57 protein-coding genes, 4 tRNA genes and 2 pseudogenes (2 of these 63 cut by a window edge) are annotated in these 56,000 nt (G+C 59.5%); 22 read left to right on the top strand and 41 right to left on the bottom strand.

The genetic code is table 11. The features are described from left to right. The 4 genes in view from maiA to hppD are tightly spaced (at most 4 nt apart) and all read right to left on the bottom strand, a layout consistent with a single transcriptional unit that may run on beyond the window. On the bottom strand, positions 1–229 hold the 5' portion of the coding sequence (maiA, locus tag BLW24_RS20235) for a maleylacetoacetate isomerase (protein WP_090386374.1). 431 nt of this gene lie to the left of the window's left edge; only the first 229 of its 660 coding nucleotides appear in the window; its start codon is at positions 227–229; its stop codon lies off the left edge, out of view. Further along, positions 219–1,202, bottom strand: coding sequence for a fumarylacetoacetate hydrolase family protein (locus tag BLW24_RS20240; protein ID WP_090386376.1), 984 nt, complete (start codon positions 1,200–1,202; stop codon positions 219–221). Before BLW24_RS20240 ends, maiA begins: the two co-directional genes overlap by 11 nt. After that, positions 1,202–2,341, bottom strand: a complete 1,140-nt coding sequence (locus BLW24_RS20245; RefSeq protein WP_090386378.1) for a homogentisate 1,2-dioxygenase — start codon at positions 2,339–2,341, stop codon at positions 1,202–1,204. The genes BLW24_RS20240 and BLW24_RS20245 overlap by 1 nt, the downstream gene beginning before the upstream one ends. Before the next feature lie 4 nt (positions 2,342–2,345). After that, on the bottom strand, positions 2,346–3,428 hold the full coding sequence (hppD, locus tag BLW24_RS20250) for a 4-hydroxyphenylpyruvate dioxygenase (protein ID WP_090386380.1): 1,083 nt from the start codon (positions 3,426–3,428) through the stop codon (positions 2,346–2,348). A 439-nt stretch (positions 3,429–3,867) separates the two neighbouring features. On the opposite strand from hppD, the gene BLW24_RS20255 reads away from it, so the two are divergent. After that, the gene (locus BLW24_RS20255) at positions 3,868–4,617 is read left to right on the top strand and encodes an IS5 family transposase (RefSeq protein WP_090386382.1); all 750 of its coding nucleotides are present in this window, start codon (positions 3,868–3,870) and stop codon (positions 4,615–4,617) included. A gap of 57 nt (positions 4,618–4,674) precedes the next feature. Here BLW24_RS20255 and BLW24_RS20260 read toward each other — a convergent pair whose 3' ends face one another. The 5 genes and pseudogenes from BLW24_RS20260 to BLW24_RS20280 all read right to left on the bottom strand — a co-directional run bounded on the left by BLW24_RS20260 (position 4,675) and on the right by BLW24_RS20280 (position 8,985). Next, positions 4,675–6,453, bottom strand: a complete 1,779-nt coding sequence (locus BLW24_RS20260) for an ABC transporter ATP-binding protein (protein ID WP_090386383.1) — start codon at positions 6,451–6,453, stop codon at positions 4,675–4,677. Then, positions 6,446–7,079: pseudogene (locus tag BLW24_RS20265) on the bottom strand (DsbA family protein). Before BLW24_RS20265 ends, BLW24_RS20260 begins: the two are co-directional and overlap by 8 nt. A gap of 2 nt (positions 7,080–7,081) precedes the next feature. Then, positions 7,082–8,020, bottom strand: coding sequence for an oxygen-dependent tRNA uridine(34) hydroxylase TrhO (gene trhO, locus BLW24_RS20270; protein ID WP_090386385.1), 939 nt, complete (start codon positions 8,018–8,020; stop codon positions 7,082–7,084). A gap of 158 nt (positions 8,021–8,178) precedes the next feature. Continuing rightward, positions 8,179–8,472 (bottom strand): BolA family protein, encoded by a 294-nt coding sequence (locus tag BLW24_RS20275; protein ID WP_090386387.1) that lies wholly within the window; start codon positions 8,470–8,472, stop codon positions 8,179–8,181. A 12-nt stretch (positions 8,473–8,484) separates the two neighbouring features. Continuing rightward, positions 8,485–8,985, bottom strand: coding sequence for a DUF2059 domain-containing protein (locus BLW24_RS20280; protein ID WP_090386389.1), 501 nt, complete (start codon positions 8,983–8,985; stop codon positions 8,485–8,487). Positions 8,986–9,250: 265 nt separating this feature from the next. On the opposite strand from BLW24_RS20280, the gene BLW24_RS20285 reads away from it, so the two are divergent. The 3 genes from BLW24_RS20285 to BLW24_RS20295 all read left to right on the top strand — a co-directional run bounded on the left by BLW24_RS20285 (position 9,251) and on the right by BLW24_RS20295 (position 12,398). Continuing rightward, positions 9,251–10,261 (top strand): DUF2804 domain-containing protein, encoded by a 1,011-nt coding sequence (locus BLW24_RS20285; RefSeq protein ID WP_090387812.1) that lies wholly within the window; start codon positions 9,251–9,253, stop codon positions 10,259–10,261. 129 nt (positions 10,262–10,390) lie between these two features. Then, on the top strand, positions 10,391–11,785 hold the full coding sequence (locus tag BLW24_RS20290; protein WP_090386391.1) for a class II fumarate hydratase: 1,395 nt from the start codon (positions 10,391–10,393) through the stop codon (positions 11,783–11,785). Then, positions 11,778–12,398 (top strand): NAD(P)H-dependent oxidoreductase, encoded by a 621-nt coding sequence (locus tag BLW24_RS20295; protein ID WP_090386395.1) that lies wholly within the window; start codon positions 11,778–11,780, stop codon positions 12,396–12,398. Before BLW24_RS20290 ends, BLW24_RS20295 begins: the two co-directional genes overlap by 8 nt. Here the strand turns inward: BLW24_RS20295 and BLW24_RS20300 are convergent. Both BLW24_RS20300 and BLW24_RS20305 read right to left on the bottom strand, forming a co-directional pair. Continuing rightward, positions 12,395–12,703, bottom strand: a complete 309-nt coding sequence (locus BLW24_RS20300; RefSeq protein ID WP_090386397.1) for a DUF7709 family protein — start codon at positions 12,701–12,703, stop codon at positions 12,395–12,397. The two genes, BLW24_RS20295 and BLW24_RS20300, sit on opposite strands and share 4 nt — an antisense overlap. Further along, positions 12,700–13,671, bottom strand: a complete 972-nt coding sequence (locus BLW24_RS20305) for a DMT family transporter (protein WP_090386400.1) — start codon at positions 13,669–13,671, stop codon at positions 12,700–12,702. The genes BLW24_RS20300 and BLW24_RS20305 overlap by 4 nt, the downstream gene beginning before the upstream one ends. Positions 13,672–13,968: 297 nt before the next feature. Between BLW24_RS20305 and BLW24_RS20310 the strand changes: the two genes are divergently transcribed. Next, positions 13,969–14,178 carry a DUF6316 family protein gene (locus BLW24_RS20310; RefSeq protein WP_090386402.1) on the top strand — a complete coding sequence of 70 codons (210 nt, stop codon included), beginning with the start codon at positions 13,969–13,971 and terminating at the stop codon, positions 14,176–14,178. A 62-nt stretch (positions 14,179–14,240) separates the two neighbouring features. Here BLW24_RS20310 and BLW24_RS20315 read toward each other — a convergent pair whose 3' ends face one another. From BLW24_RS20315 to BLW24_RS26070, 4 genes are all read right to left on the bottom strand, one after another. Then, entirely contained in the window at positions 14,241–15,425 is a 1,185-nt protein-coding gene (locus BLW24_RS20315) for a thiolase family protein (RefSeq protein ID WP_090386403.1), read from the bottom strand. Between the two features lie 113 nt (positions 15,426–15,538). Then, on the bottom strand, positions 15,539–17,026 hold the full coding sequence (pap, locus tag BLW24_RS20320; protein WP_090386404.1) for a polyphosphate:AMP phosphotransferase: 1,488 nt from the start codon (positions 17,024–17,026) through the stop codon (positions 15,539–15,541). A gap of 74 nt (positions 17,027–17,100) precedes the next feature. After that, on the bottom strand, positions 17,101–17,409 hold the full coding sequence (locus BLW24_RS20325; protein WP_090386406.1) for a hypothetical protein: 309 nt from the start codon (positions 17,407–17,409) through the stop codon (positions 17,101–17,103). A gap of 326 nt (positions 17,410–17,735) precedes the next feature. Continuing rightward, a complete protein-coding gene (locus tag BLW24_RS26070; protein WP_167360418.1) occupies positions 17,736–17,900 on the bottom strand; it encodes a hypothetical protein in 165 nt (54 codons plus the stop codon). Between the two features lie 42 nt (positions 17,901–17,942). Here BLW24_RS26070 and BLW24_RS20330 point away from each other — a divergent pair, with 42 nt between their 5' ends. Both BLW24_RS20330 and BLW24_RS20335 read left to right on the top strand, forming a co-directional pair. After that, positions 17,943–18,887: a triacylglycerol lipase gene (locus BLW24_RS20330; RefSeq protein WP_090386409.1), complete on the top strand. Its 945-nt coding sequence runs from the start codon at positions 17,943–17,945 to the stop codon at positions 18,885–18,887. Between the two features lie 80 nt (positions 18,888–18,967). Continuing rightward, positions 18,968–19,990 carry a lipase secretion chaperone gene (locus BLW24_RS20335; RefSeq protein WP_090386411.1) on the top strand — a complete coding sequence of 341 codons (1,023 nt, stop codon included), beginning with the start codon at positions 18,968–18,970 and terminating at the stop codon, positions 19,988–19,990. A gap of 51 nt (positions 19,991–20,041) precedes the next feature. Here BLW24_RS20335 and BLW24_RS20340 read toward each other — a convergent pair whose 3' ends face one another. After that, positions 20,042–20,476: a DoxX family protein gene (locus BLW24_RS20340; protein WP_090253443.1), complete on the bottom strand. Its 435-nt coding sequence runs from the start codon at positions 20,474–20,476 to the stop codon at positions 20,042–20,044. Between the two features lie 126 nt (positions 20,477–20,602). After that, positions 20,603–21,988, bottom strand: a complete 1,386-nt coding sequence (locus tag BLW24_RS20345) for an MltF family protein (protein WP_090386413.1) — start codon at positions 21,986–21,988, stop codon at positions 20,603–20,605. Positions 21,989–22,223: 235 nt separating this feature from the next. Between BLW24_RS20345 and BLW24_RS20350 the strand changes: the two genes are divergently transcribed. The 3 genes and pseudogenes from BLW24_RS20350 (at position 22,224) to BLW24_RS27250 (ending at position 24,624) form a co-directional block, all read left to right on the top strand. Continuing rightward, positions 22,224–23,042 carry a TatD family hydrolase gene (locus BLW24_RS20350; RefSeq protein WP_090386415.1) on the top strand — a complete coding sequence of 273 codons (819 nt, stop codon included), beginning with the start codon at positions 22,224–22,226 and terminating at the stop codon, positions 23,040–23,042. Between the two features lie 550 nt (positions 23,043–23,592). Continuing rightward, positions 23,593–23,754: pseudogene (locus BLW24_RS27245) on the top strand (HAMP domain-containing protein); the annotation flags it as partial. Between the two features lie 114 nt (positions 23,755–23,868). Beyond that, positions 23,869–24,624 (top strand): methyl-accepting chemotaxis protein, encoded by a 756-nt coding sequence (locus BLW24_RS27250; RefSeq protein WP_420875042.1) that lies wholly within the window; start codon positions 23,869–23,871, stop codon positions 24,622–24,624. Positions 24,625–24,643: 19 nt separating this feature from the next. Here the strand turns inward: BLW24_RS27250 and BLW24_RS20360 are convergent, their stop codons facing one another. From BLW24_RS20360 to BLW24_RS20430, 15 genes are all read right to left on the bottom strand, one after another. Beyond that, positions 24,644–25,441, bottom strand: a complete 798-nt coding sequence (locus BLW24_RS20360; protein WP_090387813.1) for an acyl-CoA thioesterase — start codon at positions 25,439–25,441, stop codon at positions 24,644–24,646. A gap of 107 nt (positions 25,442–25,548) precedes the next feature. Continuing rightward, the gene (locus BLW24_RS20365; RefSeq protein WP_208600203.1) at positions 25,549–26,322 is read right to left on the bottom strand and encodes a CHAD domain-containing protein; all 774 of its coding nucleotides are present in this window, start codon (positions 26,320–26,322) and stop codon (positions 25,549–25,551) included. Between the two features lie 73 nt (positions 26,323–26,395). Then, entirely contained in the window at positions 26,396–28,390 is a 1,995-nt protein-coding gene (locus tag BLW24_RS20370) for a transglutaminase TgpA family protein (protein WP_090386419.1), read from the bottom strand. Then, positions 28,387–29,343, bottom strand: coding sequence for a DUF58 domain-containing protein (locus BLW24_RS20375; RefSeq protein WP_090386421.1), 957 nt, complete (start codon positions 29,341–29,343; stop codon positions 28,387–28,389). Before BLW24_RS20375 ends, BLW24_RS20370 begins: the two co-directional genes overlap by 4 nt. Further along, positions 29,340–30,257, bottom strand: a complete 918-nt coding sequence (locus BLW24_RS20380) for an AAA family ATPase (protein WP_090386423.1) — start codon at positions 30,255–30,257, stop codon at positions 29,340–29,342. Before BLW24_RS20380 ends, BLW24_RS20375 begins: the two co-directional genes overlap by 4 nt. Positions 30,258–30,410: 153 nt before the next feature. Beyond that, on the bottom strand, positions 30,411–30,923 hold the full coding sequence (locus BLW24_RS20385) for an IS66 family transposase (protein ID WP_276326466.1): 513 nt from the start codon (positions 30,921–30,923) through the stop codon (positions 30,411–30,413). Between the two features lie 79 nt (positions 30,924–31,002). Beyond that, positions 31,003–31,983: an IS5 family transposase gene (locus BLW24_RS20390; protein ID WP_090375326.1), complete on the bottom strand. Its 981-nt coding sequence runs from the start codon at positions 31,981–31,983 to the stop codon at positions 31,003–31,005. 54 nt (positions 31,984–32,037) lie between these two features. Continuing rightward, on the bottom strand, positions 32,038–32,991 hold the full coding sequence (locus BLW24_RS20395; protein ID WP_090386425.1) for a tyrosine-type recombinase/integrase: 954 nt from the start codon (positions 32,989–32,991) through the stop codon (positions 32,038–32,040). 160 nt (positions 32,992–33,151) lie between these two features. Continuing rightward, positions 33,152–33,238, bottom strand: a tRNA-Leu gene (locus BLW24_RS20400). 112 nt (positions 33,239–33,350) lie between these two features. After that, a tRNA-Cys gene (locus BLW24_RS20405) sits at positions 33,351–33,424 on the bottom strand. A 38-nt stretch (positions 33,425–33,462) separates the two neighbouring features. Then, positions 33,463–33,538: transfer RNA gene (locus BLW24_RS20410), tRNA-Gly, on the bottom strand. Positions 33,539–33,605: 67 nt separating this feature from the next. After that, positions 33,606–34,166 carry a CDP-diacylglycerol--glycerol-3-phosphate 3-phosphatidyltransferase gene (pgsA, locus tag BLW24_RS20415; protein WP_090386427.1) on the bottom strand — a complete coding sequence of 187 codons (561 nt, stop codon included), beginning with the start codon at positions 34,164–34,166 and terminating at the stop codon, positions 33,606–33,608. A 33-nt stretch (positions 34,167–34,199) separates the two neighbouring features. After that, entirely contained in the window at positions 34,200–36,041 is a 1,842-nt protein-coding gene (uvrC, locus tag BLW24_RS20420; protein ID WP_090386429.1) for an excinuclease ABC subunit UvrC, read from the bottom strand. Then, positions 36,028–36,672, bottom strand: coding sequence for a response regulator transcription factor GacA (gacA, locus tag BLW24_RS20425; RefSeq protein ID WP_090386431.1), 645 nt, complete (start codon positions 36,670–36,672; stop codon positions 36,028–36,030). Before gacA ends, uvrC begins: the two co-directional genes overlap by 14 nt. Before the next feature lie 138 nt (positions 36,673–36,810). Then, a tRNA-Ser gene (locus tag BLW24_RS20430) sits at positions 36,811–36,900 on the bottom strand. Between the two features lie 132 nt (positions 36,901–37,032). On the opposite strand from BLW24_RS20430, the gene BLW24_RS20435 reads away from it, so the two are divergent. From BLW24_RS20435 to BLW24_RS20460, 6 genes are all read left to right on the top strand, one after another. Next, complete coding sequence (locus tag BLW24_RS20435) at positions 37,033–37,701, top strand: Bax inhibitor-1/YccA family protein (protein WP_090386433.1); 669 nt, start codon at positions 37,033–37,035, stop codon at positions 37,699–37,701. Positions 37,702–37,809: 108 nt separating this feature from the next. Continuing rightward, positions 37,810–38,202: a sulfurtransferase complex subunit TusD gene (gene tusD, locus BLW24_RS20440; RefSeq protein WP_090386435.1), complete on the top strand. Its 393-nt coding sequence runs from the start codon at positions 37,810–37,812 to the stop codon at positions 38,200–38,202. Position 38,203: 1 nt separating this feature from the next. Then, positions 38,204–38,563 (top strand): sulfurtransferase complex subunit TusC, encoded by a 360-nt coding sequence (tusC, locus tag BLW24_RS20445; protein WP_090386437.1) that lies wholly within the window; start codon positions 38,204–38,206, stop codon positions 38,561–38,563. Beyond that, positions 38,563–38,862: a sulfurtransferase complex subunit TusB gene (gene tusB, locus BLW24_RS20450; RefSeq protein WP_090386439.1), complete on the top strand. Its 300-nt coding sequence runs from the start codon at positions 38,563–38,565 to the stop codon at positions 38,860–38,862. The genes tusC and tusB overlap by 1 nt, the downstream gene beginning before the upstream one ends. Continuing rightward, positions 38,859–39,194 carry a TusE/DsrC/DsvC family sulfur relay protein gene (locus tag BLW24_RS20455; protein ID WP_090386440.1) on the top strand — a complete coding sequence of 112 codons (336 nt, stop codon included), beginning with the start codon at positions 38,859–38,861 and terminating at the stop codon, positions 39,192–39,194. The genes tusB and BLW24_RS20455 overlap by 4 nt, the downstream gene beginning before the upstream one ends. Then, positions 39,191–40,177, top strand: coding sequence for a glycosyl transferase family protein (locus BLW24_RS20460; protein ID WP_090386441.1), 987 nt, complete (start codon positions 39,191–39,193; stop codon positions 40,175–40,177). Before BLW24_RS20455 ends, BLW24_RS20460 begins: the two co-directional genes overlap by 4 nt. Here the strand turns inward: BLW24_RS20460 and cysG are convergent. From cysG to ftsK, 6 genes are all read right to left on the bottom strand, one after another. After that, complete coding sequence (cysG, locus tag BLW24_RS20465) at positions 40,162–41,556, bottom strand: siroheme synthase CysG (RefSeq protein WP_090386443.1); 1,395 nt, start codon at positions 41,554–41,556, stop codon at positions 40,162–40,164. The genes BLW24_RS20460 and cysG overlap by 16 nt on opposite strands. A 73-nt stretch (positions 41,557–41,629) precedes the next feature. Beyond that, complete coding sequence (serS, locus tag BLW24_RS20470; protein ID WP_090386445.1) at positions 41,630–42,910, bottom strand: serine--tRNA ligase; 1,281 nt, start codon at positions 42,908–42,910, stop codon at positions 41,630–41,632. A gap of 107 nt (positions 42,911–43,017) precedes the next feature. Next, on the bottom strand, positions 43,018–43,398 hold the full coding sequence (gene crcB / locus BLW24_RS20475) for a fluoride efflux transporter CrcB (RefSeq protein WP_090386447.1): 381 nt from the start codon (positions 43,396–43,398) through the stop codon (positions 43,018–43,020). Next, on the bottom strand, positions 43,395–44,720 hold the full coding sequence (locus tag BLW24_RS20480; RefSeq protein ID WP_090386449.1) for a replication-associated recombination protein A: 1,326 nt from the start codon (positions 44,718–44,720) through the stop codon (positions 43,395–43,397). Before BLW24_RS20480 ends, crcB begins: the two co-directional genes overlap by 4 nt. A gap of 34 nt (positions 44,721–44,754) precedes the next feature. After that, a complete protein-coding gene (gene lolA, locus BLW24_RS20485) occupies positions 44,755–45,381 on the bottom strand; it encodes an outer membrane lipoprotein periplasmic chaperone LolA (RefSeq protein WP_090386451.1) in 627 nt (208 codons plus the stop codon). Between the two features lie 28 nt (positions 45,382–45,409). Further along, complete coding sequence (ftsK, locus tag BLW24_RS20490) at positions 45,410–47,815, bottom strand: DNA translocase FtsK (RefSeq protein WP_090386453.1); 2,406 nt, start codon at positions 47,813–47,815, stop codon at positions 45,410–45,412. Positions 47,816–48,045: 230 nt separating this feature from the next. Between ftsK and trxB the strand changes: the two genes are divergently transcribed. The 4 genes from trxB to infA all read left to right on the top strand — a co-directional run bounded on the left by trxB (position 48,046) and on the right by infA (position 50,819). Continuing rightward, positions 48,046–48,996: a thioredoxin-disulfide reductase gene (gene trxB, locus BLW24_RS20495; RefSeq protein ID WP_090386455.1), complete on the top strand. Its 951-nt coding sequence runs from the start codon at positions 48,046–48,048 to the stop codon at positions 48,994–48,996. A gap of 60 nt (positions 48,997–49,056) precedes the next feature. Next, positions 49,057–49,737, top strand: coding sequence for a leucyl/phenylalanyl-tRNA--protein transferase (gene aat, locus BLW24_RS20500; protein WP_090386457.1), 681 nt, complete (start codon positions 49,057–49,059; stop codon positions 49,735–49,737). 55 nt (positions 49,738–49,792) lie between these two features. Then, positions 49,793–50,500, top strand: coding sequence for an arginyltransferase (locus BLW24_RS20505; RefSeq protein ID WP_090386459.1), 708 nt, complete (start codon positions 49,793–49,795; stop codon positions 50,498–50,500). 100 nt (positions 50,501–50,600) lie between these two features. Then, positions 50,601–50,819, top strand: coding sequence for a translation initiation factor IF-1 (gene infA / locus BLW24_RS20510; protein WP_002553999.1), 219 nt, complete (start codon positions 50,601–50,603; stop codon positions 50,817–50,819). Between the two features lie 100 nt (positions 50,820–50,919). Here infA and clpA read toward each other — a convergent pair whose 3' ends face one another. Together clpA and clpS are read right to left on the bottom strand one after the other, a co-directional pair. Beyond that, a complete protein-coding gene (clpA, locus tag BLW24_RS20515; RefSeq protein WP_090386461.1) occupies positions 50,920–53,190 on the bottom strand; it encodes an ATP-dependent Clp protease ATP-binding subunit ClpA in 2,271 nt (756 codons plus the stop codon). Between the two features lie 29 nt (positions 53,191–53,219). Next, positions 53,220–53,582, bottom strand: coding sequence for an ATP-dependent Clp protease adapter ClpS (gene clpS, locus BLW24_RS20520; protein WP_090253676.1), 363 nt, complete (start codon positions 53,580–53,582; stop codon positions 53,220–53,222). 228 nt (positions 53,583–53,810) lie between these two features. On the opposite strand from clpS, the gene cspD reads away from it, so the two are divergent. Further along, entirely contained in the window at positions 53,811–54,074 is a 264-nt protein-coding gene (gene cspD, locus BLW24_RS20525) for a cold shock domain-containing protein CspD (protein ID WP_090386463.1), read from the top strand. A gap of 78 nt (positions 54,075–54,152) precedes the next feature. Here cspD and icd read toward each other — a convergent pair whose 3' ends face one another. After that, the gene (icd, locus tag BLW24_RS20530) at positions 54,153–55,409 is read right to left on the bottom strand and encodes an NADP-dependent isocitrate dehydrogenase (protein ID WP_090386465.1); all 1,257 of its coding nucleotides are present in this window, start codon (positions 55,407–55,409) and stop codon (positions 54,153–54,155) included. A 362-nt stretch (positions 55,410–55,771) separates the two neighbouring features. Here icd and BLW24_RS20535 point away from each other — a divergent pair, with 362 nt between their 5' ends. Further along, a protein-coding gene (locus tag BLW24_RS20535; RefSeq protein WP_090386467.1) for an NADP-dependent isocitrate dehydrogenase crosses the window boundary here: on the top strand, positions 55,772–56,000 show its start. 1,997 nt of this gene lie beyond the right edge of the window; the window shows 229 of its 2,226 coding nt (coding positions 1–229); it begins with the start codon at positions 55,772–55,774; its stop codon lies off the right edge, out of view.

A 56,000-nucleotide genomic window follows, 5' to 3' on the forward strand; every position in this document is an offset into this window, starting at 1 on the left:
TCGCCAGCGACTGGGCGATACGCACCCCGCCGTTGCCTTTATCCTCCAGCAAGGGCAGCAGCTCTTGCGGATTCAGCGCCTGATACTCGGCCGAATGCTGCTGACCGCCGTCCTTGACCAGATGCACCGGCACCTGCTGATAAGCCAGGCCCTTGAGGTTCAGCGCGATCCGCACCCGGTAGGCGGCGCTGGAGCGCCAGTAACCGTAGAGCGTCAACTCAGTGTTCATAGCGCTCCACCGCCTGATCGATGGCGCCAAACAGGCTATGGCCGGCGGCGTCGAACATCTCGATGCGCACCCGGTCACCGAACTTGAGGAACGGGGTTTTCGCCTCCCCGCCCTCGATGATTTCCAGCATGCGCTTCTCTGCCAGGCAGGAAGAACCGGCGCTACGGTCGTAGTTCGACACGGTGCCGGAGCCGATGATGGTGCCGCAGCCCAGCGGACGGGTCTTGGCGGCGTGGGCCACCAGGGTTGGGAAGTTGAAGGTCATGTCCACGCCGGCATCCGGCTGGCCGAACAGCGCGCCGTTGATATGCGACACCAGCGGCCGATGTACCTTGCCATCGCGCCAGGTATCGCCCAGCTCATCCGGGGTAATCGCCACTGGCGAGAAGCTCGACGACGGCTTGCTCTGGTAGAAGCCAAAGCCCTTGGCCAGTTCGCCGGGAATCAAATTACGCAGTGACACGTCGTTGACCAACATCAGCAGCTGGATATGTCCGGCGGCCTCGGCGGCGGTCGCGCCCATCGGCACGTCATCGGTGATCACCGCAATCTCGGCTTCCAGGTCGATGCCCCAGGCCTCGTCGGCCATCTGGATCGGGCTGTGCGGCGGGATAAAGCAGTCGGCGCCACCCTGGTACATCAGCGGGTCATGCCAGAAGCTTTCCGGAATCTCGGCGCCACGCGCCTTGCGCACCAGCTCCACATGATTGACGTAAGCGCTGCCATCGGCCCAGTGGTAGGCGCGCGGCAACGGGCTGTGGCAGGCAGCCTGATCGAAGGCAAACGCGCCCTCTTCCAGACCATCGTTGAGGCGCTGATACACCGCCTCCAGCTTGGGCTTGGCCACCGCCCAGTTATCCAGCGCGGCCTGCAGGGTGGCGGCGATGGTCGGCACGTTGGTGGCGCGGCTGAGGTCGCGCGATACCACGACGAGCACACCGTCGCGGCCTTGGTTCAGTGATGCGAGCTTCATCAGGAGTCCTTGCCCGGCGCACGCCAGGAATTCACGTATTCGGGAACATCCACCCCAGCAGCGGCTTCGCCGACTTCAAGGGCGCGGCGGGTATCGATCATCACCGCCACCTCATCGATAAAGGTCGCCGGATCGACTTGCGCCTTCTTCAGCGCCTTGGGGTGCGGGCCGTGGGGGAAACCACACGGGTGCAGGGTGACCATGCCCTGCTCGATATTGTCGCGGCTGAAGAAGTTGCCCCGGTGGTAGAACAGCACTTCGTCGTAGTCATCGTTGTTGTGATAGAACGGCACCTTCAATGCGCCGGGGTCGCTTTCCACCGGACGCGGGGTGAAGGTGCAGATCACAAATCCATTGGCGACAAAGGTGGTGTGCGCCGACGGCGGCAGGTGATAGCGGTGGCTCATCAGCGGGCGGATATCACGCCAGTTGAGGCGCACCACGGTGTTGTCGCCATGCCAACCGACCACATCCAGCGGGTTGTACGGGTACGTCACAGTGCTGATCTGGCCGCGGCGCTTGATGCGAATCTGCCAGGTGTTCTCGTCCTGCTGGGCCTTGAAGGCGTCATCGATGCGCGGATGATCGAGCACCGCCGGGTCGAAGATCGCCTGCGGGCCGAGCAGCCCCTTGTCCGGCAGCTGATAGGCGCCGTCGGTGCTTTCGATCAGCAGCATAAAGGTCGGCTCAAGGGCCTCGATGCGCCAGGCGGTACCACGCGGGATCAGCAGGTAATCACCGTCGCGGTAGCTCAGGTGACCGAAGTCGCAGTAAAACTCCCCTGCTCCCTCGTGAATAAACAGCAGGTCATCGCCATCGGCGTTGCGCACCAGATGGCGCATGGCGCCGTGGGTTTTCCACACGCGCAGCTTCACATCGCTGTTATGCAGGGTCAGCGGCGCAGCCAGCGGGCAGTCACGCTCGCTGGAAATATCATTGAAGTTGAACGCATGCGGGCGCAGCGGCCCCTGCCAGTCGATCCAACCAGTCGGCGGATGCTTGTGGTGCAGGTGCGCCGTAGGGCCGAAAAAGCCCTCGCGGCCCATCTCACGCTCATAAGTGCCTTCAGGAAAGTCGCAGTGCGCCTGACGCGAACACTCGCCTTCACGCAAAGGGAAACTGATCCATTGCCGGCTCATGGCATTACTCCTCGGAGATCACGCCGCGCTTGATCTGGTCTTCCTCAATCGACTCGAACAGCGCCTTGAAGTTGCCCTCACCAAAGCCCTGGTTGCCCTTGCGCTGGATGATCTCGAAGAAGATCGGACCAATCACCGTATTGGTGAAAATCTGCAGCAGAATGCCGTCATCACCCGGCGCACCATCGATCAGAATGCTCAATTCACGCAGCACATCGGTCGGCTCGCCATGCCCGGCCACACGGGTATCGACCTTGTCGTAGTAAGTGCCCGGCGTGACCATAAACTGCACGCCATTGGCCCGCAGCTGGCGCACGGTGGCGTAGATATCCTCGGTGCTCAGGGCGATATGCTGGATGCCTTCGCCCTGGTACTCGCGGATAAATTCCTCGATCTGCGACTTGTCGTCGGCCGACTCGTTGATCGGGATGCGGATCTTGCCGCACGGCGCGGTCATGGCGCGCGACAGCAGGCCGGTAAGCTTGCCTTCGATGTCGAAGTAACGGATTTCGCGGAAATTGGCGATGCGCTCGTAGAAGCCTGACCACACGTCCATCTGCCCACGCTTGACGTTGTGGGTCAGGTGATCCAGCTCTTTAAGGCCGACCGCGTTGTCGTTCGGCGTGCGGCCTTCGATGTACTCGAAATCGACGTCGTAGATGCTCTTGTCGCCGAAGCGGTCGACCAGATACAGCAAGGAGCCGCCGATACCCTCGACGCAGGGAATATTCAGCTCGCCGAAGTTGGCGTGGCTGCCGACCAGCTTGGCGCCCTGGGATTCCACATAAGCGGCGGCCTGGGCGGCGTTCTGCACGCGGAATGCCATGGCGCAGGCACTCGGACCGTGTTTCAAACCGAATTCGCGCACATGCCCGGTGGGGCTGCCGTTGAGGACGAAGTTGATGTCGTTCTGCTGGAACAGCCAGACCTCTTTCGAGCGATGCTTGGCGGTTTCGGTAAAGCCCATGGCGGTGAACAGCTCGCGCAGCTGCTGGATGCCTTCCGGGGTCGGCGCGGTGTACTCGACGAACTCGAAGCCGTCGGTACCAATAGGGTTGTGCTGTTCGATCTTGTTCACGGCGTTCATTGCGCCTCCTCGTTGTTGTTTTGATCAGCCGCTGCGCGATGCAACGGCGCGGACTGACCTCATAACAACCGAGCGCAGCCCAGCTCACAAGCGGGCCCAGAGCGGCCTGCTCCAGGCCTGGCCATGGCTTTCGGCAAGTTTTTAATACACTCAGGAAAACAGCGTGCCTGCTGACTACAACCACCCGCACCGAGTAACGAAAGATTTACAAGGCGGTCGATTTAACTGCCAGGTGTGCCTTGGTCTATCTGAAACCCACAGCAAATCCCGGGGTATGACCCGCGAAAAAGTGTGGTTCTAACAGGGAACGCAGGGGGGATGACGCTTCACCCATCCACCGCGCGGCCTAGGGTCTGTTGCCGTTTTGCGCTAACCAATTGATCTATAAGAGCAAACTCGTATCGTTGAAGCTCTGACCCAACACCGACACAAGCTTGCAATGCCCCGATTACTGCTCAGCGATGAGCATTGGTCGAAGCTTGGGGAAATTCTGCTGCACAAGGCCATCTACAACAAGCGTGACCTGCGAATGACCGTGGAGGGCATGCTGTACCGCATGCGCACAGGCTGTCCCTGGAGAGACCTGCCTAAAGCGTTCGGGAACTGGAATAAGGTCTATAAACGCTTCAATGCGTGGTCCGCTGCTGGCAAATGGCTCAAGGTCTTCAAGATGCTGGTGACGGAGCCCGACATGGAGTGGGTGTTCATTGATGGAAGCTATGCCAAGGCTCACCAGCACAGTGCAGGTGCTGTCAGTGGCAACGATGAGGCTATAGGGAAAAGTCGAGCGGGCAATACCAGCAAGACTCACTTGGCGGTAGACGCCCACGGCTTGCCCATCGAGTTTGAAATCACGGGAGGCCAAATCAATGACTGTACTCAGGCATCCTCATTGATTTCCAAGCTCCCGGCGGCAGAAACCATCGTCGCTGATAAGGGCTATGACAGCGAGAAAGTTCGGGAGCAGGTTGAGCTACAAGGGGCCAAGGCCGTGATTCCGAGAAAGCGCAACTCTGTGAAAGGCAACGCGGATCTGGACAGAGGTCTTTACCGTAATCGGCACCTGGTAGAAAACGCTTTCGCCCGGCTGAAGCACTACCGGACTGTGGCATCTCGTTTCGACAAGCTCAAGAGAAATTACGAAAGCGTGGTGGCTATGGCCTGTGCCTTCCTATGGCTGCCCACGTGAAACGGCAACAGACCCTAGTGGTGGATGAAAAAAGCGTCATCCCCCCTACTGCCGCTATCAGTGCTGCAGATGACCGTAGAGCTTGGCGTAGAGCCCGCCGTCGGCGATCAGCTGCTGATGACCGCCGTCTTCGGCGATGCTGCCGCCATCAAACACCAGCACCCGATCCGCCTGCTTAACCGCGCTCAGGCGGTGAGCGATGATCAGCGTGGTGCGGCCATGCAGGAACTGGTTGAGCGCCTGGTGCAAGGCGTATTCGGTGGCAGCATCCAGAGCCGAGGTGGCCTCATCGAGGATCACCACTTTTGGCTCGGCCAGCACCATGCGGGCAATCGCCAGACGTTGACGCTGGCCACCGGAGAGGCGCACGCCGGAGCGGCCGACGATGCTATCCAGGCCTTGCGGCAAGCCGCGAATGGTATCGGCCAGCTGAGCAATCTGCAGGGCTTGCCAACAGGCTTCGTCACTGCGTTCGCGGCCCATGCACAGGTTGGCGCGCACGCTGTCGTTGAACAGCGCCGGATGCTGCAGCACCACTGCCACATGCTCACGCACGACTTCCAGGCCAATTTCTTCCTGGCTGCTGCCGCCGAAGCGGATGGTTCCAGCCTGCGGCGTATACAACCCGAGCAGCAGCTGCACCAGGGTGCTCTTGCCGCCACCACTGGCCCCGACGATGGCGACCTTCTCCCCGGGCGCGATGCTCAGGTTCAGATGGTCCAGTACCGGCTCGTCGTTATAGGCGAAGGTCAGTCCGCTGACTTCAATGCCCACGGTCTCGCGCCCCTTGAACGGATCGACGCGACCGGGGTATTGCGGCTCGTCCTTGCGCGCCAGCAGCTCGTTGATCCGGCTCAAGGCGCCGCCGGCGGCGTAGAAGGCGTATTGCAGGCTGAGCAGTTGCTCGACCGGGCCGATCATAAACCACAGGTAGCTGAACACCGCGAGCATCTGGCCGATCGACAGGTCGGAGAACAGCACGGTGAGCATGGCCGCCGCGCGAAATACGTCGATACCGAACTGGAACAGCAGACCGCTGGCACGGTTCGAGGCATCGGTTTTCCACTGCGAGGCCACGGCGTAGTCGCGCACCTCCTTGGCCCGACCACCGAGACGCCCGAGGAAAAAGCCCTGGCGATTACCAGCGCGGATTTCCTGAATCGCTTCGAGGGTTTCGGTCAGCGCCTGGGTAAAGCGCGAAGTGCTGTCGTTCTCCAGCTTCTTCAGGTGTTTGACGCGCTTGCCCAGCTGCACCGTGGCGTAAATCACCAGCGGATTAAACAGCAAAATCAGCAGTGCCAGCTGCCAGTGCATCCAAATCAGGATCGCAGAGGTACCAGCCAGGGTAAGCATGGCCACCAGAAAGCGGCTGAGGGTTTCGCCGACAAACTTATCCAGGGTATCGAGATCGGTGACCAGGTGCGTGGTCACGGTGCCGCCGCCGAGGCTTTCATACTCGCCGAGGGAAATCCGCTTGAGCCGCTCGATCAGGCGAATGCGGATGCGGTAGACGATGTCCTTCGACAAGCGGGCGAATAGCCGCGCCTGTAGCACGTTGAAGATCAGCGCACCACCGCGCAGAAACAGGGTCAGCACCAGCATCAGGCCGATATAGCCGGCGGCGGTTTCCCAATGAGCCGGCAGGAAGTTATCCATCACCTTGAGCGCAGCATCACCGTCGTTAAGCAGCACCTCATCGACCAGCAACGGCAGCAACAGCGGAATCGGCACGCTGCACAGGGTCGCCAGCACGGCAACCAGGTTGGCCCAGATCAACGCCTTCTTGTGCTGCAGGGCCAGCCGACGAACTTCCGCCCAACTCAACCGATCAGGCATGGGCAACCCGCTCCAGCCAGCGTGCCAGCAAGGGCTGCAACACGTCCAGGGGTTGATAACCGTTGGTCAGCAAGGCCAGTTGGCCGTTGCATTCAGCAAGCAACGTGGGAAAGCCGGCAATGCCCAGTTCCTGGGTCCAGCTGAAATCGGCGGCAGTGGCGGCGCGTTGTGCGGCGCTGTCGAAAGCTTAGGCAAACACGATGCGCGGAATCCCGGCGCGCTCGGCCAATTCCACCAGCACGCTGGCGCGGGTGACATCCACCCCTTCGGTGTAGAACGCCCGCTGAATCAGTCGGGCCAGTGGCCAGACCAGCTCGGGGGCCAGGTTGCGCGCAGTCACCAGCGCGCAACCTGGCCGGCTCGGTGTCATAGACCAACCCCTCAGGCAAACCGGCAGTGAAGTTGAACAACTGCCCGGTGCTGGCATTGACCGCCTGCCAGTAGCCTAGGTAACGCACCCGCGCGGCGGCATCAATGGCCACGCCATCACGGCGCAGGCCGCCCAGCACCAGTTCCAACCCCACACCTGCGGCAGCAGCCTGCTCAGCGAGGGACTCCAGCACCGGGGCAAAGCCCCAGCACCATGAACACATAGGGTCCATCACATAGAGCAGGCGTGCGTGCATGCTTAAGCCTCGCGGTTTTGTCGGGGGTTGTAGCCCAGCGGGTGCGGCTGATTGCGTGCCTTGGCCAACTCAATCTGCCGTTGACGCTCGCGGGCGCCGGCGCGGGTTTTCTCCGGCAGCGAATCCCAGCAATGCGGGCAGCTGACACCTGGGGTGTAGAACTCGGACTGACGATCTTCCACCGAAACCGGCGTACGGCAGGCATGGCACTGATCGTAGTCGCCTTCGCTAAGGTCATGACGCACGGTCACCCGGTTGTCGAAGACGAAGCAGTCGCCCTGCCACTTGGTCTCTTCCTGCGGTACTTCTTCGAGGTATTTGAGGATGCCGCCCTTGAGGTGGAAAACCTCCTCAAAACCTTCACCGAGCATATAGCTCGAAGCCTTCTCACAACGGATGCCACCGGTGCAGAACATCGCAACTTTCTTGTGCTTGGCCGGATCGAAGTGCGCCTTGATGTAGTCGGGAAACTCGCGGAACGACTTGGTTTTCGGGTCTACCGCGCCCTCGAAGGTGCCAATCGACACTTCGTAATCGTTGCGCGTATCGATCAGCAGCACTTCAGGGTCTGAGATCAGTGCATTCCAGTCCTTGGGCTCGACGTAGGTGCCGACCTTCTGGTTCGGATCAACGCCGGGAACGCCCAGGGTGACGATTTCCTTCTTCAGCTTGACCTTGGTGCGATAGAACGGCTGCTCATCGCAATAGGATTCCTTGTGGTCGATATCGGCCATGCGCGGGTCCAGGTCAAACCAGGCCATCAGCCCGTCGATACCAGCGCGCGAACCTGAGACGGTGCCATTGATGCCCTCTTCGGCCAGCAGCAAGGTGCCCTTTACCGCGTTATCCAGCATGCATTGCAGCAGTGGCTCACGCAGATCATGGAAGTCTGGCAGGGAAACGAATTTATACAGCGCGGCGACAACGATCTTGCCTGTCATATGCATGTCCTTCAGTAGTCGCCCACGTAAAGGGCGGACCGGGATACAAAAAATACGCCGGCCCAGGTTGTGCACCTAGAGCCGGCGGGGGCGGCAGTTTACTGTCCTTGAGAAGCGCCGTGTAGAGGCGAATTGCCTCAGAACAAGCGCAAATGCGGTTAGTGGCCGCCCTTGCAGGTCGGCGAGTCCGGAGCCACGCCCTGGTGTGACCACTCATCGGGTGTATAGGTATGCAGCGCTAGGGCATGGATCTGGCCCATCAGCTCGCCTACAGCGGCGTAGACCTTCTGATGACGCTTGACCGCATTCAGGCCAGCAAACTGCTCGCTGACGATCACCGCCTTGTAATGGGTTTCCAGCCCCCGGCTGTGCATATGGCTTTCATCCAGCACCTCAAGCTGCTGGGGCTGCAGACTCGCCAGAGCAGCCTGCAATAAATCGATCTTCGGCATGGGGACTGTCACTCAGGGCTTCTTTGGAGTCAGTTTGGTGGTCATTTCCGCCAATAGCTGATTGACCTTGGGTACGGCGGCTTCCAGCTTGCCCTGGGTCAGCTGCGCGGACTGCGCGGTCAGTGTCGGCATTTTCTCCAGGACTTTCTTGCCAAGCGGCGATTCATAGAAACGAATCAGGTCTTTCATTTCCTGCTCGTCGAAGTTGCTGGTGTAGAGCTTGACCATATCCGGCTTGAGCTTGTCCCAACCCACAGCCTGTTCAAGGGCTGCATTGGCCTGGGCCTGGTAGGTTTCCAGCACAGCTTTCTCGCTCTGCGGCGCATTGCTCTCGGCAAAGCGCTGGGCAAACATCTGCTGCACCTGGGCAAAGACCGGGACCGCCAGCTTGTCGGCGCGAGCCAGCAGCAGGAAACGCTCGGCATCGGCGGCGTGGCTTTTGCCATCGGCAAGTACCTGAGCACTACCGCACGTCAGTATTAAGGCAGCGCAAAAGGCAGGTAAACGTGACATGTACTACTCCTGAGGAAGGTAATGAGTGCTGTTGGACTAAGTTGCCGGCATTTTGTGCCCAAGCGCTGGTCACACTCAAGTCAGTAAGAGCGTCGATCAACTCACGCTACAACTGTGCACTGGCGCACTGCCTGCATAAAGGCCAAAATGCCAGCACTTGCCGAGCAGGCCAATGCCTGTGCATGCTCGGCGAGATAAGCCATCTTCTGCTTCAGCGCGCCTTTGAGCCCACAGGGTAGGCGCCAGCACACACATGGACGTGTCGATGAACAGTTTCACTCACCCAGAGCCTTTGGCCGCCATCGCGCTATGCGACAGCCGCGGCCTGCTCAACCCGCAGGCCATCGGCTGGTCGCCCAGGCCGATGATCGATTGCGCCATACCCGGGCACTTCGGCCGGCGCAAACGCTGGAACCATTGGTGCATCACCACTCCGCAGTGGATGCTCTCCTTCACCCAGGCCGACCTCGACTACCTGGGTTACGCCGCCGCCTACTTCCTTGATCTGCAAAGCGGCCAAGCCGTCGCCTACAGCCAGTACCGCCTATTCGGCCGTGGTTGCGAGCTGCCAGATCAGCCACAGGCCAGCCACGAATTCAACCACCCACGCCTGCAACTGCGCGTGGCTGAACATACCGGGCGCACGCGCATCACCATCAATGCACCGGATATTGGCGGACAGCCGCTGCAAGTCGCCCTGGACATTCAACGCCCTGCCCACCTGGACTCGGTCAACCTGGTCGCTCCGCTTGGCCCACATAGCTTTCACGCCACCAGTCGTCAGCTGGGTCTGCCCTGCAGCGGCAGCGTGCAACTGGGTAAACAGCATTACAGCTGCGTAACCGGGCAAAGCTTTGCCTCGTTGGATTTCGGCCGTGGCGTCTGGCCGCTCAACAGCCACTGGACCCGCGCCGCTTTTGCCGCGCCAGGTGGAATCGCCGGCAACTTCGGCGCTGGCTGGACAGATCACAGCGGCCTGTCGGAAAACACCCTGTGGCTTGGTGGCGAGCTGCAGCATCTGGACTCTCCCATTGCCATCACCCAGGCGCCGCACAACCCGCTGGCACCCTGGCAGCTGCGCAGCACGACTGACAGCGTCAACCTGACCTTCACCCCACGCCAGCGTCACCAGACCTACCGCCGGCTTGGGCCGTTCTATGCTGACACGCAGCAGTGGTTTGGGCATTTCGAGGGGTTTTTGCGCGGCCCGGAAGGTGAGCGCGTACCCGTCAACAACGCCCTTGGCTGGCTAGGTGAAACCCGCGCCCGCTGGTAGTTACCTGTTAGTTACCTGTGGCAGTTGAACCTCTGCTGATGCACAGCGACCTAAGCTGAGATACGCCCAGGCGGCAGCCGCTGGCCTGGCAATTCCTTTGCTGCACGCGCAACCATCAGGAGAGCCGCCATGAGCCGCACTGAAACCGACAGCCTGGGCCCCATCGAAGTACCTGATGAAGCCTATTGGGGCGCGCAGACCCAGCGCTCGCTGATCAACTTCGCTATCGGTCAGGAACGCATGCCCTTGCCGGTGGTGCATGTCCTGGCGCTGATCAAAAAAGCCGCCGCACGGGTTAATCAGCGTATCGGTGAGTTGCCGGCAGACTTGGCCCGGCTGATCGAGCAGGCCGCCAATGAAGTGTTGGCCGGTCAGCATGATGAGCAATTCCCCCTGGTGGTCTGGCAAACCGGCAGCGGCACGCAAAGCAACATGAACGTCAACGAGGTGATTGCCGGGCGGGCCAACGAACTGGCAGGCAACGGCCGTGGCGGCAAGACGCCGGTGCACCCCAACGACCATGTCAACCGCGCGCAAAGCTCCAACGACAGCTTCCCCACCGCCATGCATATCGCCGCCGTGCAAGCCGTGCAGCAGCAGCTGCTGCCCGCCGTGCGTGAACTGCGTGATGGACTGCAGGAACAAGCTGAACAGCATGCGCGGCTGGTCAAGACCGGGCGCACACACATGATGGACGCCACACCGATGACCTTCGGCCAGGAGCTATCGGCCTTTGTCGCGCAGCTGGGCTATGCCGAACGCGCCATCCAGGCCGCTCTGCCGGCTGCCTGTGAACTGGCCCAGGGCGGCACGGCAGTCGGCACTGGTTTGAACTCGCCGCAGGGCTTTGCCGATGCCATGGCCGCCGAACTGGCCGCATTGATCGGGCTGCCGCTGGTCAGCGCGCCGAACAAATTCGCCGCCCTCTCCGGCCACGAACCGCTGGTGGCGCTATCGGGCGCCTTGAAAACCCTGGCAGTGGCCCTTATGAAACTGGCTAACGATCTGCGGTTGCTGGGCTCCGGCCCACGCGCTGGCTTTGCCGAGGTGCGTTTGCCCGCCAATGAGCCGGGCAGCTCGATCATGCCGGGCAAGGTCAATCCAACCCAATGCGAGGCGCTGTCGATGCTGGCTTGCCAAGTTCTTGGTAACGACACCACGATTGCCTTTGCCGCAAGCCAGGGCCATCTGCAACTCAACGTGTTCAAGCCGGTGATCATTCACAACCTGTTGCAATCGATACGTCTGCTGGCGGACGGCTGCCATAACTTCCAGCAGCACTGCGTCGCTGGCCTGCAACCGGACGCTGTGAAAATGGCCGAGCACTTGGAGCGCGGCCTGATGCTGGTAACCGCGCTGAACCCGCATATCGGCTATGACAAGGCCGCCCAGATCGCCAAGCAGGCCTACCAGGATGGCACCACCCTGCGAGAAGCGGCGCTGCAGCTGGGTTACCTGAGCAATGAACAATTCGACGCCTGGGTGCGTCCCGAAAACATGCTGGAGGCGGGTCAACATGAGTGAAGCGGCAAAGAGCGGCGCAACACCACTGGAAGGTGATGGCAAACGCATCCTGATGATTCTCGGCACACCGAAGGGCACCAGCTTCTGCCATGCCCTCGGCGAAGCCTATGCCCAGGGAGCTCGCAGCAAGGGCCATGTGGTACGCCAGTTGAAGCTGGGAGAGATGAGCTATGACCCAGTGCTGCGTGATGGCTACGAGCAAAGCCAGCAACTGGAACCCGATCTGCTGGAAGCACAGCGGCAGATCCACTGGGCCGAACACCTAGTATTCGTCTATCCGGTCTGGTGGGGCGGTATTCCTGCGCTGCTCAAAGGCTTTTTTGACCGCACCTTTCTGCCCGGCTTTGCCTTCAAGTACCGCAACCGCTCGCAACTCTGGGACAAGCTGCTGACCGGGCGCACCGCCGACCTGCTGGTGACCATGGATACGCCGCCCTGGTACTTCCGCTGGATCTACGGCGCACCCGGGCACCGACAGATGACTCGTACCATCCTCGGCTTCAGCGGCATCAAAACCCGCCGCCTGGCCGAGTTCGCTCCCGTGCGCCCCTCCAGCGAAGAACAACGCCAGAGCTGGTTGCGCCGTGCGGAAAGTCTGGGCGTAAAAGCCTAGTCGCCGAGGTACTCACGGGCTTTCAGGCCGACATAGCGACGGCCTGGATTATCTTCACTCGCGCTCCACTCCTCCGGGGAAAACAGCTGGAACAGGCCAATGCGGCAAAGTGTAGGTACGGCCAGTTCCAGCTCACGCTCGACCTCGCCGCGCTCACCCTGGTTATACAGTTCGATGTTGTGCAGCATGGTGGCCACCGTGCCCGTCTGGACACGACTGCCATCACGCAGGGTCACCGCCGGCAAAGATTGTTCTCCGACAGCAAGTATCTTGGCGTTGATTCGCGCCAGCTCATCCTGGCTCATTTCAGGGCTCCTACGGGCATCACGTCACTCCTACGGGCTTTCCAGCTGGCGAGCAGCGATGGGCCAAGTGCCGTCAGCGCTGACCCCAACACCACCAGCACCGCTCCGCCATAGGCCAGCCAATTGATCTGCTCAGGCTGCACATGATCAGGCCACCAGCTGGCAGCCAGCGCCACCGAGGTAAAGGTTACCAACGGGGTAATCGCCAATGCTGCGCTGACCCGCGAAGCCTCCCAATGCGCCAGCGCTTCGGCAAACGCGCCGTAGGCCACCAACGTATTCAGGCAGCAGGCAAACAGCAGCCAGCCCTGCAGCGGGCTCAGCTCAAACGCCTGCAGCGGATGTGCCCAGGGTGTCAGCAATAGAGCGCAGGCCAGGTAGATCACCATCATCACCTGCAGTGAATTCCACACCGTCAGCAACTGCTTCTGCGCCAAGCCATAAAAGGCCCAGACAAAAGCGGCCAATAGCACGACCAGCACACCCGTGGTGTAGGCCGTCAGCGAAGTCAGCAGCTCGCCAAGACGCTGGTTGAAGAACAGGGCAAAGCCAATCAGCAGTACCAGCAAACCAAGCCCCTGACCGAGGCTGAAGCGCTCGCGGAAGATAAAGATGCTACTGACCAGCAGCAGAATCGGCGCCACCTGAATCACCAGCTGGGTCGTGCCGGGGCTGAGCAGGTTGAGGCCGACCAGATACAGCACATAATTGGCGGTCAACCCGGCTATCGCCAGCAGCAGGAGCCAGGCGCCCTTCTTGCCTAATGGGCGGAACGCCGGCAGACGCTTGCTGGCCGCCAGGTAGGCCAGCAGGATGGAGCCGGAAACCAGCAGGCGAAACCAGGTCACCGTAACCGGATCCATCACCTGCAGCACTTGCTTGAGTTTGATCGGCAGCACGCCCCACAACACCGCAGTCAGCAGCGCGAGAAAAAGACCATAGAGCCAGCGACCGGAAGAAATATGCATAAACGCCTCACAACCTGCACCGCAACCTTTGCCCGATGCAAGTTGGAGCGGTCATGCAGCATTCTAGGTCGCGCCTGCAGACCGGCACAGCCACAGCCATGAACGGCTATTCACGGCAACTGTACTGATAGCCGCATAACACCAAGCCGAAATTCTGGCGTCAAAAAATATAAAACCCGTGGAAATCATGCCGAATTTCGGCAAAAACGACCATTTGTCGCTATTTGATGCAACCATAAAAACCCCGTTTAGACTGACCTCAGAAGCTTAGAAGCTCACTTTGCGGGAGGTTCATCTATGTTCGGTCAACGCCATATCGACCATAACCCCGGCACCCACTACCGCAGCGAACGCGTTAGCGCGGTCAACGGCCAGTTCTTCTTCTCCACCCGCGAGGGCACCCTGGAAGGCCCCTATTTCAACCGAACGGATGCCGAACGCGAGATCGCCTTCTATATCCGCAGGATGATCCAGGCCAACGAGATCATCGAAAGCCGCGCATTCTGAACACAAAGACCAGCCAATAAAAAACCGCGACACGTCGCGGTTTTTTATTTAGCGCAGGACGATCAGCGCACCGCTTCAAACAACCCGGTTGCGCCCATGCCGCCGCCCACACACATGGTGACGATGCCGTAGCGCAGCTGGCGCCGCTGTAGCTCACGCACCAGATGGCCGACCTGACGCGAACCGGTCATGCCGAACGGGTGGCCGATGGAAATCGAGCCGCCATTGACGTTGTACTTGGCGTTATCGATTTCCAGACGGTCGCGGGCATACAGGCACTGCGAAGCAAAGGCTTCGTTAAGCTCCCACAGGTCGATATCGGCAATGCTCAGACCCTTGGCCTTGAGCAGCTTGGGCACCGAGAACACCGGACCAATGCCCATCTCGTCCGGTTCGCAGCCAGCGGCAACAAAGCCGCGGAAGAACGCCAGCGGCTTGAGCCCCAGCTCGATGGCCTTTTCCAGGCTCAACACCAGAGTCATCGACGCGCCATCGGAGAGCTGCGAGGCATTGCCAGCGGTGACCGAGCCGTCGTCGGCAAACACCGGTTTGAGCGCAGCGAGGCTTTCCAAGGTGGTGTCAGCACGGTTGCAGTCGTCGTGAGCGACGATGCCGTCGGCGATGCTCTTCTCGCCACTGGCTTTGTCTTCGACTTGATATTTCACGTGCATCGGCACGATTTCATCGTCGAACAAGCCTTCGGCCTGCGCTCGCGCAGTGCGCTGCTGGCTCTGCAGGGCGTAAGCGTCCTGGGCTTCGCGGCTGACGTTGTAGCGGCGCGCAACGATCTCAGCGGTCTGGCCCATCGGGTAATAGATACCCGGCACCTCTTTCTGCAGCAACGGGTTGAACAGGTTCTGCGTGTTCATGCTTTTCAGGGTCATGGTGATCGACTCGACACCGCCTGCGACGATGACATCGCTGCAGCCCGACGCCACCTGGTTGGCAGCAATCGCGATGGCCTGCAGGCCCGAGGAGCAGAAACGGTTGAGAGTCATGCCGGCCACGTTGGTGCCCAGGCCGGACAGCACGGCCACGTTGCGGCCGATGTTCATGCCCTGGGCGCCTTCATTGGAGCCAGCGCCAACGATACAGTCATCCACCAGCGCCGGGTCGATACCGCTGCGCGCCAGCAGTGCATTGACGCAATGAGCCGCCATGTCGTCTGGACGGGTCAGATTGAACTTGCCACGGAAGGACTTGGCCAAGCCAGTCCGTACGCTGTCAACGATCACCACTTCACGCATGTCGCACCTCATTGTTATTGGGTTGAGTTGCCAACAAGAATAAAGCCGGACAATCTCACTCAGCGATGATCATTCATCAGTCGTATGCGCGACCATCCTGTTGTCCATGTGCCTCAGTCTTTTGCGAATGCGGCTTCAAGCGCCTCATTGATGGTGCTCAGTACCTTGATTCGGGCAAAGCGCTTGTCATTGGCTTCCACCAGCGTCCAGGGCGCAATTTCCGTACTGGTACGGTCGACCATATCGCCCACTGCATCGCGGTACAGCGGCCACTTATCACGGTTACGCCAATCTTCTTCGGTGATCTTGAAACGTTTGAAGGGGATCTGCTCACGCGCCTTGAAGCGTTCCAACTGGGTTTGCTGATCGATCGACAGCCAGAACTTCACCAGCACCACGCCGGCTTCGCTGAGCTGCTCTTCGAAGTCATTGATCTCGCCATAGGCGCGTAGCCAGTCGCCAGTGCTGCAGAAGCCCTCGACCCGTTCCACCAGCACCCGGCCATACCAGGAGCGATCAAACACGGTGAACTTCCCGCGGAGTGGAATATGCCGCCAGAAGCGCCACAGATAAGGCTGCGCACGCTCTTCCTCGGTCGGCGCGGCAACCGGAACAATGCGGTACTGGCGCGGATCGAGCGCGCCAATCACCCGGCGAATTGCCCCGCCCTTACCGGCTGCATCATTGCCTTCGAACACCGCAATCAACGAATGGCGACGCATGCGTTTGTCGCGCATCAGGCTGGACAACCGCGCCTGCTCAAGCACCAGTTGCTCGTTGTAGCTGTCCTTGTCCAGCGCCTGAGTCATGTCCAGGCTGTCGATCAGCCCACGTTCATCCAGGCTGGAGGTCAGCGGCGCGGCATGCGGATGGGGCACGGGGCGCGCCTTGGCCTTCAACGCGGCTTGCAAGCCATCGAGCAGGATGCGTCCGACCGTCAGGCTGCGGTAATACTCATCCACACCTTCCACTACATACCAGGGCGCATAATCGCGGCTGGTGCGGCGCAGCACACGCTCACCGACGCGTACAAATTTGTCGTAGGTTTTTGACTGTTGCCAGTCCAACGGGCTGATCCGCCAGCTGTGCAAGGGGTCATCCTGCAGTGCCTTGAGCCGCGCCTTCATCTGCTGCTTGGACAGATGGAACCAGAACTTGAAGATCAGCGTGCCCTCATCGCAGAGCATGCGCTCCAGCCCGAGTGTGGTGTCGATGGCCTGATCGAGCACGGCGTTCTTGATCCGCCCATGCACCCGCCCCTGCAGCATCTGGCTGTACCAGTTACCGAAGAAAATGCCGATGCGCCCCTTGGGTGGCAGTTGCCGCCAGTAGCGCCAGGCCGGCGGCCGCGCCAGTTCTTCATCAGTCTGCTGATCGAAGGTACTGACCTGAATCAGTCGCGCATCCATCCACTCATTGAGCAGCTTGACCGTCTCGCCCTTACCCGCACCTTCGATGCCGTTGATCAGAATAAGCACGGCAAAACGCCCTTGCTGCTGCAGTTCGTACTGCGCCTCCAGCAGCGCTTCGCGCAGCGCGGGGGCCTCGGCCTCAAAGGTTTCTTTATCAATGCTGCGGCCGATCTCGGCGGATTCGAACATAGCCCACTCCCTGACAATATCGTTTGAGCCTAGCGGATCGGCAGTGGCTGTGGCCAAGCCGTTGTGGGATTCGCTCAGCGCCGGGTAATCAGCCCCTGCTTGGCTACGCGCGTCAACTGACGCACGGTTTCATCCAGCTGCGCGGCCGTTGGCGCCTGGATCACCGCCATATCGAAATGATTGCTGGCAAAGCGCGCCAGGGATTCGCCGTCATGCACAAAGTTGATCAGGAAGGTACGCGGCCCCGGCCAGCGTTTGGGCCAGCCATCAAGGTAGCGCAACCGCGTCGGCTGGTGGCTGCCGCCAAGGAGGATTTTCGGATTGTGCAGGGTCAGCCCGGACGTGATCGGGGCTAGACGAATAAGCGGTTGGGGACAGTGCATCGATATGTCTCTGCCTCATTGAGTCCGCTGGGCAGCGGTGAGAGGCGACACCGAACCAGCGCTTTAGCGGAATTTCAAAGCCTCCGAAGAGTACTTCTCAGGGCGCTGCAATCAGCAGTTAACCCGGCGCCCCGCAAGTAGCTGTTTAAATCGGCGCATGGGTCGGCATCCTAGAGAAGCCCGCGCAACACTGTCAAGACGCTCGGCTGCGGCCATACCCAACCACCCCAACCTTTGATTGGTGGCACTTCTTATCAGCCTGTCAGCCTGGCTTTTTGCCGCCGGCGCGCAAGCCGCTGCTCCATCATCTGGGGCCTGAATCCGTTTCACCCCGTAACAAACCCGCAGTACTGCGCCTGCTGCGGGTTGCGCACAACTTCGATGTAGCGCCCGTAGCAGAGGGCTACACGGCTGTTTCCGGCTACTGGCATGGTTTCTGCCAATACTTCCGGGCTGATGTACACGCCACGGGATGGGCGTTTTGGCTGCATGGATTGCTTTGAACTGCCCGATAACCCCTTGCGAGAGCACCAATGAACAACAATAAAACTCTGCTCGCCCTCTGCCTGGGCGCCGGCTTACTGGCCTCCGGCAATACCCATGCATTCTGGTTCGGCTCCTCCGGCTACACCCAGACCAAATACCCGGTCGTACTGGCCCACGGCATGCTCGGTTTCGACAGCATCCTGGGTGTCGATTACTGGTATGGCATTCCTGCGGCGCTGCGCCGCGACGGCGCCAGCGTGTACATCACCGAAGTCAGTCAACTGAACACCTCGGAAGCCCGCGGCGAAGAACTGCTGGCCCAGGTGGAAGACATTGTCGCCATCAGCGGCAAACCTAAGGTCAATCTGATCAGCCATAGCCATGGCGGCCCGACCATCCGCTATGTCGCCGCCGTCAGCCCCAACCTGATTGCCTCAGCCACCAGCGTCGGTGCACCGCACAAAGGCTCGGCCACAGCCGACTTTATCCGCCAGGTACCGCCAGGTTCGGCCGGGGAAACACTGCTGGCCGGCATCGTCAATGGCCTCGGCACGCTGATCAACTTTCTCTCCGGCAGTTCCAGCACCAGCCCGCAGAACGCTCTGGGCTCGCTGGAGTCGCTCAACAGCGAGGGCGCGGCGCGCTTCAATGCCAAGTTCCCGCAGGGCATTCCCACCACCGCTTGCGGTGAAGGGGCCTACAGAGTGAATGGCGTGCGCTACTACTCCTGGAGTGGCACCAGCCCGGTGACTAATATCATCGACCCCAGCGACCTTCTGCTCGGCGCCACTGCCCTGACGTTCAAGGGCGAAGCCAACGATGGCCTGGTTGGTCGCTGCAGCTCGCGCATGGGCAAGGTGATCCGCGATAACTACCGGATGAACCACCTCGACGAGGTCAACCAGACGCTGGGGCTGACCAGCCTGTTCGAGACCGACCCGGTCACGGTCTATCGCCAGCACGCCAACCGCCTGAAAAACGACGGCCTGTAACAGCTTCGCCAGGGGCTAACCTCAGCCCCTGGCGTTTCTGCCCGCCTCGCCGAATTCGTCTGTCCGTCTAAAGAGTGCCTGTGAAAAAATTTCTGCTGTTGTCCCCGCTGTTGTTCGCCGCCTGCCTGGCTCTCGCGCTGTACCTGCAACCCGTGGATATTCCCGCGCAGCTCAGCGGCGATGGGCCACAGCCGATTCACCGCACTGATAAGCCCGCCGCCATACCAATCCAGACTGGCATGCAGGCCAAGGTAGAGCCACTAAAAACCCTGCCCGCTTCGTTTGGCGGCACCACGGTGGATGGCATCTTTCGCCTGGACGCCAACGGCAACCTGCTGATCAGCGAAGACATCCGGCGGATCTTCGATTATTTCCTTGCCGCAGCCGGTGAAGAACCGCTGCGTGCCAGCGTCGAACGGCTGCGCGCCTATATCGCCGCAGAGCTGCCGGCCAATGCCCGCGAACAGGCCCTGGTCCTGCTAAACCAATACCTCGACTACAAGCGCGAACTGGTGCTGCTCGAACGTGACCTGCCGCAGATGGCCAATCTGGAGGCCCTGCGCCAGCGTGAGACCGCCGTGCAGGCACTGCGTGCGCGGATTTTCGACAGTGAAACGCAGCAGGCATTCTTTGCCCGCGAAGAGGCCTACAACCAGTTCACTCTGCAACGTCTGGCGATTCTGCAGAACAGCCAGCTGGACGATGCCGGCAAAGCCGCCGCCGTTGACCAACTGCGCAACAGCCTGCCTGCAGAGATGCAGGACACCGTGCTGCCGCAACTGCAGAACGAGCTGCGCCAACAGACTGCGAAATTGCAGGCGGCAGGCGCCAAACCGGAACAGATCCGCCAACTGCGTCAACAACTGGTCGGCGCCGAAGCCACCCAGCGCCTCGAAGTGCTCGATCAGCAGCGGCAAACCTGGAAAAAACGCATTGCCCAGTACCGCAGTGAAAAAGCCGCCATCGAGAACAACCCAGGCATGAGCGCCAGCGACAAACGCGCCGCCATTGCCCAGCTGGCCGCAGAGAACTTCGATGAACGCGAACAACTGCGCCTGGAAGCCGCCGAACAGCTGGCGACGCAGAACAAGCCCCAACCCTGAAACGTAAAAAGCCCACCGAAGTGGGCTTTTTACTGGCTGCTGCCGTGTCGATTAACCGGCGATGCGCTTGTCCAGCGACAGCTTGCCAGCACCTTCAATCAGGATCGCGACGCTGATCGCCAGGAGTGCCAGGGCAAACTCATAACCGTTGTTGCTCATAAAGAAGCCGTTAGCCAGGTGCACAGTGGCAATCGCCACCACCATGGTCACTGCCAACACCGCTGCAGCTGGGCGCGCCAGCAGACCGATAATCAAGGCAATGCCACCAAAGAACTCGGCGCTACCGGCCATCAGTGCCAACAAGTAGCCCGGCGCCAGGCCGATACTTTCCATCCACTGGCCTACACCTTCCAGACCGTAACCGCCAAACCAGCCAAACAGCTTCTGCGCACCGTGGGCGGCAAAGGTAATGCCGGCGATGATCCGCAGCACGGTAAGGCCATAGCCAGCTTGAGTTGCAACAACAGATTTGATCAGAGCGTTCATATGCAGCAGTCCTTGTAGTGGGGAGTTGATGGAACGAAGATTAAACCAATTAACCAATATTTAAAGCGGATAAAATCGCTTTAAAGTATCGAATAAATTAATAGATCAACATTCTCAACCTACGCGCTAGGGCTCCAGCAGATAGCGCTCGCGGTCATAAGCAAGGTAGTACTTATTCACACTATTCACATAGCTGACCACGCCCATGCCCATCTGCTCCATCGCCACCCGCTCAACCTGAAAGAACCACTGGTTGGGGTTCAAGCCACGCCGACGCGCTTCTGCCCGCAAGCTCTGCACTCGTTGCGGGCCCATGTTGTAACCGGCCAGAATAAAGGCCATGCGCTCACGCTCGTTGAGCTGTGGGCTGTTGAAGTAGTTGCGACGAATCATCGCCAGGTACTTGGCGCTGGCCTGCACATTGTTATCCAGCACGCCGATATTGCTCACGCCAACGCTGCGCGCCGCCGCCGGGGTGATCTGCATCAGTCCGGTCGCGCCACCGGCCCCGCGCGCGGCGGGGTTAAGAGTGGATTCCTTGAAGGCCACGGCAGCCAGCGCCAGCCAATCGAAATCATGCTGAGTCGCATAGCGCTGCAGTACCGGGCGGACTTTTTCCAGCCGCTGACGCTCGGTACGGCCCAGCGGGTAATGCACCTTGTACAGGCGCCGGTAGACGCGTTGGAACGCCGCGTCCTGATCTGCCGGGTCACGATATCCCTTGAGGAAGCGGTCGATGCTCGCGCCAAGCATGGGGGTGTCGCGGCGCACATACCAGCGCATATCACCGTCGCTGGCCAATTGCAGATGACGGTCCAGGCGCAGCTTGGGCATCACCTTGGCCCAACGCTCGGCAATCGGTTGCTCGACCGCCGTGACGCTGAAGATACCGGCCTGAACCATTTCCAGCACATCCTCGACCGCCAGGCTCGGGTCGACCCACTCGACGACAATTGGTGAGCGTTTGCTGTCGATCAGCCGCTGATTGAGCGCCCGCACCGCCTCCCCCGCCACACTGCCTGCTGGCAACGCCAAACTGCGCCCCGACAGTTGTTCGAGGTTCTGGTAACGACGGTTACCCTGTTTGGCGACGATGATCAGCGGCACGTTGTTGCGGATCGCTGCACTGGCGCTGAGTTTGCTGCCACGCGGCATACTCAGCAGCTCACCGGGGGCAACCAGGTCACCCTCGCCGCGCTGCAAGGCGGCCAGCAGCTGATCCTTGGCACGCGGGATGATCTTCAGTTTGAGCGTGCGGCCATCACGCGCGTTGCGATTAAGGTACTGCTCGAAAGCGCGCACGCGCTGATATTCGACGCCAATGCTCTGGCCTCTGACCTCACCCGAGCTGTTGCGACTCTGGTTGACCAGCACGCGCAATTCACCACTGCTGCGAATGCTTGCCAGGTCACGGGCTGCCTTGGGTTGCTCGACTTCCAGTGGGCCAGCCACGCGCGCTACCGCTGTGCAGGACAGCAGCAATAGGCAGCAGGTGAGCAGCACTCGCGACATCAAGGCTCCAGGGCAGAATCGTCCGACAGATCAGCACCGCCACCCGGCGAAACAGGCTGCAGACAAGGCAACTGATCCCTCGCGCGGGGCGCGGAGGTTCGCACAGCCCGCCTCCGGACGCCAGCCAGCAATCATATGCAACATCATGTATAGGCTTTAACTGGCTGTATTTATTGACTTTTAATCTATTAAAAAAGCTCTGTTATGCTGCCCAATCAATTCAGCAGGTAGCACCATGCAACTCATCGACATCGGCGTCAATCTGACTCATCCAAGCTTTGCCGAACAACGCGAAGCACTCCTCGCTCGCGCCTATGCGGCAGGCGTCCAGCACATGTTGCTGACCGGCACCAGCCTGACGGAAAGCCAGCACGCCCTGGAACTGTGCCGGCAGTTGGATGACAGCGCAGAACATTTGTTCAGTACCGCCGGTATCCACCCCCACGATGCCAGCAACTGGAACAGCGACAGCCATGCGCAGCTCAAGGCCTTGCTGGCCGATCCCAGGGTGCGCGCGGTGGGCGAATGCGGGCTTGACTTCAATCGCGATTTTTCACCACGGCCACAACAGGAGCAGGTGCTGGAGCAACAACTGGCCCTGGCGGTAGAACTGCAACTGCCGGTGTTTCTACATGAACGCGATGCCGACGAGCGGCTGCTGGCCATCCTGCGGCATTTCCGCGACCAGTTGCCGGCGGCCGTGGTGCACTGCTTTACCGGGGAGAAGCGTGCGTTGTTCAACTACCTGGACATGGACCTGCACATCGGCATCACCGGCTGGATCTGCGACGAGCGCCGCGGCAGCCATCTGCACCCACTGGTCAAGGAAATACCCCGTGGCCGCCTGATGCTGGAAAGTGATGCCCCCTTCCTGCTGCCGCGCAGCCTGCGGCCGAAACCGAAGAGCGGCCGTAACGAGCCCGCCTTTCTGGTTGAAGTGTTGCGTGAAGTGGCGCTGCATCGTGGTGAAACCGAGCAGATGGTGGCGATCCATACCAGTGCAGCAGCGCAGGCCTTCTTCAAACTACCCGCGTTCAAGGGTGTCGCCAGCTAATCGTCCAGTAGCGCGATGCCGGCTGGCTTGTTGATAAGGATCAATAGATCCACTGTGAGGCTGAGCGACACTACTGGCACTTTGCCAAGCCTTCACCTCACACAGAGACACCTGCATGGGCCATTGGATCAGCGACCTTTCCCTGAAGTACAAATTCTGGGCCGTAAATGCCGTGGCCTTCTTTACCACGCTGCTATTGGTGCTCTACGCGCTGCATCTGGAGCAGCAGGTGCATCACGCCGCCGCCAAGCAGGCCGCGCAGCAGCAAGCCCGACTGTTAAACCAATGGCCACAGGAGCAGTCCCTGCCAAGCGCGAGCAACCTGTTGAGTTTTGCCACGGGCCAGGCTCCGCGCCTACCGGATAATCAGGGCAGCGCCCTGGCCAACGCACTCGGCTGGGTCGATTTAAATGGCAGCGCGGGGCTGATCGGCGTCGAAGTCATCGTCCACGAAGACGGTCAGCGCCTGGCCATCACCGCCTCGGCGCCAAGTCTGCCCGAGGTGTTTTTCGACCGTGCTCCTAGTTACGCCCTGGTCGTCGCGCTATTGATGCTGCTGTTGCTGGCGGCCTCGCAGTTACTGATTCGCTTTCTGCTCAGCCACCTCAACACCCTCAAGGATGTGATGCTGCAGGTGGAAAAAAGCGGTGACCTCCGCGCCCGCGTACCACTCGACAGCAAGGATGAAGTGGGCCAGATGGCTAGCGCCTTCAATGCCATGCAGGCCGGTTACCAGCGCGTAGTTGGCATCGTCGCCCAGTCAGCCGCGCAACTGGATGAAGGCGCAGAGCGCTTGGCCGGCAATATGCGCGATGTACGCCAGGGCATGCTCGAACAACAGAGCGAAACCGAGCAGGCGGCCACGGCGATCAATGAGATGTCCGCCACCGTGCACCATATTGCCGAGCACACGGCCGACACCCGCGACCAGTCACAAAACGCCGAGCACCTGGCGCGCAGCGGTCAACAGGCGGTCAACCGGGTGAGCCTGTCGATTTCCGGGCTGTCCAGCGGCGTGCAGCAGACCGCACAGATGATCGAGCAGCTGGCGATCGACAGCAAGAAGATCGGTGGCGTGGTCAGTGAAATTCACGGCATAGCCGAGCAGACCAACCTGCTCGCTCTGAACGCTGCCATCGAAGCTGCCCGCGCCGGCGAAATGGGCCGTGGCTTTGCCGTGGTCGCCGATGAAGTGCGCAACCTGGCCAAACGCGTGCAGGACTCCACCGACGTGATCACCCAGATGATCAACACCCTGCAAAGCGGCACCCGCGATGCCGTGGACTTTATGCAGGACAGCTCGATCAAGGCCGATGAATGCGTCAAACAGGCCGGTGAGGCCGGTCAGGCGCTGGTCGCCATCACCGAGTCCGTGGCGCATATGCGTGAAAGCAATACGCAGATCGCCGTGGCAGCGGAACAGCAGAGCCAAGTGGCCGAAGAGATGAACCGCGCGGTGATGCGCATCCGCGATGTCACCGAGCAGACCGTCGGCCAGACTGGTCAGTCGGCGACAACCAGTGCCGACCTGGCCAGCCTCGCCGGCGAGCTGAACAAGGCGATTCGCCAGCTCAAGTTATAGAGCCGGCGCAACAGGCTTATTAATCGAACACGACGACTGTCTGCCGGCTGATCGCCAGCAGCTCACCGGCTGGCGACCAGAGTGCGGCGGCGACGTGGCCATAACCATCGCGGGCATGTTCGATCTGCGCACGATACAGGCACCAATCAAGGGTACTCAGTTCGCTCATCGGCTGGACAAACTCGATGGTCCAGGTCAGCGAGCTGCCAGGAGCCGGCGTGCTGAGGTGTGGCAACACCGCAGGCGGCCAAGCGTCGACCAGAGCCAGCAGATGGGCCTCATTCGCCGGTTCGGCACTGCCTTGATCACGCAAGCGTACCCACCCCCCCATGTCGCGCGACGGAATATTGGTAAATGGCATGCCACCAAACGCCCAGCGCATGGCCAGAAAACGCGTGAACTCTGGGGTGACATTGGGGATATATGGCAGCTCCTGGCACTCCTCCACCGCCTTGGCTTGCGGCGCGGGATCGGCCTGCACGGCGATGCGCGACTCACGCCCGGCGCCGAAGCTGCCCTGCACTAGGGTCACCACCTGACCATCCTGTGTCGCCCGCCCCAGCACCTGGCTGACAGCCTTGCCTTCGCGCAGCACTTCCACTTCAAAGCGTACTGGCACATCAGGCGCGGCTGGACCAACAAAGGTAATCGCCAGTGAACGCGGCGGTCGTCCGCTCGGCACCTGAGCGCGCATGGCCTCGTATACCAGCGCCGCCACCAGGCCACCAAAACTGGCGCGACCCTGCCCCCACTGCGCGGGAATCGACACCGACTGAGGGTTGTCGCGCACCGCCTGGAGTAATTCGGAAAAGCCCATAACCACCTCGAACACTGAAGATGCCGGTGATCTTAGGGCAAAGGTGAGCACAGATGACACGACATTTCGGTCAAACAAGCCGAAGGTATAACGACTTTTCCGCCAACTCAGCTGCTGGTGCGAACAAACCCTGCGGTCAATCCCTCTAAGGCCAGATCAGCCTGCTGCTCGGCACTCAGCATTGCCTCACGCCAAGCAGGCACACAGGGCTGCAGATCCACTTCCACCTCAGCGCGCTGCAGCCACTGCCAGTGGTCGTGCCAATCACCCAGCGCTGACTGCACCTGTTTCAGCTGCATGCGCATACACCCGGACAAATCGGCCAACTGCGGATAGGCCTCAGCGGCATAACGCAGACGTTTGACCAGCAAACGCAGGCGATGACGGTCATGGGCGGGGTCAAGCAGTGCCTGCGCCAGCCGCTTGCGATCCTTGCGCAGGCGTTGCCTGATCAGTTTGTCCAGACCACGCAGTTGCCCGTTGCTGGCAGCCTGGCGCCACTGCTGCGGCCAGTCATCCAATGCATTGAGCAAATGGGCCAACGGTGGGCTGTCCAACAGCTGCAGGTAGCCTTGCTGTAACAGAGGCAAGCGGGATTGTGCGGCGCTATCGAACCCTTGCTGTTGCAGATAGCCCTGCAGCACTTCACGGTCGCGTAGTGGACCGGTCAGGCGACCCAGCTCGGCCGCCCGCTGCTGCAAAGCCTCACAGACCGCGACAGAAGATAACGGCCGCAGCAGGCTGCGCAATTGGCGCAAGGCAATACGCAGATCGTGCAGGGCCTCGTCATCGGTGGCCACCCGCAGCCGTTCACGGCAGGCAAACAAGCGCATATGAATGCGCAGTACGTGTCGTGGCACTTCATCAATCAAGCCTTGCACTGCATCACTCCTGTGAAATCGCCCCCAGCTTATGCGCTTGATGATTAGCCACAAGTGGCCAATGGTCGCGGTACTACGGCTCCAGACGAGTAAACCGCCAAGGCAGCGCGCGTCTGAGAGTCTTCAGGTGCAGGCGCAGCTGCACGGTAGAAGGTTCTTGCCCGGCATAACGCTGCGCCTCGAAGGCCGCCGCAAAATTGCTAATCGCTTGCGCCTGAGCTGGCAGCTGCTGGGATGCCCGCACGGCATAGTCACGCGGCCCTTCGCCGGATCTACGTGGCACGCCATGGCGCGCCAGCAGACCCTCAAAGCGGCGAAACAGCCGCTGTTGCACATCACGTTCACGCTGCCAGGGTTTGAACAGCCAGAGTGATAGCAAACCAAGCAGCAGCGCCCCGCCACCGACCAAACCGATCACCAGCGCCTGGGCATCCACCCGCCCCAGCCAACGCTGAAGAAACTCCAGTTGCTGCTGACTCTGGTAGCCCAACACCCAGCGCTGCCAACCGTAATTGATATTGTCCCAGGCTAGGCGCAACTCATTCAGCCAACTAAGGTTGCGGTAGCGCAGCGGGGAGAAAGGCGAATCTTCGAGAAAACTCTGCTCACCTGCCAGGGCCTCCTCCAGGCCCATTTCAACCCGCTCAGGTGCCACCTGGAAGGTCGGATCGACACTGACCCAACCCCGTCCCTCCTGCCAGTACTCAACCCAGGCATGAGCATCAAACTGGCGCACCTGCACATAGTTACCCGCCGGGTTGTATTCGCCGCCCTGATAACCGGCCACGACCCGCGCCGGAATGCCCGCCGCGCGCAGCACATAGGTCATGGCCCCGGCGTAATGCGCGCAGAAGCCGCTGCGGGTTTCAAACAGGAAATCATCGACATTGTTCTGCCCCAGCACCGGCGGGCGCAGGGTGTAGGCAAAGGGCTCGCGGTTGAAATGACTAAGCAGCGCCTGCACCAGCTGTTCGGGCTGCGCATACTCACGCTTGAGCTGTTCAGCCCAGGCGCGGCTGCGCGGCTCGCCCTGATCCGGCAACTGCAAGGCGCGACGCAAGGTTTCCCGAGGCGGTTGCGGCTCGCGTAGCGCCTGCGGCCAGGAGGTGGCCTGATAGATCAGCGAGCGGTCCACTGGCTGACGCCGCTGCAGACGGAAATCGCTCATCTGCCGGGTCTGTTCCAACGTGGTCTCCGCCACATCCAGAGCAAACAGCCAGCGCTGTGAACTCGGCTGCATAACGATGCTGTAACTCAGCGCCTCGCCGCGCTTCTGCCACTGTGCGCCGGGGCCAAACTCGGCGTAATTGGATTGCGACCAGCGCCGCCCATCGAAGCGATCCAGGGTCAGCGCGCGCCAGTACAACTCACTGCGCGGCGGTGTTTCACCGTTGAAACTGGCACGAAACGCCAGCGCTGCAGAACGGCTAAGGTCGGCGATATCCGCCGGGACCATGCTGTCCGACAGGCCGGTAGTAGCCTTGTCATTCGGCACTGGTAACGACCACAGCGGGCCCATGCGCGGGAAAAAGACAAACAGCAGCAACATCACCGGCAACGCCTGCAGCAGCAGCCCGCCGGCCAGGCGTGCGGTCGGCCAGGGTTGCGCGGCCAGGCTGCTCTGCTGCAGGCCAATCAGGGCTGCGAGCAAGGCGGTGACCGGGAGCAGGCTGTAGAAGGCCATCAGCATGCTGTCATCGAACAGGTAGGCGGTAACCACTACAAAGAAGCCGAGAAAGATCAGCACCAGTGCATCACGTCGCGTGCGCATCTCCAGCAGCTTCAGTACAAAAGCGGCGACCAGCAGCACCACTCCGGCATCCAGGCCAATCAGGCTGCCACGGGAGAGAAACACCCCAAGCGCTGCGGCCAACATCAGACCGCCCTTGGCCCAGGCATTAGGGTAACGCGCGCGCATGCGGAAAATCTGGATGCGCCAGGCTGCGCTACCCAGCCACAGGCCGATAATCCACAGCGGTAAGTGCGTCAGATGAGGAATGATCACCAGTACCTGCGCCACCAGCAGCCAGGTCAGGCTGATCCGCGGAATCGCGGTAACCCGACTCATGGCGCACGCCCGAACAGCGCCAGGGCGCGCAGGCAGGCATCACGGTGCAGCTCGCCACTGTCGGCGCCCAGCACCTGACCCGGCAGGCTCAGAGCAAACGGCTGCTGCCGTTCGGACAGCTGCAACACCCAATGGCAGAGCAGCGACAGGCGAGCCTCCACATCGCCGGCCAATGTCTCGAAATCCAGATACAGATCACGCCCAGTGATTGAGGCGAAATCCTTGACCAGCAGGCCTTGGCCACGGGAATAGGCTTTCCAGTGCAGACGTCGCTTGGAGTCGCCTGGCTGGTAGGTCTTCAGCCCCTGATAATCATCCACGCCCTGACCATGGGGCCGACTGCCCTCTTCGTCCTGATCCTCACTGGCACCAGCGGACAACGGCAGATCACCCGGCAATGGCCGTGGGTAGACCAGCACCTGCTGATCCAGATCGACCCAGCTCCAAGCCACCAGAATTCCCAGGGGGAAACGGCTCTCAACCCGCAGACGACCGGGCCGCAGCCAGCCGCGCTGCAGCGCCGGCAGGTTTAGCTGACATTCGCTCACGCCCTGCGGCAGCACATCCAGAGTCTGCAAATCAGCCGGAGGCCAACCCAGGCTGACGGCCTGATGAGATCGCTGACTGCTTTCCAGGCGCACGCGAAAACCGGCGGGTTCGCCAACAAATACCGCCGGCGCAGTACCGGCTTTGAGGATCAAGCCAGCCAGGTTGCGGTAGGTGTGCAGAATGGCCACGACGAACACCGAGGCCAGCAGGAAGGTCAGGCCATAGGCCAGGCTGTTCTGGTAGTTGATCGCCGCCAGTAGCATCAACAGCAGCGCCAGCATAAAAGCCGCGCCGACCCGGCTGGGGATGATAAAGATCCGCCGCTGGTTCAGGCGCACGCTGGCCGCAGCCGGAATGCGCCGCGCCAGCCAGCGGTTCCAGCGCGGTCTGAGCTGGGCGATCAAAGCGCCGGCACCTCACGCAACAACCACTGCACCAGGCTGCCGGCGCCATGCCCTGCCGGGTCGGCGCGCTCACGCAGGCGATGACCGACCACCGAAGGCAGTACGGCCTGTACGTCCTCGGGAATCACGTAGTCACGCCCGGCGAGGAAAGCCCAGGCTCGTGCCGCTGCCAGCAGGGCCAGGCTAGCCCGTGGTGACAGGCCCCAGGCGAACTGCGGCTGGGTGCGCGTGGCATCGACCAGGCGCAGCACATAGTCGATCAGTGCATCGCTGGCGCGCACCTTCGGTACTTCGGCCTGCAGCAGGGCCAGTTCAGCATGATCCAGCAGTGCTGGCAGGGTGGGCAGTACGGAGCGCCGCGAGTCGCCCAGCAGCAAGGCCTTTTCCGCAGCCTTGCCGGGATAGCCGAGCGATAGACGCATCAGAAAACGGTCCAGTTGCGACTCGGGCAAGGCGAAAGTGCCGCCCTGACTGACCGGGTTCTGCGTGGCAATTACAAAGAAGGGTTCAGGCAGCGGCCGGGTCGCGCCTTCGATGGTCACCTGGCCCTCCTCCATGGCTTCAAGCAGCGCACTCTGGCTTTTCGGCGTGGCGCGGTTGATCTCATCGGCGAGCACCAGCTCGGCGAAGATTGGCCCCGGATGGAAGATAAATTGCCCGGTGTCCTTGTCGAACACCGAGGTGCCGAGGATGTCACCCGGCAAGAGGTCAGAGGTGAACTGGATCCGCTGGAAACTCAGGCCCAGCACTTTGGCCAGAGCATGGCTGAGGGTGGTTTTACCCATGCCGGGCAAATCCTCGATCAGCAGGTGGCCGCGCGCCAGCAGGCAGGTCATGGCTAGGCGAACCTGCGCCTCCTTGCCCAGTACCACCTGATTGATCGATTCCAGGCAGGTATCTAATTTCGTGCGCATCGCTCACTCCTTATGCAAGTGAACCGATGCTACTGGGCTGCACGGGGTCGGCAAAGAGCAAAGTAACCTTTGCTCACGAATCTTTTACCTCAGCTGCGACATACATCGTAAGCGCTCCATAGACCCCACCTCCCTCTGGAGAGGTTTTGCGTTTTACAGTGGCGTCGTTGGTTGGCAGTTCCAAGGCAGCAGCGCTTCGTAGGCTTCAACGCTGTTGGCCAGCGGCAGGCGTTCGAGGACATGGCGCAGCCAGGCGTAGGGCTCCTGGCCATTGGTCTTGGCGGTTTCCACCAGGCTGTAGAGTTGGGCGCTGGCGGTCGCGCCTTTCGGCGTGTCGCTGAACAGCCAGTTCTTGCGACCTATGACGAAGGGCCGGATCGCGCGCTCGGCAGCGTTGTTATCGATCGGCAGGTGGCCAGCCTCGATGTAGCGTTCGAGTCGGCTCCAGTTGCTCGCCAGGTAGTTCACTGCTTTGCCCAGGGCATTCTGCGCCGTGACCTGCGGCTGGGTTTTCTCCAGCCAGGTCTTGAGCTGATCGAGGAGCGGTAGGCTGTGCTGCTGGCGGCCCCGGTAGCGCTGTTCATCGCTGGCATCCTTAAGGATCCTCTGAAGTAGCCATGCATTTCTGGCTGACGTCAGCCTCTGCTGATTTCGAAAGTGATAAATCGATCAAAAACGATCAGATTACCGGCTCATTTCTGTGTTTTTAGCCGCCGCGAGCACCTCGCGGCAGCCATTTCCAGCATTACGGGCGCACCTCTCCTGCATTCGTCAGTAAATGTCGGCGCGCCATCCACAGATTTGACAGCGCGAATAAAGTCACCAGTTGCGCCGTGTTTTTGACCAGGCCACGGAAGCGCGTCTTCACATAACCGAACTGACGCTTGATCACCCGAAACGGATGCTCGACCTTGGCTCGCACTTGGGCCTTGGCCTTCTCGATTTTGCGCTTGGCTTTGTACAGCGCGCTGCGCTTACCGAGTTTCTTGTAAGTGCTACGCCGTGCTGCAACCTGCCAGATCACTTGACGGCCCTCATGCTCGGGGCGCTTCTCGACACCGGTATATCCGGCATCGGCCCCCACCATGTTTTCCTCGCCGTGCAGCAGCTTATCGACCTGGGTGACATCCGCCACGTTGGCGGCAGTACCCACCACGCTGTGCACCAAGCCAGACTCGTCATCCACCCCGATGTGCGCCTTCATGCCGAAGTAATACTGATTGCCTTTCTTGGTTGAGTGCATCTCAGGGTCACGCTTACCGTTCTTGTTCTTGGTTGAACTCGGCGCGTTGATCAGCGTGGCATCGACGATGGTGCCTTGGCGCAGCGACAAACCACGGTCACCCAGGTAGCCATTGATCACGGCCAGGATGCCGGCAGCCAGTTCGTGTTTTTCCAGCAAGCGGCGGAAGTTGAGGATGGTGGTTTCGTCAGGAATGCGCTCCAGAGTCAGCCCGGCAAACTGGCGTAGGATGGTGGTCTCGTACAGCGCCTCTTCCATCGCCGGGTCGCTGTAACCGAACCAGTTTTGCATCAGATGCACTCGCAGCATCGCCATCAGCGGATAGGACGGTCGGCCGCCTTCACCCTTTGGATAATGCGGCTCGATCAAAGCGATCAACCCTTTCCATGGCACTACCCGATCCATCTCGATCAGGAACAATTCTTTGCGGGTCTGCTTGCGCTTGCCGGCATACTCGGCGTCGGCGAAGGTCATCTGCTTCATCGGAAAACTCGGCGGGTGGAGTGCGGATATTTTGCCAAAATCAGGAAGTCTTTTTCAGACCATCCCTAAATCAAACCGGCCGGTAAGCTGTTGTACCTGCTCTATTACGGCTAAAGCCTGGCGGGACAACGGCACCAAATGGGGGGGTCCCATTTTGGCCCCACGGTGCGAACGCTTGACCCCTTCAATCTCGGTACGCTCGCCAGGCATCGTCCAGATTGCCCGCTTCAAATCGAACTCAGGCCAGCGGGCAAAACGCAGCTCACTGGAGCGGACGAAAACCAGCAGAGTCAGCATGGTTGCAAGTCGCGTTAGCGGTCGCCCGCCATCAGCTTCAATGCGCCCTATCAGCTCCGGCAATCGATCCAGCGGCAGCGCAGGCCGATGCTTGGTCTTGGGGCTAACAGTGCCACCTATCAAGTCCAATGCCGGATTGAACTCAATCAGGTTCTGCTGAACAGCAACGCGCATGATGCCGACGATGCGCTGGCGCAAGCGACCAACCAGATCAAGCGCCCCTCGCTTCTCAACAATTTTGAGGGCTGCCAGTAGGTCACGCGTTTTCAGCTCAGATACCAAGCGTTTGCCAAGTACTGGAAAAAGGTCAGCCTCAATCTCTTTCAGCACCCTAGCCGCATGGTCTTTCGACCACTTGCCCATCCTGGCATGCCAGTCCCGCGCCACAGCCTCGAAAGTATTTGTGCCAGCTGCGGCCTCATCAATCTTCACTTGGCGTGCTTGCTCGACAGGGTCAAGCCCGTTAGCTAGCAACTCCAATGCATCTGCTCGCCGCTCCCTGGCCCCCTTGAGCGTCAGCGCCGGGTAATTACCAAATGCGGTCAAGCCGCCACGGCCGTCTGGCTTGGTGTATTTGAATCGCCAGGACTTCACGCCCGTAGGTTTAACCAACAGGTACAACCCTTGGCCATCAAATAGCTTGTAGTCCTTTTCGCGTGGCCTGGCGGCCTCGCATTTCGGGTCTGTCAGAGGGGTGACAGTGCGCGCCATAGGGATACGTTCCTTGTCGAACCAAACATATCCCTAAACGTATCCCTAAAATGCGGAGCTGTACAGGATCATTCAAAAACATACTGGCACAAAAAAACCGGCAAGAGTGCCGGTTTTAGTGGGTTTCAGGTTCATACAGGAACATCTGAAATCATGTACATGGTGCCCGAAGCCGGGGTCGAACCGGCACGAGGTTACCCTCGAGGGATTTTAAGTCCCTTGCGTCTACCGATTTCGCCATTCGGGCGGTAGCGCTGCATTGCGAGGCTTGGACTATATGCAGCCCTTGGATACCTCGCAAGGTTTCAAGCTTAAATGAAAAAGCCTCGTAAATCAGTGATCTACGAGGCTTTTCTAATTGGAGGCTGAGGTCGGAATCGAACCGGCGTTCACGGATTTGCAATCCGGTGCATAACCACTCTGCTACTCAGCCTTGAAACTAAACGGACCGTGTAAACGGTCCGTTGAAATTGGAGCGGGAAACGAGACTCGAACTCGCGACCCCGACCTTGGCAAGGTCGTGCTCTACCAACTGAGCTATTCCCGCTTGTCGTGCTGACGGCCGCCATTCTATAGCTTCAGAACGGCCCGTCAACCCCTTGATTCAAAAAAGCTTATTTCTTTTCCGCGGTGATTCGCAGGTGTGGCCATGCAGCCAGCAGGTACTGCGCCATCGACCACAAGGTAAGTACCGCGGCAATGATCAGCAGCGCGTAACCGAGCACAACCCAGGCGGTAAAGGTCGGTGGATTGGCCAGCAAAATTACCAGGGCAACCATCTGTGCGGCGGTTTTCCATTTTGCCAACTTGGATACGGCAACATGCGCACGGGCACCTATCTCTGCCATCCATTCACGCAGTGCCGAAACCACAATTTCGCGACCGATGATGATGGCCGCAGGCAGCGTCAACCAGAGATTGGCGTGCTCAGCCACCAGTAACACCAGAGCAACCGCCACCATCAGCTTGTCGGCAACCGGATCGAGGAAAGCACCAAAAGGCGTGCTCTGCTCCCATCGACGGGCCAGATAACCATCCAGCCAGTCCGTTGCCGCTGCGACTGAAAACACCGCGCTAGCGGCCCAATAGCTCCAGCTGAAGGGCAGGTAGAACAGCAGAATAAACACCGGGATCAGCAGTACACGGAGCACGGTCAGCAGGTTGGGGATATTCATCGACACGACTTGGCGGTAAAGAGAGCCAGCATTCTACTCACTGTGCAGGGCCGCATAAATCAACTCGGCGAGTTTTTTACTGATCCCTGGTGCTTTGGCAATTTCTTCGATGCTGGCGCGGGACAGTTCCTGTAGCCCGCCGAAGTGGTTGAGCAGCTCACGCCGGCGCTTGGGGCCTACGCCAGCAACTTCCTCAAGGATGGAGGTACGTCGAGTTTTGCCACGACGTGCGCGGTGCCCGGTAATGGCAAAGCGGTGCGATTCATCGCGAATCTGCTGAATCAGATGCAGTGCCGGTGAATTGCCCGGCAAAGTAAATTCATGGGCGGCGTCATTCAGATACAGGGTTTCCAAGCCCGGTTTGCGCGTAGTGCCTTTAGCAACGCCAAGCAGAATCAGGTCTGGCACCGCCAGCTCTTCGAGCACTTCGCGGGCCATCGCCAGTTGGCCTTTACCGCCGTCCACCAGCAGGATGTCCGGCAGCTTGCCTTCGCCATCCTTGATCTTGCTGAAGCGCCGAGTCAGCGCCTGGTGCATGGCGTCGTAATCGTCACCGGGCGTCACGCCTTCGATGTTGTAGCGGCGGTAATCGGATTTCAGCGGACCTTCCGGGCCAAATACCACGCAGGAAGCAACCGTCGCCTCGCCGCTGGAGTGGCTGATGTCGAAGCACTCCAGGCGTTGCGGTACTTCATCCATGTCCAGCGCCTGAGCCAGGGCATCAAAGCGCGCGGCAACGTGCTGCCGATTGGCCAGGCGCGCCGCCAGGGCTTGCTCGGCATTCGTCACGGCCAACTGTTGCCAGCGCGCGCGGGTACCGCGTACGCGGTAGCTGATACTCAGCTCACGGCCGCGTAACTCATCAATGGCGGCGATCAGCGTGGCGAAATCTTCGTGTTGCGCATTGACGATCAACTCGCTCGGCAGGTCGCGTTCCTGGCTGCTCAGGTAGTACTGCGCAAGGAAGGCCAGCAGTACGCCACCGCCCTCCTCCTCAATGGCCACCTGCGGGAAAAAATTTTTACTGCCAAGCACCCGGCCGCCGCGTACGCTGATCAAATGCACACATGCACCGCCTGGATTGACCATGGCCGCGACCACGTCCACATCACCGGTGCCGCCTTCCATGCTCTGCTGATCCTGCACGCGGCGCAGCAGTGATATCTGATCGCGCAGCCCAGCCGCCCGCTCGAAATCGAGGGCCATGGCGGCAGCTTGCATGCCACTGGACAGCTCATCAGTCAGGGCATTGCTGCGCCCCTCAAGAAACATCACCGAATGGCGTACGTCGTCAGCATACTCAGCGGGTTCTACCAGGCCGACACAGGGGCCTTTGCAGCGCTTGATCTGGTATTGCAGGCAGGGCCGCGTGCGATTTTTGTAGAAGCTGTCCTCGCACTGGCGCACCAGAAAGGTCTTTTGCAACAGGTTGAGGCTCTCGCGGATGGCGCCGGCGCTGGGATATGGGCCAAAGTAACGGCCTTTCTGCTTTTTCGCCCCGCGGTGGATGCTCAGGCGCGGGAAATCACCATCGGATAGAAACACATAGGGGTACGACTTATCGTCGCGCAGCAGAATGTTGTAGGGCGGCCGCCATTCCTTGATGAGCGTCTGTTCAAGCAGCAACGCTTCGGTTTCATTGGCGGTGATGGTGGTTTCTATCTGCGCGATGCGGCCCACTAACGCGGCGGTCTTAGGCGCTAACCCGTTTTGGCGGAAGTAGCTGGCCAGGCGCTTTTTCAGGTTCTTGGCTTTACCGACATAGAGCAGCTTGGCGTCGACATCGAACATGCGGTACACGCCAGGGCGACCGCTGCAGGTGGAGATAAACGCGCTGGAATCGAAAGCTGCGCGGCTGTCGTCAGCTGCTGGCATCAATCATGCCGTGGCGCACGGCCAGAAGGGCCAGCTCGACATCGCTGGTGATCGACAGCTTTTCGAAGATGCGATAGCGGTAAGTGTTTACGGTTTTCGGCGACAGGCAGAGCTTGTCGGAGATGGCCTGAACCTTCTGGCAGCCGGCGATCATCAACGCGATCTGGATTTCACGCTCGGAGAGCAGATCGAACGGCGAATTGTTGCTTTGTGGCTGGAACGACTTGAGAGCCAGTTGCTGGGCAATCTGTGGGCTGATATAGCGCTGGCCGCTGAATACCATGCGGATGGCTTGAACCATTTCTTCCAGGGCCGCGCCCTTGGTCAGGTAACCAGCAGCACCGGCCTGCAGCAGGCGCGTAGGGAACGGATCTTCTTCGCAGACGGTAACCGCAACGACTTTGAGGTCAGGATGGCTGCGAATCAGCTTGCGCGTGGCCTCGAGGCCACCGATGCCCGGCATCTTGATGTCCATCAGGACAACATCGGGCTTCAGCTCGCGGGCTTTCTTCAGGGATTCTTCGCCAGACTCGGCTTGACCAACTACATGCAAACCGTCGATATCAGCCAGCATGCGGGTGATGCCGGTACGTACCAGGTCGTGGTCATCAACAACTAGCACCCTGATCAAGCGACACCCCGTTTGCATCAGCCGCCAAGAGCAGCTGGTTGGGTTGGAAGGCTGGAGATTTGTTAATCCCAGCTTGACGCATAACCGTCAAAATGCAAGCGCCAGTAAAGCTGCCCAAGAATGACGGCCAGAGGAATATGGCGGAAGCGGTGAGATTCGAACTCACGGAAGAGTTTCCCCTTCGACGGTTTTCAAGACCGTTGCATTCAACCGCTCTGCCACGCTTCCGGCGATTGCGGGCGGCAATCTTACCCGAACGCAACACGCTGTCAAACTCTACGTATTGGCTCTCTATCTGCCTCTGCTATGATCGGGCCTGACCTTGGTCACGGAACCATCAGCCATTTCAGGAGTGTCGCCATGAACGAACACAATTATGCACTTGACCATACGCAGGTTGAGCAGCAAGAAGTCAGCCGCGTCCTGCGCAACACCTACGGCCTGCTGGCCATCACCCTGGCCTTCAGCGGCCTGGTGGCGTACATCGCACAGCGCGCCAATGTGCCTTATCCGAATATCTTCGTGGTGCTGATCGGCTTTTACGGCCTGTTCTTCCTCACTGCCAAACTGCGTAACTCGGCCTGGGGCCTGGTTTCGACCCTCGCTCTGACCGGCTTTATGGGCTACACCCTCGGCCCGATCCTCAATCGCTATATGGGCATGGCCAACGGTGCTGAAGTTGTCAGTTCCGCTTTCGCCATGACAGCCCTGGTGTTCTGCGGTCTGTCGGCTTACGTACTGACCACCCGCAAAGACATGAGCTTCCTCAGTGGATTTATCACTGCAGGTTTCTTTGTTCTGCTGGGCGCGATGGTTGCCGGCTTCTTCTTCGAGATCAGCGGTCTGCAGCTGGCGATCAGCGCAGGTTTTGTGCTGTTTTCTTCGGTCTGCATCCTGTATCAGACCAGCGAAATCATTCACGGTGGTGAGCGTAACTACATCATGGCGACCATCAGCCTGTATGTATCGATCTACAACCTGTTCGTCAGCCTGCTGCAGATTTTCGGCATCATGGGCAGCGACGACTGATTTACGCTGCTGTGAAAAGCCCGCTTCGGCGGGCTTTTTTATGCCTACCACGCGCATCTTGGTGGCTCAGGCTTTATCATTCCGGCAAATTGGCTTGCCGGGTTTGCTATGAAGTTTGCCATCGCTCTGTTCTCTGCTCCTCATGCGCCCTCCTCCCGCCGCGCGCTGCGCTTTGCTCAGGCGGCATTGGCAGGTGGGCATGAGATCGTGCGGCTGTTCTTTTATCAGGACGGGGTACACAGCGCCTCGAGCAATGTGGTCTGCGCGCAGGATGAAGTGGATCTGCCACGTGAATGGCGTGAGTTAGTGCAAACGCAGCAGCTGGATGGCGTCGTGTGTATCGCCGCAGCCTTGCGCCGTGGCGTGCTGAATGACGATGAAGCACAGCGCTATTCACGCACAGCCGCCAACCTGGGCGCGCCTTGGGAGCTTTCCGGGCTAGGCCAACTGCACGAAGCGACGCAGCTGGCGGATCGCCTAGTGTGTTTTGGAGGCCCTTGAAATGAGTAAGTCGCTGCTGATCATCAGCCGCCAAGCCCCGTGGTCCGGTCCTGGTGCGCGGGAAGCACTGGATGTCGCGCTGGCCGGCGGCGCCTTCGATTTGCCGATTGGCCTGCTGTTTCTTGATGACGGGGTATTTCAGCTGAGTGGTGCGCAACAACCGGCCAATTTGCAGCAGAAAGACCTCAGCGCCAATCTCCAGGCCTTGCCAATGTTCGGGGTCGAGGCACTGTATGCCTCGCAGCGCAGCCTGGATGAGCGCGGCCTGGGTGATTACTCCAGCTGTCTGGTTGTCGAGCGTCTCGATGACTCCTCGATAAGTACCTTGATTGACCGCTACAACCAGGTGATTACGCTCTGATGGCTACCTTGCACGTACTCTCGCACTCGCCCTTTACCGATAGCCGTCTGAGCAGTTGCTTGCGTATTCTCGGCTGCCAGGATGCCCTACTGCTTTGTGGTGATGCGGTATATGCCTTACAGGACGGTAGCGCACAGCGTCAGGCGCTGGAACTGATGCCAGAAGCTATCGCACTGTATGCTCTGGATGAAGATGTGCATGCGCGCGGCCTTGCTTACCCTGCCCGCCTCGTACTGGTCGATTACCCTGCGTTCGTTGCCCTGAGCTGCCAATACGACAAGGTAAACACTTGGCTATGAGCACGCTGAATGTTGAAGGTCGCAGCTTGGCGCTGGACAAAGATGGCTATCTGGTCGATCTGGCGGATTGGTCCGAAGCCAGCGCGCATGCCCTGGCGCAACGTGAAGGCATCAACCTGAGTGCCGAGCACTGGGAAATCCTCTGGCTGGTGCGCAGCTTTTACGACGAGTTTCAGTTGTCCCCAGCCAACCGTCCGCTGATCAAGTTTATTGCCGTCAAACTCGGCCCCGAGAAAGGCAATAGCCTGAACCTCAATCGCCTGTTCAATGGCGCTCCCGCCAAACTTGCCGCCAAGCTGGCGGGCCTGCCCAAGCCGACCAATTGTCTATGAATCTTGTGACCCCGCCGGAACACCCTTTCGCTCAATTTGTACGCATCCTCGGTAAAGGCAAACGTGGCGCGCGCAACCTGACCCGCGAGGAGGCCCGTGAAGCCATGGGTATGCTGCTCGACGGCCAAGCCGAAGAAAGTCAGCTGGGTGCCTTTCTGATGCTGTTGCGGCACAAGGAGGAAAGTGCCGAGGAAATGGCCGGTTTTGCCGAGGCTGTGCGTGCGCGCATACAGGCGCCTGCGATTCAGGTAGATATGGATTGGCCCAGCTATGCCGGCAAGAAGCGTCACCTGCCGTGGTTCCTGCTGGCAGCCAAAGCGCTAGCGAATAGCGGTATTCGCATCCTGTTGCATGGCGGCGGCCCGCACACAGCCGGGCGCATGTACAGCGAACAGCTACTGGAAACCCTGCACATTCCGCTATGCCGCAGCTGGGATGGCGTTGAGCAGGCACTGGCGCAACAACAGCTGGCGTTTATTCCGCTGGGCGACTGGATGCCATCACTGCAGCGGATGATCGACCTGCGCAACACTCTCGGCCTGCGTTCACCGATTCATTCGCTGGCGCGCATTCTCAACCCGCTGGGCGCGCGTTGCGGCCTGCAGAGCATCTTTCATCCGGGTTATCAGGCAGTGCACCGTGAAGCCAGCCAGTTGCTCGGCGATAGCGCGGTAGTAATCAAGGGTGAAGGCGGCGAAATCGAGATCAACCCGGACGCCACCAGCCACCTGTACGGCACGGCCAATGGCGACAACTGGGACGAAGAATGGCCGGCGCTTTCGCCGCTGCGTCACGTCAAGCCTGAAACGCTGGAACCGGCCCGTCTGGTCGCCTTCTGGCGTGGTGAAGTAGCCGATGATTACGGCCAGCTTGCCGTGATCAGCACCATGGCTTTGGCCTTGCACGCCCTCGGCGAATCGCGTGATAAAGCCCTGGAGCGCGCCGCCCAGCTGTGGGCTGCGCGTAATCAGACGCTGGCTTGAGCGCCTTCAAACCAGGCCAGTTTCTCCCGTAGTTGCACCACTTCGCCGACGATTACCAGAGTCGGCGCGTGCACCTCATGCTCCGCCACCAGCTCGGCCAGATTGGCCAATGTACCGGTAAACACCCGCTGATTCTGCGTGGTGCCCTGCTGGATCAATGCCGCCGGCGTTGTCGCAGCGCGGCCATGGGCAATCAGCTGCTGACAGATGATCGGCAACCCCACCAGGCCCATATAGAACACCAGGGTCTGGCTGCTGGCTGTCAGCTCGCTCCAAGGCAGATTGCTGCTGCCATCTTTCAGGTGACCGGTAACAAAGCGCACAGATTGCGCATGGTCACGATGGGTCAGTGGAATTCCCGCATAAGCCGCGCAGCCTGAGGCGGCGGTGATGCCCGGTACCACCTGAAACGGAATGCCGTGGGCAGCCAGTTCTTCGATTTCCTCACCGCCACGACCGAAGATAAACGGATCGCCGCCTTTCAGGCGCAATACCCGTTTACCTTGTTTGGCCAAGCTGACCAGGCGCTGATTGATCTGCTCCTGCGGCACGGCGTGCTCTGCACGCTGTTTGCCAACATAGATGCGCTCGGCATCGCGACGGCACAGTTCGATGATGGCCGGGGCCACCAGGCGGTCGTAGAGCACCACATCGGCCTGCTGCATCAGGCGCAGGGCACGGAAGGTCAGCAGATCAGGGTCACCCGGCCCGGCACCAACCAGACACACCTCGCCAAGGGTGCGCGGGGCTATCCCGGCGATTTTCTCTTCCAGTTGGCGCTGCCCTTCCTGCAGTTTACCGGCGAAGACGCTTTCGGCCACCGGGCCCTGAAACACATCCTCCCAGAACACCCGGCGCTGCTGCACATCGGGAAAGAGCGCTTTGACCTGGGCACGAAAACGCTTGGCCAAACCGGCTAGCTGACCATAGGTTGCAGGAATCCAGGTTTCGATCTTGGCGCGAATCAGCCGTGCCAGTACCGGTGCATCACCGCCACTGGTAATTGCCACAATCAAAGGCGAGCGATCGACAATGGCGGGGAAAATCACGCTACACAGCTTCGGTGCATCCACCACGTTGACCGGAATACCCAAGGCCTGGGCCTCGGCCGAGATTTGCGCATTCAGCGGTTCGTCATCGGTGGCGGCAATGATCAGGGCCACACCCTGCAGATCAGCCGACTGATAATCACGTAGCCGCAACTCGCCACTACGTGCACTGGCCATCTCACGCAGTTCGTCACGAATCTCCGGCGCTACTACCCGCAGCGTCGCGCCGGCATCACTGAGCAAGCGCGCCTTGCGCACGGCAACTTCACCGCCACCGACCACCAGTACCAGGCGATCCTGCAGTTTGTGGAACAGGGGCAGAAAATCCATGACACACGCTCTCAATCGGGTAAACAAAACGGGGCGGCACTGGCCGCCCCGTCACAGGTAACTGAAATCCGGATTAACCGATAATTTCGATACCACCCATATAGGGCTTCAGCACATCCGGCACGCGGATGCTGCCATCGGCCTGCTGGTAATTTTCCAGCACAGCAACCAGCGTACGCCCCACAGCCAGGCCGGAGCCGTTGAGGGTGTGTACCAGTTCGGGTTTTCCGGTTTCCGGGTTGCGGTAGCGCGCTTGCATACGGCGCGCCTGGAAGTCGCCGCAGTTGGAGCACGAAGAAATCTCGCGGTACTTGTCCTGGCTCGGCACCCAGACTTCCAGGTCATAGGTCTTCACCGCACCGAAACCCATATCACCGGTGCACAGCGCCAGTTTGCGGTATGGCAATTCAAGCAACTGCAGCACGCGCTCGGCGTTGGCGGTCAGGCTTTCCAGTGCCTCAAAGGATTTGCTCGGCTCGACGATCTGCACCATCTCGACCTTCTCGAACTGGTGCTGACGGATCATGCCGCGGGTATCACGGCCGGAAGCACCAGCTTCACTGCGGAAACACGGGGTGTGCGCAACCAGTTTAAGCGGCAGTTGCTTGGCATCGAGAATTTCGCCAGCAACGATGTTGGTCAGCGAAACCTCGGCAGTCGGGATCAGGTACAGATCGGCTTCGCCTTCGCGACTGATCTTGAACAGGTCTTCCTCGAACTTCGGCAGCTGGCCAGTGCCTTGCAGCGCGGGGGCCTGCACCAGATAAGGCGTGTAGGCTTCTTCGTAGCCGTGCTCGCCGGTGTGCAGGTTGATCATGAACTGCGCCAAAGCACGGTGCATGCGCGCAATCGGCCCGCGCAATAAAGCAAAACGTGCGCCGGACAGCTTGGCAGCGGTCTCGAAATCCAGCCAGCCGTGCTGCTCGCCGAGGGCAACGTGATCCTGAATCGGGAAATCGAAGCTGCGCGGCGTGCCCCAGCGGGAGACTTCAACGTTGCCCTCTTCGTCTGCACCGACCGGCACCGATTCGTGTGGCAGGTTGGGGATATTCAACAGCAGGCTGTCGAGTTCAGTCTGAATGCTGTCGAGGTCACGCTTGCCCTGCTCCAGATCGCTGCCCATCTGATCCACTTCTGCCAGCAGCGGCGCAATGTCTTCACCGCGCTGCTTGGCCTGGCCTATGGATTTGGAGCGACTGTTACGTTCGGCTTGCAGCTGCTCGGTGCGGGTCTGCAGCGTCTTGCGCTGAGCCTCAAGCGCTTCAAAGCGGGCAACATCAAGGACAAAACCACGGGCGGCCAGGCGCTCGGCCACTTCATGGAGCTGGGTACGAACGAGTTTGGAATCGAGCATGTTCTGGTCTCAACACATCACAAGGGTTTGCATGGCCTTGGCCATGACGCGCATGCCGCGCAGTTTAAGGCTTTAACCGGGTTGGGTGCCACACCGGGCGTTAGCGGCTACTGAGAGAGGCGTGCCAGGACAAAACCGCCCCAGACCGCGAGCACGCCGCCGACCACGCTGCACAGCAGGTAGGCAAAGGCTTCGTTGTGGCGGCCACTTTCAAATAGCTTGAGCAGCTCGAGGCTGAATGAGGAAAAGGTGGTGAAACCGCCGAGCAGGCCGATGATCAAGCCGCTGCGCAATTCAATAGGCAGGTCGCTGCGCAACAGAAACAGGCCGGACAACAGACCGATCAGCAGGCAGCCGAGGACATTGACGGTGAAGGTGCCCAGGTAGAAATGCCGCGGCCACTGCGCCACTACCCAACTGGCAGTCAGAAAGCGCAGCACAGAGCCCACTGCACCACCGAGGGCAACGGCCATGGCGACGCGAATCATGGTTTTCTCCGTTGCCGAGGGCTGTTGCGATCCTGGCTTTTCAAGTGTTGCAGCTTGTCGCGAATCTTCAGCTCCAGGCCACGCGGCACCGGTTGATAGTACTCACGCGGCTCGAAGGTGTCCGGAAAGTAATCCTCACCAGCAGCATAGGCATCAGGCTCATCGTGGGCGTAGCGGTATTCGTCGCCATAACCCAACTCTTTCATGAGCTTGGCTGGGGCATTGCGCAGGTGCAGCGGAACTTCCTGCGAGCCATGTTCGGCGGCATCACGCATGGCGGCGTTGAAGGCGTTGTAGACCGCGTTGCTTTTTGGCGCGCAGGCCAGGTAGACAATCGCCTGAGCCACGGCCAGCTCACCCTCAGGGCTACCCAAACGCTCCTGCACGCCCCATGCGTTGAGGCACAGGGTCAGGGCGCGTGGGTCGGCATTGCCGATGTCTTCGCTGGCCATGCGCACCACACGGCGGGCGATATACAGCGGATCACAACCGCCATCAAGCATGCGCGCAAACCAGTACAGCGCGCCGTTCGGGCTGGAGCCGCGTACGGATTTGTGCAGCGCAGATATCTGGTCGTAAAAGGCTTCGCCGCCTTTATCGAAGCGCCGACGGGTATCACCAAGCAGATTGAGCAGCAGTTCGCTGCCGATCTCGCTGCCGTCTTCGGCCAGGTCGGCGGCGTTTTCCAAAAAATTGAGCAGACGCCGGCCGTCGCCATCGGCTGCGGCCTGAAGAATCTTGAAGCTTTCTTCCGGCAGACTCAGCTGGCGTTCCCCCAGGCCCTTCGGGTCGCTCAGGGCGCGATCAACCAGCTTGCGCAGCGCGGCCTCATCCAGGCTTTTCAGCACATAGACTCGAGCCCGTGAGAGCAAGGCGTTATTTAGCTCGAATGACGGGTTTTCCGTGGTGGCGCCGATAAAGATCAGCGTGCCGTCTTCCACGTAAGGCAGAAAGGCATCCTGCTGCGACTTGTTGAAACGGTGTACCTCATCAACAAACAGGATGGTCTGACGGCCATATTGCGCAGCATGTTGCTGCGCGACCTCCACGGCCTGGCGAATCTCCTTGACCCCGGAGAGTACTGCAGAAATCGTCTCGAAGTGCGCATCGGACACCTGTGCCAGCAGCCGCGCCAGGGTGGTCTTGCCGACACCTGGCGGGCCCCAGAAGATCATCGAATGCAGCGCGCCCTGCTCCAGCGCTTCACGCAAGGGTTTGCCACGGGCCAGCAAGTGCTCCTGGCCGACGTACTCATCCAGGCTGGCTGCGCGTAACCGGGCAGCCAGGGGTTGAGCAACGGGAGCTTTGCGAAACAGATCCATGACTGCGGTTTAACGCCTCTTGCCCTTGAGCCTTCTACTCTTGAATCACGTCCGCGCCGGCCGGAATCTCGAAGGTGAACTGCGCATCGTCCTGCGGCTCATTCATTTTCACGTTGAGGAACAGAATATTGGTGCGCTGGCCGATGCTGTCGATCAGCTGCATATCGTTGAGCACCTTGTTGCGGAACGACAGACGCAGGCTGTCGAACAGGGTGTCCTTGGATTTTGGTTTGAGGATGAAATCGACCACATTGCCGCCCTCGTTGTGGCTGATCTCGAAGTTCTCACGGATCTTCGACACGTCGCCGGACAGCAGCAGCGCCGGGGTGTGGGTCAGACGCTGATCGAGGGTCTGAATGGTCACCTGTTGCAGGTCCGGGTCATACAGCCAGACCTTTTCGCCATTGGAGACCAGCAGCTGCTCCATCGGCGCATCGGTGTGCCAGCGGAACAGGCCCGGGCGCTTCAGTGCGAGCTGGCCGGCGGTTTCCTGCAGCTGGGTGCCGCTGCCGTCGAGACTCAGCTGGGAAAAACGTGCATTAATAGTCTGCGCCTGGTTGAGCAACTCGGTCAGGCGTTGCACGGCCACTTCATCGTCGGCCATTGCAGCAACGTTGGTAAAACTCAGTACGGTCAGCAACAGCATGCGAATCAGGCGCATGGGACTCCTTATCAGGTCGGGCTAGGCGTTAATCGCGAACGGGGCTTGGTGCTATGACCTCGCGAGAGCCATTGGTGTTCATTGAGGTGACGACGCCAGCCATTTCCATGGCTTCAATCATCCGCGCGGCACGGTTGTAGCCGATCTTCAGCTTGCGCTGCACGGCAGAAATAGACGCACGGCGACTTTCCAGCACGAAATTGACCGCTTCATCATAAAGAGGGTCAGACTCACTGCCTTCACCACTGCCCTCGCCGCTACCGCCCTCAAAGCCACTACCGGACTCCTCGACGCCATTGAGAATGTCATCGATATAGTCAGGCGTGCCGCGCTGTTTCCAGGCCTCGACCACCCGGTGCACTTCATCATCAGAAACGAAGGCGCCGTGTACGCGAATGGGCAGGCTGGTGCCAGGCGGCATATAGAGCATGTCGCCATGGCCGAGGAGCTGCTCTGCGCCGCCCTGATCGATGATGGTGCGCGAATCGATCTTGCTCGACACCTGAAACGCCATGCGAGTCGGGATATTGGCCTTGATCAGGCCGGTGATTACATCCACCGAGGGGCGCTGGGTTGCGAGAATCAGGTGAATCCCCGCGGCACGAGCCTTCTGCGCGATACGCGCAATCAGCTCTTCAACCTTCTTGCCGACAATCATCATCATGTCGGCGAACTCGTCGACCACTACCACGATGGTCGGCAGGGTTTTCAGCAGTGGTGCTTCGTCGTGCATGCTTTCGCGCTTGTAGAGCGGATCGCTCAACGGCTCGCCGGCCTCTTCGGCGTCCTTGACCTTGCGGTTGAAGCCGGCCAAGTTGCGCACGCCCATCTTCGACATCAGCTTGTAGCGGCGCTCCATTTCGGCTACCGACCAGCGTAGGGCGTTGGCGGCTTCCTTCATGTCGGTCACTACCGGGCACAGCAGGTGCGGGATGCCTTCGTAGATCGACAGCTCAAGCATTTTCGGGTCGATCATGATCAAGCGCGCCTCTTCTGGCGTGGACTTGAACAGAATCGACAGGATCATTGCGTTAACCCCAACCGACTTACCCGAGCCGGTAGTACCAGCCACCAGCAGGTGGGGCATTTTCGCCAGGTCGGTAATCACTGGTTTGCCGCCAATATCATGGCCCAGGGCCAAGGTAACGGGCGACTTGGCTTCGTCATACTCAGGCGACGACAGCACTTCGGAGAAGCGCACGATCTGCCGGTCTTCGTTGGGGATTTCGATGCCGACAGTGGTCTTGCCCGGAATCACTTCCACCACGCGTACGCTGATAATCGCCATCGAACGCGCAAGATCCTTGGCCAGGCCAGAAATACGGCTGACCTTGATCCCTGCAGCCGGCTGGATCTCAAAACGGGTAATTACCGGACCAGGATGCACGGACTCGACGATAACCTCGACACCAAACTCCTTGAGTTTGATCTCAAGCAGGCGCGACATGGCTTCCAGGTGTTCAGGCGAATATTTCTTCTGAACCTTCTCTGCCACATCAAGGATCGAAATCGGCGGCAGGCTGCCGGCTAGGGCGCTGTCTTCAAACAGATTGACCTGTTTCTCTTTGAGCACGCGCTTGCTCGGCTCAGGTGCTTTCGGGGCGGCCGGCGGCGTGATCACTGGGGCTGGGCGGTTCACCCGCTCGCTCATGTGTTTGTTCAGCGACTCTTCGCGCTCGATCAGGCGTTCTTTGACCTTGGCCTGCTCACGGCGATCCAGCACGATTGGCGCGGAAACTTCACTGACGCGCTCATCAACTTCACGTAACTGCGCCACCAACTGCTTACGTTCAGCCCGCGCACTCCACCAGCGGTTGGCCAGGCTCTGGATCAGCTCGATCAAGTCGAGGGTGATCTTCCCGGTCAGGTCCATCACCTTGAACCAGGACAGGTCGGTAAAGACTGTCAAACCGAAAAGAAATAGCGCGATCAGCAGCAACGTGCTGCCCTGCACATTCAGCGCATTGATCGCCAGCGCCCCCAGACTTTCGCCCAGCGCGCCACCTGCGGAGGCCGGCATGCTCGAACTGGCTTGAAAATGGATATACGCCAGCGCGGCACCGGACAGCACCAGAAAGACCAGGCCAATCAGTCGCCAGGAGAACAGCCAGCCACTCCACTGCCACGGCTGATGGCGGGCGCGGAACACTTGCAGGGTTTTTACCGCCAACAGCAGCGGAAATAGATAGGCGAAATAGCCCAACGCCATAAACAGGATGTCGGCAAACCAGGCACCGGCACGGCCGGCGGCGTTTTGCACCTGCTCAACATTGCTGGTGTGGGTCCAGCCCGGATCAGCCGCATCGTAGGTCAGCAGGGCCATCCATAGATAAAGGCAAAGAGCGCCCAGGCCAATCAGCGCGCCTTCTTTGAGTCGATAAGGTAGCTGCTGACGCCAGATAGGGGCTTGTGCGGTTGGGCTAGATTTCTTCAAAACACATCTGTTCCTGCGCCAGAGGCGCCGAATAATTGGTTAACGGCAAAATATGCTGCGATTGTACGGGTTTAATCGCACGACACCAGACCGAGCTGTATGCATAAACAGCTACAGCAGTTGACTCCCGCTCTTCGCCCGCTTCGGTGTAGCATATCCGCCAATATCTTCCGTGCGGCTCAATTGGAGCATGCATTCTCTTTTGTGACAAAGGCTTATGAGGTGTTTTTATGAGCGAAGTCAAGCATTCACGCTTGATCATCCTGGGCTCCGGCCCTGCCGGTTATAGCGCTGCCGTTTACGCTGCCCGCGCCAACCTCAAGCCTGTGATCATTACCGGTATCCAGCCCGGCGGTCAGCTGACGACCACCACCGAAGTGGACAACTGGCCTGGTGATGTTGAAGGTCTGACCGGCCCGGCGCTGATGGAGCGTATGCAAAAGCACGCCGAGCGCTTTGAAACCGAGATCATCTACGACCACATCCACACCGCCGAGTTGCAATCGCGCCCTTTCACCTTGAAAGGCGACAGCGGCACCTACACCTGTGACGCACTGATTATCGCCACAGGGGCATCGGCTCAATACCTGGGCCTGCCGTCCGAAGAGGCGTTTTCCGGCAAAGGCGTATCGGCCTGCGCTACCTGCGATGGCTTCTTTTATCGCAATCAGGTTGTAGCGGTGATTGGCGGCGGCAATACCGCCGTTGAAGAGGCGCTGTATCTGTCGAATATCGCCAAGGAAGTGCACCTGGTGCATCGCCGCGACAAGCTGCGCTCGGAAAAGATTCTTCAGGACAAGCTGTTCGACAAGGCGGCCAACGGAAGCGTGGTACTGCACTGGAATCACGCGCTGGAAGAAGTGCTGGGCGACAACACGGGCGTTACCGGCGCGCGCCTGAAAGATACGCAGAGCGGTGTGAGCAAAGATCTGCCTCTGGCCGGCGTGTTTATCGCCATCGGCCATAAGCCTAATACCGAGTTGTTCCACGGTCAGCTGGAGATGCGCGACGGCTATCTGCTGATCAAGGGTGGCAATGAAGGCAATGCCACCGCCACAAGCATTGAAGGTGTGTTTGCTGCGGGCGACGTGGCCGACCACGTTTACCGCCAGGCCATCACCTCCGCCGGTGCCGGCTGTATGGCCGCACTGGATGTCGAGAAATTCCTCGACGACAATTGATTCACTCAGGGCGGACGCTCAGTTCGCCCTGCCCTCTTCTGTCCAACCCCGGCCCTGCACATGCTGACATGGCTGCAACGCGACTCACTGGATTTCCCGCCCCTAAATAAAGCCCTGCGCGAGCCCAATGGCTTGCTGGCGGCAGGTGGCGATCTGCGTCCAGAACGTTTGATCCAGGCTTACCGTCATGGTTGCTTCCCCTGGTTTCAGGATGGCCAGCCTATTCTCTGGTGGTCGCCGGACCCGCGCACTGTACTGCTGCCTGACCAGCTGCACGTCTCGCGCAGCCTCGCCAAAGTGCTGCGCCAGAGCCGTTATCGGGTGACCTTCGACCATTCTTTCGCCGATGTTATCCGCGCCTGCGCCGCACCGCGCAGCTATGCGGCTGAAACCTGGATAACCAGCCCTATGCAGGACGCCTATTTTGAACTGCACAGACGCGGTATCGCTCATTCGGTTGAGGTCTGGCGTGATGACGAGCTGGTTGGCGGGCTCTATGGTCTGGCCATGGGGCAACTGTTCTTTGGCGAGTCGATGTTCAGTCGCGCAGACAATGCCTCCAAGGTGGGTTTTGTCACACTGGTTGAACACTTGAAAGACTGGGGCTTTGTGTTGATCGATTGCCAGATGCCGACCGAGCACCTGCTCAGCCTCGGTGCTCAGACGATTTCCCGTGCCGAGTTTTCCGGCTACCTGAGTAAGCATCTTGATCAATCGAGCACGGCCGACTGGGTCGCCTAGGCGAGTTTGCCAGCCTGGCTTACACTTGATTCAAGCCCGACCCTGAGAGTCGATCATGACTGAGCTGGCCCGCCTGAAGTTTTACGCCACTCAACCGCACCCATGCAGCTATCTGCCCGACGAGCAGGCCACAACCCTGTTCCTCGACCCCAGCCAGCCCATGGATGCGGATGTTTACGCTGAGCTCTCAGAAATGGGCTTTCGCCGCAGTGGCGACCACCTCTATCGCCCGCATTGTCAGCGTTGCACCGCTTGCGTACCGGCACGTATCCCTGCCGCCCAGTTCAGTCCGAATCGCCAGCAACGGCGCATTTTCAAACGTAATCAGGACATCCAGGTCCGCCTAGTACGCCCGGCTTTTACCGAAGAATATTACGCACTGTACGTGCGCTACATTGAGCAGCGGCATGCCGATGGCGATATGTACCCGCCCAATCGTGAGCAGTTCTCGACCTTTCTGGTACGTGATCTGGCCTTCTCGCGCTTCTATGAGTTTCGTCAGAACAACCGCCTGCTGGCAATTGCGGTGACCGATGTACTGCCCAATGGGCTGTCAGCGGTTTACACCTTTTATGAGCCGAACGAGGAACGGCGCAGCCTCGGGCGCTTTGCCATTCTCTGGCAAATTGCTGAAGCGGCGCGATTGGGGCTACATGCGGTCTATCTAGGCTACTGGATCAAGAGCTGCCGCAAGATGAATTACAAGACCCAGTACCGGCCAATAGAGCTGTTCGTCAACCAACGCTGGGTTAGTCTGAACTGAAGCCCTTGGCGCAAACCCCAAATTTCGGGCACAATGCACGCCGCTTTTGCCTGGCGCCAGTTGCACCGGGCCATTCATTGGATACCGAGGGCTTTACTGCATGTCGAAAGAAGACAGCTTCGAAATGGAAGGCACTGTCGTCGACACCCTGCCCAACACCATGTTCCGTGTGGAGTTGGAAAATGGGCACGTCGTTACTGCGCACATCTCCGGAAAGATGCGCAAAAATTACATCCGCATTCTGACTGGCGACAAAGTTCGCGTTGAACTTACGCCTTATGACTTGAGCAAAGGCCGCATTACTTACCGCGCCCGTTAACAGGTCTGCGAAAACTCAGTTTTCCGGCATCTGTTACATCAAGCTCCAGTAAAAACGCCCGGCAATGCCGGGCGTTTTTGTGCGCGTAAGAAAACTACGCCTAGGCCATTTCCGCCGTAGTTTCGAAGTCGAAGGTCAACTCACCACCTTCAATATCGATATGCACCACGCCGCCGTGCTCAGCCAGCTCGCCAAACAGGATCTCTTCTGCCAGCGGACGCTTGATCTTGTCCTGAATCAGGCGCGCCATCGGTCGAGCCCCCATCTGTACGTCATAACCGCTCTCCGCCAGCCAGCTACGTGCAGCATCACTGACTTCCAGCGTGACACGCTTGTCCTCAAGCTGCGCCTGCAGTTCGGTAAGGAACTTGTCGACAATGCTTTTGATCACTTCGTGACTCAAGCGGCCAAACTGGATAATGGTGTCCAGGCGATTGCGGAACTCCGGGGTGAAGCTCTTTTTGATCACTTCCATGGCATCAGACGAGTGGTCCTGATGGGTGAAGCCAATGGATGCCCGCGCCGCTGTTTCAGCACCGGCGTTGGTGGTCATGATCACGATCACATTGCGGAAATCGGCTTTGCGTCCATTGTTATCGGTCAGGGTGCCGTGATCCATAACCTGCAGGAGCAGGTTAAAGACTTCCGGATGAGCCTTTTCGATCTCATCAAGCAGCAATACGCAATGCGGCGTTTTGGTGATCGCCTCAGTTAACAGGCCGCCTTGGTCAAAGCCGACATAGCCGGGCGGTGCACCAATCAGGCGTGACACGGTATGGCGCTCCATGTATTCGGACATGTCGAAGCGTATCAGCTCGACCCCTAGCGCCTTGGCCAGCTGGCGAGCGGCTTCGGTCTTACCGACACCCGTCGGGCCGGCAAACAGGAAGGAACCCACCGGTTTGTCCGGAGCCTTGAGACCTGCACGCGACAGTTTGATCGCGGTCGACAGCGAATCAATCGCGGCATCCTGACCAAACACCGTGAGCTTGAGGTCGCGTTCAAGATTGCGCAGCAGTTCCTTGTCCGAGCTGCTGACGTGCTTAGGCGGAATCCGCGCGATTTTCGCCACGATGTCTTCGACCTGCGCTACGTCGATACGGGTCAGACGCTTTTCCAGCGACTGCAAGCGCTGATAGGCACCGGCCTCATCGATTACATCAATGGCCTTGTCCGGCATATGCCGATCATTGATATAGCGCGAGGCCAGCTCGGCCGCCGCACGCAGTGCTTCATCACTGTATTCGATGCTGTGATGCTGCTCGAAGCGGCCTTTCAGGCCACGCAGAATGCCGATGGTGTCTTCTACCGAAGGCTCGACCACATCGACCTTCTGGAAGCGCCGCGCCAGGGCACGGTCTTTCTCGAAGATGCCGCGAAACTCCTGGAAGGTCGTCGAGCCGATGCAGCGAATCTCACCCGAAGAAAGCATGGGCTTGAGCAGGTTGGAGGCATCCATTACCCCGCCAGAGGCAGCACCCGCGCCAATGATGGTGTGGATTTCATCAATAAACAGGATGGCGTGCGGGCGTTTGCGCAGCTCATTCAGTAGCGCCTTCAGACGCTTCTCGAAATCCCCGCGGTACTTGGTGCCGGCCAGTAATGCGCCGAGATCCAAGGAGTAGACCACGCTGTCCGCCAGCAGGTCAGGTACCTGATTATCGACAATGCGCTTGGCCAGGCCTTCAGCAATGGCGGTTTTACCAACACCTGCTTCACCTACCAATAGCGGATTGTTCTTACGCCGACGCGCAAGAATCTGCGCCACACGTTCGACTTCCGACTCGCGGCCGACGAGCGGATCAATACGGCCCTGACGAGCTAGTTCGTTCAAGTTGCTGGCATAAGCGTCCAGCGGATTGCTTGAGCTGGAGGACTCGCCGCCCTCGTCATCCTGCATTTCCTGTTCGGTTTCCGAATGGCCGCCATGGCCCGGCACTTTGGAGATGCCGTGGGCAATAAAGTTGACCACATCGATACGCGCGACGCTCTGCTGCTTGAGCAGAAATACCGCCTGACTTTCCTGCTCACTGAAAATTGCCACCAGTACGTTGGCCCCGGTCACTTCACGCTTGCCGGAACTCTGCACGTGAAAAACCGCGCGCTGCAGGACGCGCTGGAAGCCCAAGGTAGGCTGCGTCTCGCGCTCTTCATCGTGCTGAGGGATCAGTGGTGTGGTGGAGTCGATAAACTCCTGTAGATCATGCCGCAGCTTGTCCAAGTTGGCCCCGCACGCGCGTAGTACGCTGGCAGCGGCCTCGTTATCCAGGAGGGCCAGCAACAAATGCTCAACCGTCATAAATTCATGACGCTTGGTACGAGCCTCCTTGAAAGCCAGATTGAGGGTGACTTCGAGCTCTCGATTTAACATAGCTTCACCTCATGCCCAAGTGGCCGGCGTTAACCGTCCTTCTCTATTTCACAGAGTAGCGGATGCTGGCTCTCTCTCGCATATTGATTCACCTGTGTCGCTTTGGTTTCAGCAATATCGCGGGTAAACACTCCACACACTGCCCGCCCCTCTGTATGGACGGTCAGCATGATTTTGGTCGCCATCTCTCGATTCAGGTTGAAAAACACCTCGAGAATCTCGACCACGAAATCCATGGGCGTGTAGTCGTCGTTAAACAAAATCACTTTATACATAGGAGGCGCCTGCAGGGCGGGCTTGGACTCCTGAACGGCTAAGCCGAAGGAATCGTCCTCATGCTCTGCGGGGCGATCCTGATTGAATGTTAGTCGAATCTGGCTACGTGCATGCATGCTGAATAGCTTCGTTGATGGGCGAATAGTCTGTGCTAGACAGAGTTTGAACGGCTTCTCAGCCAGTTACAGCATTGCCTTGACTATCGGCAAAACGGTGTTACAAACAATGAATACCCAGCGTGGGTATTAAGGGGTTTCACAGCTTTGTCGACTCCCGTCAAGCAAAGCGTGGAATTGAAGTGGATGATACTCCAGTGATGGAGTCCTTTGCAGAGGGATATCAGCATGGTTAGCGGTAAGGTCAAGTGGTTCAACAACGCCAAAGGCTACGGGTTCATCCTGGCCGATGGTCGAGATGAGGACCTGTTCGCCCACTACTCGGCTATCCAGATGGACGGCTATAAAACGCTGAAGGCTGGCCAGCCGGTAAGCTTCGATATTATTCAAGGTCCAAAAGGACTCCACGCCGTAAACATCAGTGCGGCTACTGCCGCCAGTGAAGCGCCCGCCGCTGTCAAGCAACACCAGGGCTCAACGGTTGAAGTCTGATTAGAGTCACCTGGGCAGTTAATCGCCCACAAAAAAGGCCGGTCATATGACCGGCCTTTCTTTAAGTAACTGATTTGCTTACATGTGCGAAATCAGTGCATCACCGAATGCCGAGCAGGACAGCAACTTGGCACCGTCCATCAGGCGCTCGAAGTCATAGGTCACTGTTTTGGCACCGATGGCGCCATTTGTACCCTTGATGATCAGATCAGCCGCTTCGGTCCAGCCCATGTGGCGCAGCATCATTTCGGCGGAGAGGATCAGCGAACCGGGGTTCACCTGATCCTTGCCAGCGTACTTCGGTGCAGTGCCGTGGGTGGCTTCGAACATGGCCACGGTATCAGACAGGTTGGCACCTGGAGCGATACCGATACCGCCGACTTCTGCAGCCAGGGCGTCGGACAGGTAGTCACCGTTGAGGTTGAGGGTGGCGATTACGTCGTACTCGGCCGGGCGCAGTAGGATCTGCTGCAGCATGGCATCGGCGATGGCGTCTTTAACAATGACGTTTTTGCCGGTTTTCGGATTCTTGAACTGCATCCAAGGACCGCCATCGAGCAAGGTTGCGCCGAACTCTTCAGCAGCAATTTCGTAGGCCCACTCTTTGAAGGCACCTTCGGTGAACTTCATGATGTTGCCTTTATGTACGATGGTCAGCGAGTCGCGGTCGTTATCGACGACGTACTGCAACGCTTTACGTGCCAGGCGCTTGGTGCCCTCTTTGGAAACCGGCTTGACCCCGATACCGCAGTCCCGGTCGAAGCGAATCTTGGTGACACCCATTTCCTCCTTAAGGAACTTGATGACCTTGGTCGCTTCAGGCGAGCCTGCTTTCCACTCAATACCGGCATAGATGTCTTCCGAGTTCTCACGGAAGATGGTCATGTCGACATCGCCTGGCTTCTTCACCGGGCTTGGCACACCTTCGAACCAGCGCACTGGGCGCAGGCAGACGTACAGATCGAGCTGCTGACGCAGGGCAACGTTTAGAGAGCGGATGCCGCCACCGACTGGAGTGGTCAGCGGGCCCTTGATGGAAACGACGTAATCTTTGACCGCATCCAGGGTTTCCTGAGGCAGCCAGGTATCCTGGTCGTAAACCTGAGTGGCTTTCTCGCCTGCGTAAACTTCCATCCAGGAGATCTTGCGTTCGCCGCCGTAGGCTTTCTGTACGGCCGCATCAACGACTTTGATCATCACCGGGCTGATATCGACACCGATACCATCACCTTCGATAAAAGGGATGATTGGATTGTTCGGTACGTTCAGGGATGTATCGGCATTGACGGTGATTTTGTCACCGGTGGCAGGCACCTGGATCTTTTGGTATCCCATGCTGGACTCCGTCTTGTGGTTAAAACAGTCAGATCGCCCCAGAGTAACCCACTTGAATCGGGCGAAACCATATGTTCGTTGGTCTTATGCGCCAAGGCATTCTGCGACGCGCAAGCGCGGTGGTATACTTCACAGATGACTAACAGGTCATAAGGCGCGGACCGTTCAAACAGCTTGTCCGCCCCTTGAAACCGTCGAACTGCTACAGCGCTTCAACGGCTCGAAACGCTCAACACTCTACTGGTGCATCCAACATCACCGCGGCAAGTCCTCGACTTCTGGCTCATCCATATGGGCCTCAGCGCTTACCTGCGCATGTCGAGTGGCTATGCACGCTCAGCAAAGAAGAGAGTTCACTCAGAATGTCCACCCCCTCGAAGATCATCTACACCTTCACCGACGAAGCCCCAGCCCTTGCGACCTATTCGCTTCTGCCTATTGTAGAAGCCTTCGCAGCCTCTGCTGAGATTGCCGTCGAAACACGCGACATCTCTCTTGCAGGGCGCATCCTTGCAAGCTTTGCCGACCAGTTGGATGCTGACAAGCAAATCGCCGACGACCTTGCCAAGCTGGCCGTACTGGCCACTTCGC

It is taken from the genome of Pseudomonas anguilliseptica (assembly GCF_900105355.1).
Lineage (GTDB): Bacteria > Pseudomonadota > Gammaproteobacteria > Pseudomonadales > Pseudomonadaceae > Aquipseudomonas > Aquipseudomonas anguilliseptica.

Coding starts and splice junctions, on each gene's coding strand:
- BLW24_RS20240 (WP_090386376.1), bottom strand. CDS start 1,202: ATGAAGCTCGCATCACTGAACCAAGGCCGCGACGGTGTGCTCGTCGTG.
- BLW24_RS20300 (WP_090386397.1), bottom strand. CDS start 12,703: ATGAGCCAGGATGAGCTGGCGCGAATCAACGCCAAGATACTTGCTGTC.
- BLW24_RS20340 (WP_090253443.1), bottom strand. CDS start 20,476: ATGAACGCTCTGATCAAATCTGTTGTTGCAACTCAAGCTGGCTATGGC.
- BLW24_RS20380 (WP_090386423.1), bottom strand. CDS start 30,257: ATGCGCACGAAATTAGATACCTGCCTGGAATCGATCAATCAGGTGGTA.
- BLW24_RS20345 (WP_090386413.1), bottom strand. CDS start 21,988: ATGTCGCGAGTGCTGCTCACCTGCTGCCTATTGCTGCTGTCCTGCACA.
- BLW24_RS20290 (WP_090386391.1), top strand. CDS start 10,391: ATGAGCCGCACTGAAACCGACAGCCTGGGCCCCATCGAAGTACCTGAT.
- BLW24_RS20245 (WP_090386378.1), bottom strand. CDS start 2,341: ATGAGCCGGCAATGGATCAGTTTCCCTTTGCGTGAAGGCGAGTGTTCG.
- BLW24_RS20305 (WP_090386400.1), bottom strand. CDS start 13,671: ATGCATATTTCTTCCGGTCGCTGGCTCTATGGTCTTTTTCTCGCGCTG.
- BLW24_RS20315 (WP_090386403.1), bottom strand. CDS start 15,425: ATGCGTGAAGTGGTGATCGTTGACAGCGTACGGACTGGCTTGGCCAAG.
- BLW24_RS20260 (WP_090386383.1), bottom strand. CDS start 6,453: ATGCCTGATCGGTTGAGTTGGGCGGAAGTTCGTCGGCTGGCCCTGCAG.
- serS (WP_090386445.1), bottom strand. CDS start 42,910: ATGCTCGATTCCAAACTCGTTCGTACCCAGCTCCATGAAGTGGCCGAG.
- BLW24_RS20310 (WP_090386402.1), top strand. CDS start 13,969: ATGTTCGGTCAACGCCATATCGACCATAACCCCGGCACCCACTACCGC.
- hppD (WP_090386380.1), bottom strand. CDS start 3,428: ATGAACGCCGTGAACAAGATCGAACAGCACAACCCTATTGGTACCGAC.
- BLW24_RS20350 (WP_090386415.1), top strand. CDS start 22,224: ATGCAACTCATCGACATCGGCGTCAATCTGACTCATCCAAGCTTTGCC.
- tusB (WP_090386439.1), top strand. CDS start 38,563: ATGGCTACCTTGCACGTACTCTCGCACTCGCCCTTTACCGATAGCCGT.
- tusC (WP_090386437.1), top strand. CDS start 38,204: ATGAGTAAGTCGCTGCTGATCATCAGCCGCCAAGCCCCGTGGTCCGGT.
- cspD (WP_090386463.1), top strand. CDS start 53,811: ATGGTTAGCGGTAAGGTCAAGTGGTTCAACAACGCCAAAGGCTACGGG.
- BLW24_RS27250 (WP_420875042.1), top strand. CDS start 23,869: ATGCTCGAACAACAGAGCGAAACCGAGCAGGCGGCCACGGCGATCAAT.
- trxB (WP_090386455.1), top strand. CDS start 48,046: ATGAGCGAAGTCAAGCATTCACGCTTGATCATCCTGGGCTCCGGCCCT.
- infA (WP_002553999.1), top strand. CDS start 50,601: ATGTCGAAAGAAGACAGCTTCGAAATGGAAGGCACTGTCGTCGACACC.
- BLW24_RS20330 (WP_090386409.1), top strand. CDS start 17,943: ATGAACAACAATAAAACTCTGCTCGCCCTCTGCCTGGGCGCCGGCTTA.
- tusD (WP_090386435.1), top strand. CDS start 37,810: ATGAAGTTTGCCATCGCTCTGTTCTCTGCTCCTCATGCGCCCTCCTCC.
- BLW24_RS20480 (WP_090386449.1), bottom strand. CDS start 44,720: ATGGATCTGTTTCGCAAAGCTCCCGTTGCTCAACCCCTGGCTGCCCGG.
- BLW24_RS20360 (WP_090387813.1), bottom strand. CDS start 25,441: ATGGGCTTTTCCGAATTACTCCAGGCGGTGCGCGACAACCCTCAGTCG.
- uvrC (WP_090386429.1), bottom strand. CDS start 36,041: ATGCCAGCAGCTGACGACAGCCGCGCAGCTTTCGATTCCAGCGCGTTT.
- BLW24_RS20285 (WP_090387812.1), top strand. CDS start 9,251: ATGAACAGTTTCACTCACCCAGAGCCTTTGGCCGCCATCGCGCTATGC.
- BLW24_RS20295 (WP_090386395.1), top strand. CDS start 11,778: ATGAGTGAAGCGGCAAAGAGCGGCGCAACACCACTGGAAGGTGATGGC.
- icd (WP_090386465.1), bottom strand. CDS start 55,409: ATGGGATACCAAAAGATCCAGGTGCCTGCCACCGGTGACAAAATCACC.
- BLW24_RS26070 (WP_167360418.1), bottom strand. CDS start 17,900: ATGCAGCCAAAACGCCCATCCCGTGGCGTGTACATCAGCCCGGAAGTA.
- BLW24_RS20455 (WP_090386440.1), top strand. CDS start 38,859: ATGAGCACGCTGAATGTTGAAGGTCGCAGCTTGGCGCTGGACAAAGAT.
- BLW24_RS20395 (WP_090386425.1), bottom strand. CDS start 32,991: ATGGCGCGCACTGTCACCCCTCTGACAGACCCGAAATGCGAGGCCGCC.
- clpS (WP_090253676.1), bottom strand. CDS start 53,582: ATGCATGCACGTAGCCAGATTCGACTAACATTCAATCAGGATCGCCCC.
- BLW24_RS20275 (WP_090386387.1), bottom strand. CDS start 8,472: ATGCCGAAGATCGATTTATTGCAGGCTGCTCTGGCGAGTCTGCAGCCC.
- cysG (WP_090386443.1), bottom strand. CDS start 41,556: ATGGATTTTCTGCCCCTGTTCCACAAACTGCAGGATCGCCTGGTACTG.
- pap (WP_090386404.1), bottom strand. CDS start 17,026: ATGTTCGAATCCGCCGAGATCGGCCGCAGCATTGATAAAGAAACCTTT.
- BLW24_RS20325 (WP_090386406.1), bottom strand. CDS start 17,409: ATGCACTGTCCCCAACCGCTTATTCGTCTAGCCCCGATCACGTCCGGG.
- BLW24_RS20435 (WP_090386433.1), top strand. CDS start 37,033: ATGAACGAACACAATTATGCACTTGACCATACGCAGGTTGAGCAGCAA.
- crcB (WP_090386447.1), bottom strand. CDS start 43,398: ATGATTCGCGTCGCCATGGCCGTTGCCCTCGGTGGTGCAGTGGGCTCT.
- BLW24_RS20255 (WP_090386382.1), top strand. CDS start 3,868: ATGCCCCGATTACTGCTCAGCGATGAGCATTGGTCGAAGCTTGGGGAA.
- BLW24_RS20505 (WP_090386459.1), top strand. CDS start 49,793: ATGACTGAGCTGGCCCGCCTGAAGTTTTACGCCACTCAACCGCACCCA.
- BLW24_RS20370 (WP_090386419.1), bottom strand. CDS start 28,390: ATGAGTCGGGTTACCGCGATTCCGCGGATCAGCCTGACCTGGCTGCTG.
- BLW24_RS20280 (WP_090386389.1), bottom strand. CDS start 8,985: ATGTCACGTTTACCTGCCTTTTGCGCTGCCTTAATACTGACGTGCGGT.
- trhO (WP_090386385.1), bottom strand. CDS start 8,020: ATGACAGGCAAGATCGTTGTCGCCGCGCTGTATAAATTCGTTTCCCTG.
- aat (WP_090386457.1), top strand. CDS start 49,057: ATGCTGACATGGCTGCAACGCGACTCACTGGATTTCCCGCCCCTAAAT.
- BLW24_RS20390 (WP_090375326.1), bottom strand. CDS start 31,983: ATGAAGCAGATGACCTTCGCCGACGCCGAGTATGCCGGCAAGCGCAAG.
- BLW24_RS20460 (WP_090386441.1), top strand. CDS start 39,191: ATGAATCTTGTGACCCCGCCGGAACACCCTTTCGCTCAATTTGTACGC.
- pgsA (WP_090386427.1), bottom strand. CDS start 34,166: ATGAATATCCCCAACCTGCTGACCGTGCTCCGTGTACTGCTGATCCCG.
- lolA (WP_090386451.1), bottom strand. CDS start 45,381: ATGCGCCTGATTCGCATGCTGTTGCTGACCGTACTGAGTTTTACCAAC.
- clpA (WP_090386461.1), bottom strand. CDS start 53,190: ATGTTAAATCGAGAGCTCGAAGTCACCCTCAATCTGGCTTTCAAGGAG.